Origin of the sequence: Saccharopolyspora sp. NFXS83 (assembly GCF_026241095.1) — a bacterium.
Taxonomy (GTDB): domain Bacteria; phylum Actinomycetota; class Actinomycetes; order Mycobacteriales; family Pseudonocardiaceae; genus Saccharopolyspora_C.
On record NZ_JAPFGB010000001.1, the window covers coordinates 168241 to 224135 of the forward strand.

The window sequence follows — 55895 nt, forward strand, 5'->3', positions numbered from 1 at the left end:
TGCGCCGCCAGCACCGGGCTCCAGTAGTCCCGGTAGTGGGTGATCAGCCCGTCCCGCACGGTCAGCACCGCGATGTAGTGCATGACGTACGGCTCGCCGGTGCGCACGGTGCGGCCGTGCGCGGTGAACTCGGCGATCACCTTCTCCGGGTCGGTCGTCTCGTGCAGCTCGTAGGCGGGGAAACCGGTGATGTCCACGCGGTCCGGGTAGCCGTCGAGGTACTCGCGCATCCCGTCGCGCCCGTCGACGCGGGCGGGCGTGCCCGCGGCGAACGGGGCTTCGAAGACGATGTCCGGCGCGAACAGGTCGATCGCGCCGGCCATGTCCTTGGCCAGCAGCAGTGTGGTGAACCGGTCGATCACGTCGGCCGGTGTGGTCGGGGTGGTCACGGGTCGCTCCTCCGCGTCGGTGTCGCCGTCCACGTTCGGCGCGGCGGCGTGGCGCGGGAACGTCCGGTTCAGCCCCGGACCGGCGGTCCGTGGATGGCGGCCGGAGTCCGTGCCAGGCTGGCTCGGTGAGCAAACGGGACCTCGGCGATTTCCTGCGCACCAGGCGCGAAGCGCGCACGCCCGCGGCGGCCGGCCTGCCCCCGGGGCAGCGCAGGCGCACCCCCGGTCTGCGGCGCGAGGAGGTCGCGGTGCTGGCCGGGGTGTCGGCGAACTACTACGAGCGGCTGGAGCAGGCCCGCGGTCCGCATCCTTCGCCGCAGGTGCTGGACGCGCTGGCCGCCGCGCTGGGCATGTCCGCGACCGAGCGGGAGCACCTGGCCAGGCTCGCCGAGCACGCCCCGGCGCGCTCCGATCCGCCGGAGGAGCTGCCGTCGGCCGTGCGGCGGCTGCTGGATCGGCTCGGGACGGTGCCCGCCTACGTGCTCAACGCCCGCCACGACGTGCTCGCGTGGAACCCGGCCGCCGCGGCGCTGCTGGTGGACTTCGCCGCGCTGCCCGCGCCGGAGCGCAACATCCTCCGGCTGGCGATGAGCGGGGGCCCGCTGCGCTGCGAACCGTCCGGGGACGGCTTCACCAGGCAGGCGGCCTCCGAGCTGCGGCAGGCGTCCGCGCGCTACCCCGCGGACCGGCGGCTCGGCGAGCTGGTGCGGGATTTCGCCGCGCACAGCCCGGAATTCGCCGCGCACTGGCGGGACCAGGAGCTGGGCGTCGGCGAGGCCGTGCCCAAGCGCATCCGGCATCCCCGGCTCGGCCTGGTCGAGCTGGAGATCCTGGAACTGCGCGTGCCCGGCCACGACCACCGGGTGGTGCTGCTGACCGCCGAACCGGGGTCCGCGTCGGCCGCGAAGCTCGACGCCCTCCAGGCCGGGCCGCGGCTGCGCGCCGTGCCGTGATCGATCGTTCCCGCGCGCGTCCCCTCGCCGAGCCGGTTCTTGGGTGATCATGGGGGTTCGGGCGGGAACGGGGAGGGCGGATGGCCGACATCGATGCGGGACCGGGCGAGAGCGCCGGTCTCGAAGGCGCAGCGCGGCGGCCCGGTGACCTGGTCGCGCGGGTGCTCACCGAGGTGTTCTCCCCGGCGGTGATCGTCCTGCTGCTGCCGATCGCCGTGGCCTGGCGCGCGACGCACTCGCCGGGACCCGCGCTGGGCTGGGGCGTGTTCGTCGCGCTCACCAGCAGCGTGCTGCCGATGGCGGGGATCGTCGCGGGCTCCCGGCTGGGCTGGTGGGACGGCCACCACGTGCGCGATCGGGAGGGCAGGCTGGTGCCGTTCGGGCTGCTGATCGTGCTCAGCTCGCTCGGCCTGGTCGTGCTGGTGCTCGCGGGCGCGCCGCGGCTGATGGTGGCGCTGGACGTGGCGATGCTGTCGGCGCTGCTGGTCGTCGGCCTGATCACGGTGTGGTGGAAGGTCTCGGTGCACGCCGCCGTGGCGGCGGGAGCGACGGCGATCCTGGCCGTGGTGTTCTCGGTGTGGCTGCTGCTGCTGTGGCTGCTGACGGCGGCGGTGGGGTGGTCGCGGGTCAGGCTCGGCGACCACACCCCCGCGCAGGTGGCCGTCGGCGCCGTCATCGGCGTCGCGGCGGGCGCGGCCGGTTATCTCCTGGTCATGTGAGGCCGCCCGCGCGTCAGAGCGGGACCTCCGCGTGGACGAGCTCACCGCGCACGGCCTCGGCCGCCCCGCCGGTGGCCTCGGCGAGCCACACGTCGAAGGCGTCGAGCTCCTGCTCCGGGACCTGGACCACGAACCTGACGTGCTCCGAGTAGTCCACATCGGACACCAGGAATCCCTGCGATCGCAGGTCGTTCTCCAGCTTCCCCGCCACCAGGTAGTCCACGGCGGTCGACATCAGCCGCATCGGGCGCAGTTCGGCGAGCGCCACGTGATCCAACGCCGCCGAGACGGCCCCGCCGTAGGCGCGCACCAGGCCGCCCGCGCCGAGCAGCGTGCCGCCGAAGTACCGCGACACCACCGCGACCACGTGCGTGATCTCGTTGTGCCGCAGCACTTCCAGCATCGGCACCCCGGCCGTGCCGCCCGGCTCGCCGTCGTCGCTGGAGCGCTGGGTCCGGCCGTCCGCGCCCAGCACGTAGGCCGAGCAGTGGTGCCGCGCGTCGTGGTGCAGCCTGCGCCGCTGCGCGATGAACTCCCGCGCCTGCTCCTCCGACTCGGCTCGGGACAGCGCGCAGAGGAACCGGGACCGCTTGATCTCCAGCTCGAATTCGCCTGATCGCCGGATTGCGCGCACCCGCACCCCTTCCCATTCGCAACGCTTCTACCTGCAGTTATGGTGACCTCGATCACCTGAACACGCTCGATTCCCGTGATCCGGGCCGGTGCGCGAGGTCGATACCGCAGGTCACGGTATTCATGTGGACGTCACTCGGACGCGGTTTTCCGTTCCGCCGCCACGACACGTAACGTCCTCCCTCATGGAGCAGTCATCGAGTCCGCTGGAGCCTGGCACGCGGGTGCGTGCCTCGTTCGGCCGGTTCCGCGATCAGGTCGGCACGGTGGTTGAGACGGCATCGGGACTTCCCGAGGTCTTCGACGGCCCAGTGCTGTGGGTCCGGTTCGACGGCAGCGAGGAGCCGGGCCTGGTAGCGGGCCGCTTCCTGGAGGAAGCAGCCGCCTGACCTCCGAACGCCGGCCTCCCGCAACGGTCGGCGGCGGAACCTCCCGGCCCGCGCACGCCGAATCCGGCGAGCCACGAGCCGGGCGCCCCGGAGTCACCCCCAGATCTGCTCGGCCGCGCGCACGACCAGGCTCAGCTTCGCCACTTCCTGTTCGTAGCTCAGGGCGTTGCCCTCCTGGGTGGAGGCGAAGCCGCACTGCGGCGACAGGCACAGCTGGTCCAGGTCGACGTAGCGGGACGCCTCGTCGACGCGCCGCTTGAGGTCGTCGACGGACTCCAGCTCGGCGCTCTTGGTGGTGACCAGCCCGAGCACGACGTGCTTGCCCTTCGGCACGAAGCGCAGCGGCGCGAACCCGCCGGAGCGGGCGTCGTCGAACTCCAGGAAGAACCCGTCCACGTCGAGCTGGTTGAACAGGGCTTCGGCGACGAAGTCGTAGCCGCCCTCGGCCACCCACGACGAGCGGTAGTTCCCGCGGCACAGGTGCGTGGTCACGGCCATCGACGCGGGCCGGTCCCGGATCGAGGCGTTGATCAGCTCGATGGTGCGCAGGTGCTCGTGCTCGGCGTCGTCGCCGCGGGCGGCGAGCTGCTCGCGCTGCTTCGGGTCGTTCAAGTAGGCGAGGCTGGTGTCGTCGAGCTGCAGGTAGTGGCAGCCCAGCCCGGCCAGCGCGTGCACCTCGGCGCGGTAGGCGGCGGCGAGGTCGGCGCGGAACTCGGCGAGGTCCGGGTACACCTCCGGGTCGATCGAGGCGCGACCCCCTCGGTAGAGCACCATGCCCGGCGACGGGATGGTCAGCTTCGGCGTGGCGGTCCGGGCGCGGTCGGCGAGCGCCTTGAACGCGCCCTCGAAGATCGTGTGGTCGAGGCCGATCTTCTCATCGATCCGCATGTCGGGGGTGGCGAACTCGACGTCCCCGTCGGCGTTGTGGAACCGCACGGTCAGCGAGGAGTCCTCGACCCGGTTGATGCCGCGCAGCTGGTACAGGAAGTCCATGTGCCAGGACGCGCGGCGGAATTCGCCGTCGGTGGCGCTGGAGAGGCCGATCTCCTCCTGCATGGCCACGACGTCGGTGATGGCCTCGTCCTCGATCCGCTCCAGCTCGGCGGCGTCGATGCGCCCGGCGGTGAACTCGTCGCGGGCCGCCAGCAGGTGGGGTGGGCGGAGGAGGCTGCCGACGTGGTCGGCGCGGAACGGTGGGGCTACGCGAGGACTCATGCCCCGGCAACCTACTTCCCCGCGGAGCGGGTGACCGCACCCCGCTGTCGCCCAGTGGATTACCCTCGCGCATTACTCCATTCGAGAGATGTTCATCACTGTATGTGAGGAGCGACAACTCGGATCCGCCGGACGCTTGGGTAAAATCGGCGAGCCAGCCAGCTTCGCAGGACGGATGGATACGATGCGCGTTCTCGTCATCGGAGCCGGGATCGGTGGTCTCGCGGTGGCCAAAGGTCTCATCGACGCCGGTCACGACGTTGCGGTCTTCGAGCACGCGGACGCGCTACGCGACGGTGGCGCCGCGGTGACCGTGTGGAGCAACGGAACCGCCGCGCTCGGCCAGCTCGGCGTCACTCTGGAGGATGTCGGGCGCCCGCTGCACTCCTTGAAGTCCATCACCGACACCGGGCGGCTGCTGTGGGAAGCCGACCTGGCCGATGTCACCGAACGCCTCGGCTCGCCCACCATCGAAACCCCGCGCCGCCTGCTCACCGGCAAGATCGCCGCGGCGCTGCCCGCGCACGCGCTGCACTTCGGCCGCCGCTGCATCGCCGTCACCGAGACCCCCGAGCGGGTCATCGTGGACTTCGCCGACGGCACCAGCGCCGAAGGCGACGTGCTGATCGGCGCCGACGGGCAGCGGTCCGTGGTGCGCCGCGAAGTGCTCGGCGGCAGTCCCGCGCGTCTGACCGGCTGGGCCAGCTGGCAAGGCCTCACCCGCAGCGAGCTGCCGGTGGCGCACGGGCACCAGACCGTGAACATCGCTGGCCGCGTGGCGCACTGCGGTTTCATCCCCGCCGGTGACGGGCTGCTGCACTGGTGGTTCGACCTGCCGTGGCGGGAAGGCGACACCCCGCTGTCGTTGCGGGACCTGCGCCGCATGTTCGCCGGCTGGGCGGACCCCGTGCGCCCGCTGCTGGCCGAGGTTGGGCCGGACGACCTCGGTTTCTTCCCGCACATCCGCCACGTCGTGCCCCGCGTCTGGGGCGGAGCGCGCAGCACGCTGCTCGGCGACGCGGTGCACGCGATGCCGCCCGCGGTGGCGCAGGCCGCGAACCAGACGCTGGAGGACGCCTGGCTGCTCTCGCACCGGCTCGCCGAGGTGGAGGGCGCGCCGGAGGAGGCCCTGCGGGCCTACGAGCAGGAGCGGCGTTCCCGCGTGCTCAAGGTCTCGCGCACCGCCGCGTTCACCTCCGCGCAGCGCAGCACCCCGCTGCAGCGCGTCGGCAGGCTCCCGAAGTGGATCGCCACCCGCAGCCAGGTCGCCTCGCTGCGCTCGGGCAGCACCGTCCTCCGCCCCGTTCCTGCCTGAGCTCACGCGTTCGTGCTGTGAGTTCCCTCGTGGTGGCGCTGGAAGTCGATCAACGCGTCGAGCCGGGCGGCGGGTAGTTCGACCCCCAAGCCGGGGAGGAGCCTGCCCAGGGACTCGGGGGCGATGGTGGTGCTCTCCCGGGGGGCGGTCGGGCGCTCCACCGTGGACGTCCGGCCCCCCAGGCGGTTTCACCGGCTCGTCGGCGATCACGTCGAGTCCGTGGCCGGGGTGCGGTCCGAGGATCGCGTCGATGTTCTCGAACGGGATCGTGCGCACGTGCGCTTCGTGCAGGCCCCGCAGCGCTTCCGCCGACGGAGGCAGTCGCGGCTGGTCGATCCGGCGCAGGTAGGCCTCGACGTCGAGGGAGCCGGTGGACCACGGGTCGTCGGTGCTGTCGTGTTCACGGCATCGATGCTGAACTTTCGAGTCCGCTGCGAGTCAACCCGCTCCGGACGTGCGAAAGCCCGCTCGACGCGAGGTCGAGCGGGCTTTCCGGCCGCTGCGGGATCAGGCGCCGAGGACGTCCGGGTCCGGGCCGACGCGGGTCCCGGTGTCCAGGCCCGCGATGACCGCGAGGTCGTCGTCGGCGAGCTCGAAGTCGAACACCTGGATGTTCTCCCGGATGCGCGACGGTGTCGCCGACTTCGGGATGACCACGTTGCCGAGCTGGATGTGCCAGCGCAGCACGATCTGCGCGGGGCTCTTGCCGTACTTCTCCGCCAGCGAACCCAGCGTCGGGTCCTCCAGCAGTCCCTTGCCCTGGCCGATCGGGCTCCACGCCTCGGTGAGGATGCCGTGCTCGCGGTGGAACGCGCGCAGGTCGCCCTGCTGGAGGTTCGGGTGCAGCTCGATCTGGTTCAGGGCGGGCACCACGTCGGTCTCCTCGAACAACCGGCGCAGGTGCGGGATCTGGAAGTTCGAGACGCCGATGGACTTCGCGCGGCCGTCGGCGCGCAGCTTCTCGAACGCCTTCCACGTGTCGACGTACTTGTCCTGGCCGGCGGCGGGCCAGTGGATCAAGTACAGGTCGACGTAGTCCAAGCCGAGCTTGCCGATGCTGTCGTCGAACGCCTTCAGGGTGCTGTCGTAGCCCTGCTGGTCGTTCCACAGCTTGGTGGTGACGAACAGGTCCTCACGCCGCACACCTGATTCGGCGATCGCCTTGCCGACGCCTTCCTCGTTGCCGTAAACAGCAGCGGTGTCGATGCTGCGGTACCCGGCCTCGATAGCCGTGGCCACCGGCTCGATCACTTCGTCCGGCGGCACCTGGAAGACGCCGAAGCCGAGTTGCGGGATCGCCGCGCCGGTGTTGAGGGTGAGGTTCGGAACCTGGGTCATCTACTCGTTCCTCCCAAGGGGTCGAACGTTGCCGGGGCATCCGCGACCTCGCCCGCGGATCACCACTCGGTGCAACCCGCCCGCCGGGCCGCGGATTCCCGGTTCGAGGCGCCCTCCATCACAGCACGCACCCCGACCGGAAGCTATCCGGCGAACCAGCGGCGCCCCTGCCTCCGAGCGGTTTCAGGACCTTCGTCCCGGACGCGAACGGGGCCGGCCACCGCGTGGGTGACCGGCCCCGTTTCGTTCGAGGGTGCTCAGTGCGCGGGGGTGGCCGCCGGGGCCTCCGCCCGCTCGGTCTCGCAGCGGTGCGAGGCGACGACGTCGCCGGAGCGCGGCGTCCGGTCCAGCCAACCGGACAGCAGCGCGAAGCCGAGCCCGATCACGGCCAGGATCGCACCGACCCAGCTGGGCGCCGTCAAGCCGAACCCGCCCGCGATGACCAGGCCGCCGAGGTAGGCGCCGAGCGAGTTGGCGATGTTGAACGTGGACTGGATGCTCGCCGAGCCCAGCGCGGGGGCCTCCTTGGCCTTGTCCAGGATGCGCGCCTGGATGCTGGGGATCGCGGCGAAACCGGCCAGCCCGACCACGAACACGTTGATCGAGGTCAGCGCCATGCTCTGCGCGGTGACCAGGAAGGTCAGCAGCGACACCGCGAGCAGCGAGAGGAAGACGTACAGCGTCCGCATCGGAGCCCGGTCGGCGAGCCGCCCGCCGATGATGGTGCCCGCGGTCATGCCCACGCCGAACAGCGCCAGCAGTGCCGTGGCCATCGTGGGCGTGAAGCCGGTGACGTCGGTGAGCAGCGGCTTGATGTAGCTGTAGAAGGAGAACGTGGCGGCGAAGCCGAACACGACGACGGCGAACGCCAGCCACACCTGCGGGCGCTTGAAGGCGACGAGCTCGCCGCGCAGGCTCACGTCGGTCGGCTTGGGCTGCTGCGGCACCAGGGCGGCGACGGCGATCAGGGCGATCACGCCGATGACCGCGACCACGCCGAAGGTGAAGCGCCATCCGAAGGACTGGCCGAGCAGGGTGCCGAGCGGGACGCCGACGATGTTGGCGACGGTGAGGCCGATGAACATCATCGAGATGGCCTGGGCGCGCTTGTCCCGCGCGACCAGCCCGGCGGCGACGACCGCGCCGACGCCGAAGAAGGTGCCGTGCGGCAGCCCGGCGATGAACCGGGAGGCCAGCAGCGTCTCGTGAGTGGGGGCGAACGCGGAGGCCAGGTTCCCGACGACGAACAGGGCCATCATGCTGATCAGCATGGTCTTGCGCCGGACGCGCATGCCGCCCGCGGTGAGCAGCGGCGCACCGACGACGACGCCCAGCGCGTACAGCGAGATGTAGCCGCTGGCGTCGGACAGGGACACGTGCAGGTTCGAGGCCACTTCGGGCAGCAGCCCCATCATGACGAACTCGGTGGTTCCAATGCCGAAAGCTGCGATGGCCAGTGCCAACAGGGCAATGGGCAAGGAGGTCTCCTGAATGCGAAAGTGCCGGACCGGGTCAGTGCCCCGAACCCGCCTTCCGGCTGAGGGCGCGCGTGATCCCCGCTGCTGTGGCGGTCGTCGGTGCTCGGAGCTCTCTCAGGAAGACCGGCTGTCGCTGGCGGCTCCCCGGGCACGTTCAACACTAGTGCCCGCCGATGGTGTTCCCGGCGGGACTATGAAGCGGACCACTGCCGCGCGGGCCGGTTTCCACTCGTTCGGTTCAGTGCGAACGCGCCATGGGAGGCATCGGCCACAGTGGAGCGGGCGTTACGGTTCCGACCCTTACTTGAAACGATTTGTGCGAGGTCAGTTCGTCGGGCGTGCCGCGTTGTGCAGTGTGCCCAATTCGTCCCGTTGTCCTTTGTGGACGTTTGAATCCCGATAGCGGAGGCGCCTCGAGATGATCCATTGCGACGGGTCCGCGAGTTGATCTGTGAATGCGCCGCGCACCGCGCGGGAATCGTTTCCCGGAGATCACCGCGCGATTCGCGAGATCACACCTCTTCGGAAGCGGAGTGCCGGCCGCCCACGTGCGCCTCCACCTCCATCCGGCGCCGCATGTGCGGGTAGTGCAGCTCGAACGCGGGCCGGACCGACCGGATGCGCGGCAGCTCCGTGAAGTTGTGCCGAGGCGGCGGGCAGGACGTCGCCCACTCCAGCGAGTTCCCGTGCCCCCACGGGTCGTCCACGTCGGCCTTCGTCCCGAACCGGTAGCTGGCGAACACGTTCCACAGGAACGGCAGCATCGAGGCGCCCAGGATGAACGCGCCCACGGTCGAGGCGACGTTCATGCCGGTGAAGCCGTCCGTGGGCAGGTAGTCCGCGTAGCGCCGCGGCATGCCCGCCCCGCCCAGCCAGTGCTGCACCAGGAACGTCGTGTGGAAACCGATGAACGTGAGCCAGAAGTGGATCTTGCCGAGGCGTTCGTCCATCATCCGGCCGGTCATCTTCGGGAACCAGAAGTACATGCCGGCGAACACCGCGAACACGATCGTCCCGAACAGCACGTAGTGGAAGTGCGCCACCACGAAGTACGTGTCGTGCACGTGGAAGTCCAGCGGCGGCGCGGCCAGCAGCACACCGGTGAGCCCGCCCAGCAGGAACGTCGCCAGGAACCCGACGGCGAACAGCATGGGCGTCTCGAACGTGATCTGCCCGCGCCACATCGTGCCGATCCAGTTGAAGAACTTCACCCCCGTCGGCACCGCGATCAGGAACGTCGTGAACGAGAAGAACGGCAGCAGCACCGCGCCGGTCGCGAACATGTGGTGCGCCCACACCACCACCGACAGCACCCCGATGAGCAGCGTCGCGTACACCAGGCCGGTGTAGCCGAACAGGGGTTTGCGGCTGAACACGGGGAGGATCTCGGTGACGATGCCGAAGAACGGCAGCGCCACGATGTAGACCTCCGGATGCCCGAAGAACCAGAACAGGTGCTGGTAGGCGATCGCCCCGCCGGTGGCCGGGTCGAACACGTGCGCCCCGAAGTGCCGGTCCGCTAGCAACCCGAACAGCGCGGCGGTCAGGATCGGGAACGCCATCAGGATCAGGATGCTGGTCACCAGGATGTTCCAGGTGAAGATCGGCATCCGCCACATCGTCATGCCCGGAGCGCGCATGCACACCGTCGTCGTGATCATGTTGACCCCGCCGAGGATGGTGCCCAGCCCGCTGACCAGCAGTCCCGTGATCCACAGGTCGCCGCCGAGGCCCCCGCTGTAGATCGAGCGCGACAGCGGCGCGTACGCGGTCCAGCCGAAGTCCGCCGCCCCGCCCGGCATCACCAGCCCGCTCACGACCATCAGCCCGCCGAACAGGAACAACCAGTACGAGAACGCGTTGAGCCGCGGGAACGCCACGTCGGGGGCGCCGATCTGCAGCGGCAGGATGATGTTCGCGAAGCCGAACACGATCGGCGTCGCGAACAGCAGCAGCATGATCGTGCCGTGCATGGTGAACAGCTGGTTGTACTGCTCCTGGGACAGGAACTGGAGTCCCGGCTGGGCCAGTTCGCCGCGGATGAGCAGGGCCATCGCTCCGCCGACGATGAAGAAGCCGAAGGCCGTGGCCAGGTAGAGCTTGCCGATCTCCTTCGGGTCGGTGGTGCCCAGCATGCCGAGGAGCTTGGCGCCCTTCGCCGGGTGCTCGACGCTGTGCGCGCGGGTCGGGATCGGGGACGGCCGTTCGTGCACGGTGGCCATGCGTGCTCCTCTGGAAGTGGGCTCCGCTGATCGGCTAGGTCGCTGCTGAGCTGCGCGAACGAGGCCTCGTCGTCCAGTCTTGACCCGGTCCGGAGGAGCGGCAATCCGGTCCGCGGCCGGACTCGGGACGACCGGTCCTTGAGCGGGAGCGCCCGGTCTGCTCGGCTCGTCATCGACGCCGCCGCGCCGCCTGGTGCGGCGGGCAGGAACTCGGAGGGAACCACATGGCACTGACCTTGGGCGGCGGACCGCTCATGACTCGCCCGCCGGAGGCGGTCAACTACCGGATCGACGGACCCCCGCACCGGTTGTTCCTGCACGACTTCCCGCGCAGGGTCCGGGCGCTGTTCGGAGGTGAGGTGGTGCTCGACAGCGATCGCGCGCGGCTGCTGCACGAGAGCAACCTGCTCCCGCAGCTCTACGTGCCCGCCGAGGACGTGCGGACGGACCTGCTGCAACCGACCTCGCACAGCACGCACTGCCCGTTCAAGGGCGACGCGGCGTACCACTCGGTGCGGGCGGGCGATCGGATCGCGGAGAACGCGATGTGGCACTACCCGCGGCCGACGGAGGCGGCGCCGTGGCTGGAGGGCCTCGTCGCCCTCTACTGGGGCTCGATGGACGCCTGGTTCGACGAGGACGAGGAGGTCTTCGCCCACATCCGCGACCCGTACCACCGGGTCGACGTCCGCGGCACCGGCAGGCACGTGCGGGTGCTGGCCGGGGACGTGGTCGTCGCGGAGAGCAGGCGCGCGAAGCTGCTGTCCGAGACGGGGTTGCCGAACCGCTACTACCTGCCCCGCGAGGACGTGCGCACCGAGCTGCTGGAGCCGAGCGCGACGCACACCACCTGCCCGTACAAGGGCACCGCCTCCTACGCGACGCTGCGGGCGGGCGAGCAGCGCCTGCCGGACGCGGCGTGGTCGTACCCGGAGCCGCTCGACGGCGCCCTCGCCATCGCCGACCGGCTCTGCTTCCTGGCCGAGGGCCTCACCACCGAGATCGACGGCGAACCGTTTTGAGGTCCTGTCCGTGAGCGTGATCGTTGGCTCGTCAGCGGCGAAGCCGCTGAGCAGCGACCACTCTGCCCACCGGTACCGCAGCTGAGGTTCCGCCACCCGGCCGCCCGAGCGACGAGACCAGCGGACGCCTCAGCCGGTCAGTGCGGACATGGCCATGCGGTGCAGCAGCGCGGTCATGGCGGCGGTGCCGAGGTGCGCGCTGTAAGGCGTGGAGTTGATCAGGCCGAGCACCGCGTGCACGGTGGCGCGCGCGGTGGCCGGATCGAGCTCGGGCCGCGCCAGGCGCAGCACTTCCACCCACACCTCCACGTAGCCGCGCTGGGCCTCTCGAACGCGGTGCCGCTCGTCCGCGGCGAGGCTGTCCAGGTCGCGCAGGTGCACGCTGATGAGCGCCGGGTTGGTGAGGGCGAACTCGACGTGCCTGCGCACCAGTTCGTCCAGCGTGCGCAGCGGTTCGGCGGTGGAGCTCGCCCGGCTGCGCCCGGCGTCGAGCAGTCGGTCGCTGATGCCGGTGAGCATCTCGGCGAGCATCGCGTCCTTGCCGCGGAAGTGCCGGTACAGCGCAGGGCCGGAGATGCCGACGGCCCGGCCGATGTCGTCGATGCCCACGCCGTGGAATCCGTAGCGCGCGAACAGCTCCGCCGCGGCGTCGAGGATCTGCTCGCGGCGGCTCGGTCGGGAGGTGGCCGGTTCGGTCATCGGCGCCGATACTAGACGCCGAGGTTAGTCGTCGTTAACATCTGGGCAGCAGTTAACGATGACTAACTCGACCGGATTCAGCCTGAGCGGGAGGAACGTCGGTGGATGCGCCCGTCCTGACCAGCACGATCGATGCGGAGGCCGAACGGCCCGCCCGGTTCGCCGCCGAGCACGCGGCGCTGGTCGACGACCTCAACGCCCGGCTCGCGACGACCCGGCTCGGCGGCCCGGAGAAGTCCCGCCTGCGTCACGTCGACCGCGGCAAGCTGCTGCCCCGCGACCGGGTGGACGCGCTGCTGGACCGGGGCTCGCCGTTCCTGGAGCTGTCCCCGCTGGCCGCGCACGAGCTCTACGACGGGGACGCGCCATCGGCGGGGATCATCACCGGCATCGGCCGCGTCTCCGGGCGCGAATGCGTGATCGTCGCCAACGACGCCACCGTCAAGGGCGGCACCTACTACCCGATGACGGTCAAGAAGCACCTGCGCGCCCAAGAGGTCGCGCTGCACAACAACCTGCCCTGCTTGTACCTGGTGGACTCCGGTGGCGCGTTCCTACCCAGGCAGGACGAGGTGTTCCCGGACCGCGAGCACTTCGGGCGGATCTTCTTCAACCAGGCCACCATGTCCGCGCGCGGCATCCCGCAGATCGCCGCCGTGCTCGGCTCCTGCACCGCAGGCGGCGCCTACGTGCCCGCGATGAGCGATGAAGCGGTGATCGTGCGCGAGCAGGGCACGATCTTCCTCGGCGGCCCGCCGCTGGTGAAGGCCGCGACCGGCGCCGAGGTGACCGCCGAGGAGCTCGGCGGCGGCGACCTGCACTCGCGGACCTCCGGCGTCACCGACCACCTCGCGGAGGACGACGCGGACGCGCTGCGCATCGTGCGCTCCATCGTCGACACCCTCGGTCCGCGCGCGCCGCGGCCGTGGGAGGTGCTGGCGCCCGAGGAGCCCGCGGTGTCCCCGGACGACCTCTACGCCGCCGTGCCCACTGACAGCCGCACCCCCTACGACGTGCACGAGGTCATCGCGCGGATCGTCGACGGCAGCCGGTTCCAGGAGTTCAAGCGCGACTACGGCACCACGCTGGTCACCGGCTTCGCCCGGCTGCACGGGCATCCGGTGGGGATCGTCGCCAACAACGGGATCTTGTTCGGCGAGTCGGCGCTCAAGGGCGCGCACTTCATCGAGCTCTGCGACAAGCGCTCGATCCCGCTGGTGTTCCTGCAGAACATCTCCGGGTTCATGGTCGGCCAGGAGTACGAGGCGGGCGGCATCGCCAAGCACGGCGCGAAGATGGTCACCGCCGTGGCCTGCGCGCGGGTGCCGAAGTTCACCGTGGTCATCGGCGGCTCGTTCGGCGCGGGCAACTACTCGATGTGCGGGCGCGCGTATTCGCCGCGGTTCCTGTGGATGTGGCCGAACGCGCGGGTCTCCGTGATGGGTGGGGAGCAGGCCGCGTCGGTGCTGGCCACCGTGCGCCGCGACCAGTTCGACGCGCGCGGCGAGCACTGGTCCGACGAGGCCGAGGACGAGTTCAAGAACCCCATCCGCGAGCAGTACGAGCAGCAGGGGCATCCGTACTACTCGACGGCGCGGTTGTGGGACGACGGCGTGATCGACCCGAAGCAGACCCGGTCCGTGCTGGGGCTTGCGCTGTCGGTCGCGGCGAACGCGCCGCTGGACCCGGTCGGCTACGGCGTCTTCCGGATGTGACTTCTCGGAATGGTCTGCGTAGCTGGTCGCTCAGCGGAACCTCAACCGCTGAGACCCGCCGGTGGTCGCTGCTCAGCGGTTCCGCCGCTGGCAGGGCGAACGACCGGGATCGAGCTGGGTTCAACGGGATTGTCCATGTGTGCCAACGGAACGAGGTGAGTGCGGTGGCGAGCGAGGCGGTGCCGGCCGAGGGTGGCCGGATCGATGCGGTGCTGGTGGCGAACCGCGGTGAGATCGCGGTGCGGGTGATCCGCACCCTGCGTGCGCTGGGCATCCGGGCCATCGCCGTGCACAGCGACGCCGATCGCGACGCCCGGCACGTCGCCGAAGCCGACACCTCCGTCCACATCGGACCGAGCAGCGCCGCGCAGAGCTACCTGTCCGTGCGGCGGGTCGTGGACGCGGCGGTGCGCTCCGGGGCGCAGGCCGTGCACCCCGGCTACGGATTCCTGTCCGAGAACACCGAGTTCGCGCGAGCCTGCGCCGAAGCCGGGCTCCTGTTCATCGGGCCACCGGCCGCGGCGATCGAGGCGATGGGCGACAAGATCCGCGCCAAGGCCACCGTCACCGAAGCCGGCGTGCCCGTCGTGCCCGGCCGCAGCGACCCGGACATGACCGACGCCGACCTGGTCGGCGCCGCGCGCGACGTGGGGTTCCCGGTGCTGCTCAAGCCTTCCGCGGGTGGCGGCGGGAAGGGCATGCGGCTGGTGTCGGACCCCGCGGAGCTGCCCGCGCAGATCGTCTCGGCCCGGCGGGAGGCGGGCGCGGCCTTCGGCGACGACACGCTGTTCGTGGAGCGCTTCGTAGCCCGTCCCCGGCACATCGAGGTGCAGGTCCTCGCCGACGCGCACGGCGGCGTGGTGCACCTCGGTGAACGCGAGTGCAGCCTGCAGCGCCGCCACCAGAAGATCATCGAAGAGGCGCCGTCGGCGTTGCTCGACGAGCAGACCCGGCAGCGCATCGGGGCCGCCGCGGTCTCCGTCGCGCGCTCGGTCGGCTACGTCGGCGCGGGCACCGTGGAGTTCATCGTCTCCGCCGACCGGCCGGAGGACTTCTTCTTCATGGAGATGAACACCCGGCTGCAGGTGGAGCACCCGGTGACCGAGCTCGTCACCACCGTCGGCGGCCGGCGCGGCTTCGACCTCGTCGAGTGGCAGGTCCGGATCGCCGGGGGCGAGCGGCTGCCGTTCGCGCAGGAGGACCTGTCGCTGGAGGGTCACGCCGTGGAGGCCCGCGTCTACGCCGAAGACCCCGCCCGCGGTTTCCTGCCCAGCGGCGGGCGGGTGCTGGCGGTGCACGAACCCGCCGGTGCGCGGGTCGATTCCGGCATCTCGGCGGGCACGATCGTCGGCTCGGACTACGACCCGATGCTGGCCAAGGTGATCACCTGGGGCCCGGATCGCGGCGCTGCGCTGCGCAGGCTCGACGCCGCGCTGGCCGAGACCGCGGTGCTCGGCGTGACCACGAACGTCGCGTTCCTGCGAGCGCTGCTCGGCCACCCCGAGGTGCGCGCGGGCGAACTCGACACCGGGCTCGTCGAGCGGAACCTGGCGGAGCTCTCCGCCGACCCGGTGCGCCCGGAGGTGCTGGTCGCCGCGGCGCTCGCCGACCTCGCCGCCGCCGAACCCGCCGCCGTCGTCGACCCGTGGGACGTGCCCGGCGGTTGGCGGCTCGGCGAACCCGCCTGGAGCGTGTGGCGCTACGCCGACGCCGAGGTCCGGGTGCGCGGTCGCGCGGCCGACGCGGAGGTCTCGCTGGACGGCGAGGCGGGACCGGCGAGCGCGGTGCTGCACGGCGACCGGCTCACCGTCACCTACCGCTCCCTCGTCCGCCGCTACCGCTGGGCGCGCGACGGCGACACCACCTGGCTCGCCGCGGACGGCCGCACCTGGGCCGTCACCGAGCACCGGCTGCTCGCCGAACGCGCCGAACGCGGCGCCGGTTCGGGCGGTGCGATCACCAGCCCGATGCCGGGGACCGTGCTGTCCGTCGAGATCACCGCGGGCCAAGAAGTCCGAAAAGGACAGACGTTGTTCGTGGTGGAGGCGATGAAGATGGAGCACACCGTCACCGCCCCGCTGGACGGGACCGTCACCTCGGTCGCCGCCCGCACCGGAACACCGGTGGCGCTCGACGAAGCGCTCGCCGTGCTCACCGCCCACCCCTCTCATCCCGAGGAGCCCTGACATGATCGACCACCGGCTCGGCGAAGACCACGAAGCGCTGCGCGACTCGGTGCGGACCTTCGCGCGCAAGGAGATCGCGCCCGTCATCGGCGGCTACTACGAGCGCGAGGAGTTCCCGTACCCGCTGGTGCGGACCATGGGATCGATGGGCCTGTTCGGGCTGCCCGTCGACGAGGAGCACGGCGGCATGGGCGGCGACTACTTCACGCTGTGCCTGGCGCTGGAAGAGCTCGCGCGGGTCGACTCGTCGGTGGCGATCACGCTCGAAGCGGGCGTGTCCCTCGGCACCATGCCGATCTACCGCTTCGGCACCGCCGAGCAGCAGCGGGAGTGGCTGCCCAGGCTGTGCGGAGCGGAGGTCCTCGGCGCGTTCGGGCTCACCGAACCCGGCGGTGGCTCCGACGCCGGAGCCACCCGCACCACCGCTGTGCTCGACGGCGACCAGTGGGTCCTCAACGGTTCCAAGGCGTTCATCACGAACTCCGGAACGGACATCACCGCGTTCGTCACCGTCACCGCCGTCACCGGCACCAAACCCGACGGCGGCAAGGAGATCTCCACGATCATCGTGCCCTCCGGCACGCCCGGGTTCACCGTCGCGCCCAAGTACTCCAAGGTCGGCTGGAACGCCTCCGACACTCACGAGCTGGCCTTCGACGACTGCCGCGTGCCCGCCGCGAACCTGCTCGGCGAACGCGGCCGGGGCTACGCGCAGTTCCTGTCCATCCTCAGCGAGGGCCGCATCGCCATCGCCGCGCTCGGCACCGGGCTCGCCCAGGGATGCGTGGACGAGTGCCTGCGCTACGCGGGCGAACGCGAAGCGTTCGGCCACCACATCGGCGAGTACCAGGCGATCCAGTTCAAGATCGCCGACATGGAGCTGCGCGCGTACAACGCGCGGCTCGCCTACTACGACGCCGCGTCCCGGATGCTGCGCGGCGAACCGTTCCGCAAGCAGGCCGCGCTGGCGAAGCTCACCTCGTCCAACGCCGCGATGGACAACGCCCGCGACGCCACTCAGATCTTCGGCGGCTACGGCTTCATGAACGAAACCCCCGTGGGCCGCTTCTACCGCGACGCCAAGATCCTGGAGATCGGCGAAGGAACCAGCGAGGTCCAACGCATGCTGATCGCCCGAGAACTCGGCCTGTGACCCGCGCGGCGACGTAGCCCCACAAGAAAGCAGAAGCCGTGCCCAGCGGCCGAAGGCCGTGCCTTTGCGGCGAAGCCATGCAGTGGGCGAGCGAAGCGATGCCTGCCTTGCGGCCGAAGGCCGTGCCTTTGCGGCGAAGCCGTGCAGTGGGCAAGCGAAGCGATGCCTGCCTCGCGGCCGAAGGCCGTGCCTGGATGCGCGAAGCGCATAGCCCACGTCGAAAACTCGGTCACTCGCGGGTTCTCAGCGTCCTTCTCGCGAGGACGGCTTTTTCCCTCGTGGCGGAGCCACTTGGGAAAAAGATCCCGCAGCGAGAAGGACGCTGAGGTTCCGCTGAACGACCACCCAAGCAGAACGAGCCCAGCCCCCTCAAACACCAACAAAACTGCCGGCAGAGGCGGTCGGGGGGCGCCTCTGCCGGCAGAGCCGGAGGTTTTCGGGGGGTGTAGTCGGGTTTCGGGGGTTTGGTCGGGGGTATCGGCCGCCCGTCAGGGCGCGCGGTCGGGGATCAGCGGATGCGTTCGCGCGGGACCGTGATCTCGGCGTCGGTCTCGCCGCCGTAGGCGTAGGCGTAGGGGTCGTAGCCGGGCTGCTGCCCGTAACCCGCTTCCTGCTGGGGCCAAGCGGGCGTCCCGTCGGGCTGCCCGTGCTGCACCGGGCCGCGCGGCGGTTCCGGCAGCACCGGTTCCGGTTCGGCGGCTTGCGACAGGTGCTGCATCACCCAGTCCCGAGCCAGCGCACCAGGCGAGGTGCCTTGCCGGGCCGCGAGCTCCTTGAGCTGCTCGTTGGCCATCAGCGGCAACCGCAGCTGGTGGACCTCCGCCCCGCCGAAACCACGGCCGGTGCCGGTGGTTTCGAGGTCGTCCTTCGGGGCCAGGGCCGCGAGGTACGAGTCGAGTTCGTGATCCGGCTCGTTGGCCTGCTGCTGGTTGGCGGACTTGCCCCGCTGATCCTGCTGCCGGCGTCCGGTCTTGATTCGTCCTAGAGCCACGCGCACACGATAACGGTTCTGTTGCGAAACATGGAGTGCTGTGTCCGCATTCATGGCGGCGTGTCGGACGTACCGCGCCCCCGCGGGCGGCCGGAGTGGGAGTCTCCACGGGTGAACGAGCCGCCCCCGCGCATCCGCGCGAGCGCCGCGCCGCTTCCGCTGCGTTCGGGATCGTCGCTGGTGATCGGCGTTCTCGGCGTGCTCGCCGCGCTGCTGCTGCCGTTCGCACCGGTGCTCGCCGACGAGACCACGGTGACGTGGCCGCGAGCGGGAGCCGCCCCGGAATCGACCACGGCTTTTTTTCGTGCCCTACGCGCCCGCCGAGACGCACCTCGACGTGCCGTGCCCGGTCGTGCGCGCAGGGCAACGGGAATCGGGGCCGACGACGTTGGTCGCGAGCACCCGGCCGGGCGCGCCGTCGACGGGCTTCGCGGTGCTCACCGCGGACGGTGATCTGCTGGTGCAGGTCGGTGGCAAACAAGTGCACCGCGGACCGATCCCCGCCGGTGACTGCTCGGTGCGGCTCGACGCCGCCGGCGCGGGGAGCACGTTGCGGATCGGCCCGGACACCACGGCGCTGCCCGGTGACCGGGTGCGGGAGGTCTTCGCGTTCACCACGGACCTCCCCGCGTAGCAGGCCCGCGGCCTGGCGGTGCGCGCCCGCACCAGCACCTGGTTCGAGAACTCGCCCACCGGCGCGAAGATCGCGCTGATCGGCGCGCAGCTCGCCCTCGCCGGCGCCGCGCTCACCCTGCTCGCCCGCGTCGACCGGCGCCGCAGGCCCGCGGACCGGTCCGGCGACGAGCCCCTCCCCGGCGGAAGTGCGCGAGCCGATCAGCACGTACCTGCCGACGCGGCCGGAGCCGCCGGGCGGCGTCGGCGGATCGGTTCCTGACCGCTGGACCTCGGCGTGCTCGCCACCTTGCTGATCTGGGCGGTGCTCGGCCCCCGCACCCCCGACGACGGCTTCACCGAGGGCATCGAGCGCACCGCGCTGCACTCCGGCGCGTTCACGAACTACTACCGCTGGGAGAACGGTGCCGAATCCCCGTTCACCGCGGTGCTCCTCCTCGTCGAACCGCTGATCTCCCTGCAGGCGAACCCGCTGGTGCTGCGGCTGCCGAGCCTCATCGCCGGATTCCTGACCTGGCTGCTGCCGAGCCGCGGCGCGCTGCCGGTGCTGCTGCCCGGACACGCCCGCCTCGGCCGCGTGCGCTCGCTGCTCGCCGGCGCGTTGCTGCTCTGGTGGCTGCCGTTCGACCTCGGAGTGCGCCCGGAGCCGTTCGTCGCGTTCGGCGCCACTGTCGTGCTGACCTGCGTGCTGCGCGGTACCCGGCGGGAGAACGGGCTGCTGCTGGGCTGCGGCGCGTTGGCGGCGGGACTCACCGTCGCCGTCAACCCGGTCGGCGTGACCGCGACCGCCCCGCTGCTCCTGCTGGCCCCTCGGATCTGGCGGACGCTGCGCGCCGGGGGCTCGCCGTACGGGGCGATCGCGCTGCTGGCCTGCGTCGGCGCGGTCGGGCTGGTGGCGATGTTCGCCGACCAGTCCTGGTACGGGGTCGGCCGGGCCACCGAACTGCACCGGTTCTACGGGCCGAACGTGCCGTGGTTCGAGGAGATCCGGCGCTACGAGTACCTGCTCGGCTTCGACGACGAACAAGGCGGCCTCGGCCGCCGGTGCTGATCACGCTGCCGCTGCTGGCCTGCGCGGTGCTGCTGCTCGCGGCGGGAACCGGGCGCTCACCGGACTGCGCACCGCGCACGTGGCGCCGGTGGCGTTCGCGGTGGGGCTGGGCATGTTGTGGCTGACCCCGTCGAAGTGGACGCACTACTTCGGCGCGCTCGCGGGTTTCGGCGCGCTCGCGCTGACGGTGTCGGTGGTGCTGCTGGTGGCGGCGCGCGACGAGCTCGTCGGCCTGATCGGGACCGTGCTGCTCGTGGTCGGGATCAGCGTGGCGTTCGCGGGCCGCAACGAGTGGTTCCTGCACTCGGACTTCGGGGTGCCGCACGCGGAGACCCCGTTCGCGCCGTTCGACGGCCCGCTGCCGTGGCTCGCGCTCACCGCGGTCGTGCTGCTGCTCGGCGGGCGGCGCTCGGCCGGGTGCCCGCCATGCTGGGCGTGACGGCTGTGGTGCTCGGCGTGGCGGTGCTGCTGGTGTCGTTCGTGGTCGCCCCGTTCCGGCAGTTCGGCGGCTACTCGGTCGGCGCGCAGAACATCGGGCACCTGACCGGCGGAGACTGCGGCATCGCCGACCGGTCCCGCGGCTTCGTCGAACGCGGCGGCTACCCGGAGTTCCAGACGCCGCCCGCACCGCCGGGCACCGGCAGCGCCACCTACCTGTGGGGCAGCCTCGACAGCGGTGGTGCCTCGACGGGCGAGCTCACCAGCCGCTGGTTCGCGCTGCCGCCGCCGTCGCCGGACCAGGAGGTCGCGCTGTCGGTGGCCGGGCGCACCGGCGACGGCAACCGGCTCGTCCTGGAGTTCGGCCGGGACTCGCGGCCGATCGGGCGGCGGGTGCTCGACGACTCCTGGAAGGACGACGACGAACGCCGCACCTACCCCAGCGACCGCGTCGTCGAGGACGCACCGCAAGACCGCCCCGACTGGCGGGAAGCGCAGGTCGGAGCCGCCGATGTGCCCGCGGGCGCGAACACCGCGCGCATCTTCGCCACCGACGCCACCACCGACGGCGGCGGCTGGCTCGCCACCACCGGCCCGCGGCTGCGCGACGTGGTGCCATTGCGGGCCTCGCTCGGCGGTTCGGTCTACGTGGACTGGGCGATGGTGTGGGACTTCCCGCCACGGGTCGCGGGCGGTCCGGCGCAGGCGCCGACGACGCTGCTGACCCCGCCCGGCTACCTCGGTTTCGCCGGGCCGGCCCCGTTCGTGGCTGGGAAGGCGACCGGACTCCGCTGGGCTATCCGGACGGCGCGGCGAGGTCGAGCGACTGATCGGCGCTCGCACCCCGGGGCCAGGTACCTCGGACAGCGGAGGACCCCCACGCCAGGGGGAGGAGCGCGGGGGTCGGAGGGGATCTCCACAGTCGCTGACCGGGGGTGGGTCAGCTTCACGATTGTGGCATGGCTTTCCCGTTATTGGGAGGGACAGCCGGGAAACGTTGCTACCCGTTGTTACTTGTATCGCCCAAACGCCAGCAAGCTTCACTCGAAGGTCCGCCCCCGGGCCACCGTTGGGCGAGTGGGAGTCGGCCGCCGCCCTCCGCGATCACGCGTACCCGCTCGATCCACCCGGAAAGAGCAGTCCCCGCCCGCGCTCGGGCACGAGGTGCACGAGCCCGCGCGCTCGACCGGCACGTCCGCGGCTCGTCCCGCCAGGCGCGGCGGGCTCACCCCGCGGTCGAGCGCTCGGCTCGGGCAGCGGTCTCACGAACTGCGGTGATCCCGGTTCGCCGGGCGGACCTCCCGGCGGCGGCAGGGGGTCGGCGACGGCCATCTTCCAGAGTGGACGAGACGTCCGGTTCGGCTTGGACGGTCGACGGGTCCGAAGTGGATCGAAACAGCCCGAACGATTACGCAGCGTCTCGAGCGAATCACTCTGTGGGGGGCTGCGGCTGTGTACAAGCTGTGGATAACCTGCGGCCGAAACCCGAGCCGGGGAGGCACCATGTACGGGTCGCTGGACGTACGGAAGTTCTTGTCGCAGCAGGAAGAAACCGCTAGCCGATCAGCCTCGGTGGTGCCTGCGCCGCGCAGCGGCGAGCCCTCCGGGATCACCGACGACCAGGTGCACCGAGCGAGGGTCGCGGTGGCGCGCAGTTCGGAGGACGCCGAGGACTGCCGCCTGCTGCTGGACATGCTCGGGCTTGTCCCGGACGAGGACGGCGAGCCGCCGGTCACGCAGTGAGCCGTCTCCGCAGCGCTCGGAGCCGATCACCTCGACCGGGTCGGCGCTGGTCCGGCGTGGGCGCGAGCGGTGACCGGTTCGGGCGAGCAGTTGCCCGCGCGGGTAGGTGGTGATCGGCGGCGACATCGCTGGGCACCGGCCGTGCCGGCGTCCGGGCGGCGAGTCGGTAGCGCTGGGACGAGGGCTCGACGCTGTCGAAGTAGGGCTGTCTTCCCGCGAGGGCGGGCACCCCCCGGTGGCTCGCCTCGCGGGAAGACGTCGAGCCCAGCGGCGGGCTCGGTGAAAACATACCGTGCGGTTTCTTTCGCGTTCCCTCCAGGTCACCGGTCGGTTCCAGCAAGATCACCGACGGGACACGGGAACGGCGGATGGGCACGTGCAGGGGCGGCGGGGTAACTTCGCGTGGCGTAGTTGATCATCCTTTCGTGGGCCGTGTCACCGGATCTAGTTAACGCCGAGATCTCGCGCTGAGCATGGCCGACACTCCAGCCGCCGGAGCCGTGCCATGCCCCAGCAGCGTCGGGCGCAAGTCACCCGCCGTGCCATCGTCGTCGCTGCTGCCGAGGAGTTCGACCGCGTCGGCTTCGACGCCACCCCGCTGAGCGCGATCCTCCGTCGAAGCGGCGTCACGAAGGGCGCGTTCTACTTCCACTTCCCGTCCAAGGACGCCGTCGCAGCCGCGCTCGTGCGCTTCCAGGCCCAGGTGTGGTCCAAGATCTGGCAGCGCTGGACGTCCCGAGGTCTCGATCCGCTGTCCACCGCCGTCGAACTCGTCGACGAAGTGGTCCGGATCCTGGAGCACGACGTGGTCGTCCGCGCCGGAGCCCGGCTCGCGATGCGGGACCAGGACACCGTGACCCGCTGGGAGCAGCTGCTCGCCGGCCTGCTGCGGAGTTCCGCGGAGAACGGCCTGCTGCGCCCCGAGGTCGATCCCGTGGCCGCCACCCGCGTCCTCTACGCCACGCTCGTCGGCGTCCGCGTGCTGAGCGCGAGCCGCGCGATCGGCGTGGCTCAGCAGACCGGCGAGATCTGGCGGCTCGTCCTCGGGGGCATCGCCACCGCTGACTGGTTGCGGGACAACCCCTCGGTCCCGGCCGCCGCCCCGCGTCCAAGCTGAGACCGTCGTCACAAAGATCGATTTTCGCCCCGAACCCCTCCCGGGCGGGCCCGCAGCCCTGTTTTCGCGGTGACCCCGCTCCGTCGAGCCCCGTCCGGATGAGTTGCCGGCCGAGTGAAAAAAGCTGGTCAGGTCGCTACACTCGACCGTGGCCGCGCTCGCCGGGGCGAGCGTGCGGCGAGCTCGCGCCGCTTAAGCACCCCCCGGTGCGAGGCCCTTGGAGGCGTGTCGTAAGCTTTCATCACTGCCAACGGGGCGCCCCGAAAGGGAAAAGCCGGTTGGAGGTAAGGCCGGGTCGGTGTCGAATCGGCCAAGCCCCCATCGTCTAGCGGCCTAGGACGCCGCCCTTTCAAGGCGGTAGCGCGGGTTCGAATCCCGTTGGGGGTACGCAACAACAGAACATGGCCCAGTGGCGCAGTTGGTTAGCGCGCCGCCCTGTCACGGCGGAGGTCGCGGGTTCAAGTCCCGTCTGGGTCGCCAGAGCGTTCGGTTGAGAGCCGGCCGCCATGGCCAGGTAGCTCAGTTGGTACGAGCGTCCGCCTGAAAAGCGGAAGGTCGGCGGTTCGACCCCGCCCCTGGCCACGCTCTTGAGCTGGCACAAGCAAGCCCCACCGGGTTCCGGTGGGGCTTCTTGGTCTCAGTTGGGGGTCTCAGTCGCGGCCCCAGAAGAACCCGTTGAGCTGTGAGGCCACGTCCCGCCGGATCTCGTCAGTGACGTGCATGTAGCGCTTCTTCATCGTCGGGGTCGACCAGCCCATCAGATCCATCACGGTCCGGTCGGGCACGCCGAGGATCAGCAACGTGGTCGCCGCGGTGTGACGTGCGTCGTGCAGCCGGGCCTCCCGCACCCCTGCTTCGGTCAGCAGTTCCTTCCACTCGTCGAGGTCCCGTCGCGGATCGAGCGGCTTGCCGTTGGGCTGGGTGAACATGAACCCGCCCTCGTGCCACTCGTTACCGGCTAGCTCCCGCTCGGCCTGCTGTTGCTCTTCGTGTCGCAAGAGCATGTTGAACAGCTCGTCAGGCAGCCCGATCGAGCGTCGGCCCGCCGAAGACTTCAGCTCCACCAGGACCAGGCCGCCGCCCCGGCGCTGCGGGCACCACCGGGCGTGGTCGGTGCAGTCCGCCGGGCACGGTGGCGGGCAAGCTCGGGTGTGCCGCTTGCACTGCTTCGGGCAGGGCTTGACCTTGTGGTACTTCGCGCCGCACGCGTGCGGGTCGGAGCACCCGTGCTCCCAAGTCCGGCGCTGGATGGCTTCTCGGATCTTCAGCGCTTTCCTCCGGCGGTCGAGCCGGGGCCACTTGAGGCCGAGGGCCTCGCCCTGCCGGATTCCCAGGGCGAGAGCGACGACGTACCGGACACCGTTCCGGCGCTCCAAGGCTGCCTTGAGAACCTGCTGAACCTCGTCCGGCTCCAGCGGCTCGATCTCCTCTTCCTCCACCCGGGGAGCCTTGGCGAGCGCCAACGGGTTGCGGTTGATGTAGCCGCGGCGAAGCGCCTCCCCGAACGCGGTCCGGCCGGTCCGATGCACCTGGTGAACGGTGGCTGGTTTGAACCCAGCTTGGAGGAGCTTCCGGTACAGCTTCTCGAAGTACTCCGGGTGTTCCTGGATGTGATCGAGCCGGTGGGCGCCGATGCCGGGCACCAAGTGCTTGTAGATCGCCGTGCGGTACCCGAGCAGCGTCTTGTACCGGACGGTCAGCGGTGCGATCTCCTCCACCCAATGGACCAGCAGATCCTCGACGAGCCGGAACTTTCCGTGCCGGGTCTTCGCGGGACGGCCCTCGTCCCGCGCGCGTTCGAGTCGGCTCACCTCCTCGACGACGTCTTCCTTGGCCTTGCGCTTGACGTGGGGCCGGACGGGCTTGCCGTCGTCACCGACGCCCATGCTCACTCGCCCGTGCCAGTAGCCATCCTTGCCCAGGTAGATGCTCGACCGGCCGTTGGCGTTTCGAGCCTTCTTCGGCTTGTCCGCTTTGTCGTTCATCCGGATCTCCTCAGGCTGCGCGCTGCTGGTCGGGCTGGTCCTGGACGAGTCGTGCGGCGTACTGATCGATGGCCTCCTTGGGGATGCGGCGTAGTCGGCCGATGCGGACGGAGTCGAGTTCGCCGGAGCGCACCAGGGCGTAGGTGGTGGTGCGGCCGATGCCGAGTCGTTCGGCGGCTTCCTCGACGGTGAGGAGCACACGCGCCGGGAGGGAACGGACCTCGGCTTGGGGCTCGGGCTTGTCCTCTTCGGCGAGCAGAGCGGCGAGCTTGGCGAGCGTGCTGGCGATCTCGGTGGCTCGGTCGGTCACGCTGCACCCCTTTCGTTGGTGCTGGCGGGGGTGCCCGTCCCAGACGTCCCGGTCGTCCCGAGGCTGGTCAGGCTGGGACGGCTGGCTTCGCCGGGACGCTTCGATCCGTCCCGGAGCAGGAAGGCGTCCCGCGTAGAGCTGGGCGGCGACGCTTGGGACGTCCGGGACGGCTCACCCCCGGAGGGCGAGCAGTAGCGGTTCCAGGCGTCGAGGAAGTCACTGCGGCGGTAGCCCTTGGATTGGCTGCCATCCGGGAAGCGGACGTTGCCTGAGCGGATGTCGAATTCGCCTAGGAGCCTGGCGAGCTTGGCTTGGGTGAGTCCTTGGGAGCCGTAATCCCGCCACGGTGCTTCGGGGTCGGCGTTGAGGTGGCGGATGAGTTCCGCGCTGGCGATCTCGTTGTGATCGCCGAAGCCGGTTCGGCAGTCCACCAGCAGGCGGGTGCGCAGCGTCCCTTCGTTGTCGCCCTGGGCCTCGGCGATGAGCGTCAGGGCCGCTTGTCGTGCTCGGTCCGGCCAGTCGCCGCCCGCATGGTCGGCGACGGTGATGAGCGGTTCCCAGGTATCGGCGGCGCGGTCTTCGACGGGCATCGTGGGCACCGCGCGTTCGAGCGCCGGGAGATCGCTGCGGAGCCAGTTGCCGACTCGCTCGGCGAGTTCCAGGAGAAGCGGCCGGTCACGGCGGTGCCGGTAGGGAAGTACCGATTCGCCCGGCGCTCGGCGACGCATCCGGATGATGACGGCTCGGTCTTCGATGGTGTCGGGCATAGTGCCGATTCCGGCAAGGGCGGCCATCGCGAACGTGGGGATGGATTCGACGCGGTTGGTGGCGGCGTCGTAGCGCTTGGCGGGGCGGTTGCGCTGGTGCCCGGCGTTGAGCAGTCCGCGCAGGTCTTCGTTGCCGTCGGCGTTCGGGCCGAAGATGGTGTCGGCCTCGTCGACGAGCATGGTCGGCGGGTCTTCGGTGATGGATCGGTAGACGGCGGCGGGGCTGGCGTTGACGGTCAGGAACGGGTCATGGCAAGTGGCTTCCACGACGTCGAGCAGTCGGGACTTCCCGCAGCGCTTCTCAGGCGCGCGGATCACCAGGCGGGGCGCGTGCGCCCAGGCCGGTTGTGCGTGGCTGGCGGCGATCCACAGCGTCACGGCGTTGGTGGCCTGCGGACTGGGCAGGACCACGTAGCGGGTCAGGGCCGCGTGCAGTTCGTCGAGCAGTGCGGCACCGGTTCGGGCGGGCTGGGGTGTCATCGAGCTATCTCCGATGGAGTCGGGGGCGGTCATGCGGTGCGGCCGAGTCCGAGCAGGGATTCCGGTCCGTCGTGGCTGCCGCGCTGCCAGCCACGGGATGCGTTGCGTCGGGCGGTGGCTTCTTCGAGGGGTTTGCCGGTGCGCTGGCGGCGGCGGATCGCGGCGTCCACCAGGGCGCCGATCGCGTCGTGTTCGGACCACGGCGCGGCGTCGTGCACGGCGAGGTTCGCCAGACGCCGGGCGGAGGCGTAGACGAGCCGCCAGCGCTCCCCGTCGCGGGTTTCGACCTTGTGCAGCTCGGCGTCCCAGACCCGCCGCCAGTAGCCGGGCGCATGGTCGCCGCTCGGACCGGGCGGAAGGTTGGGAGCTGTCACCGGCTCGATCACCGGAGCCGGGCGAGCGACCCGCGGCTTCAGCCACTCCGGTAGCGAGGCGATCTCGATCCCGAACGAAACCCGCTCGTAGCGGCCGAAGCGGTCTTCAGGCGGTGCGGTGATCTCGCATCCCGGTGCGACGACGTAGCCGCCGTCCGCGCGGATGTCGATCTGGTGCCCGACCCTGCCGGTTGCGTCGCTGCCAACTTCCAGCCCGTCTGGGGCGAGGAAGTACAGGTGCCGTCCTTCGCTGGGGGTCTCGACAGTCAGCGTCTCCGGCCAGATCACGCCTTCAGCCGCGGTGATGGCGTGCAGTGCTTCCAACCCGTTCGCGACGGAGGTGGGCACGTCGTGCGCGGCGGACGCGGCTGGCTTGGGCTTGCGGTCGAGGTCGAGCACAACCAACCCGGAAGGACCGGTGCTGATGCCGACGTTCGCTCGCGGAGCCCGCGACCACCAGCGCCGGATCTGACCCAGGTCCGTGCTGGCCGAGAGGTAGCCGTGGCACGGGCGATCGGTGGTCAAGCACGAGCAGTCCGCCGGGACGCACTGCTCGGCCTTGCAGCGAGTGCAGTTGCCGAACGGGCGCTTGCTGCCCGGTCGCAAGGGGAAGACGTGCAGCCCGTGGCGCGCGAGCCAGGTGGCGAGTTCGAGGGAAGTCGTCATGGTCTCCTCCTTCATGCGGCGTGGTCGGGCGGCGGCAGGTCGCGGGTGCGACGTGGTCTGCCGGTGCGCAGAGCGGGCATCCGGCGGGCGTGCTTGGCCCGGTACATGCGGCGATCGGCCGCGCCGAGCAGGTCGCCGAGCGGGGTGCCGGCTGCGGCGACGGTGAGCCCGACGCTGCCGAGCGCGGTGATCTGGTGACCGCGCACGTCGAGGGGGTCGGCGAGGGCGGCCGTGATCTCGTTTGTCCGGCGCACGGCGTCTTGGCGATTCGTACGTCCGAGGTGGATGGCGAACTCATCGCCGTGCAGCCGGACGGCTCGCTCGCCGGGTGCGGTGTTCTCCGCGAGGCGGGCGGCGACGGCGGTCAGGACGTCGTTGCCGAAGTCGTGGCCGTGGGTGTCGTTGATGACCTTGAAGCGGTCGAGGTCGATCAGCAGCACTCCCACCAGTCCCGATCGACGGGTGCGGCGGGCATGGCGCCGGAGTGCGGCCCTGTTGCCGATGCCGGTCAGTTCGTCGGTGTGCACGCGCCGGTGAAGCGCGACGGCGGTCGCGGTGGCGACTGCCGCCCAACCGGTGGTAGCCAGTGGCAAGGTGATCTCTGCGAACATCTGGTGCGCCTCCTGCGCAGGGGGTGAAGTGGTCCCGCCCGGCCGGACTCCGGCCAGAGGAAGCCGGGCGGGACCGCGGTCCTTCGTCAGCGGTTGCGGCGGTTGCTGTGGTGCAGGCGGCGGTAGGCGTTCCATGCCTTCAGCCCGATCCGGGGGCGCAGCCCGGTGGCGCGGCAGCGCGGGCAGTGGCGGATGGCCCGGATGAACGGGGAGCGGAGCTTGCCCGTGCCTCCGCAGGTCCGGCAGGCCTTGAACGGCCAGATCTTGCAGCTCGCCGCGTAACCGAGAGTGATTACCAGTAGGGCGGCGAACAGGAACGCCGTTGCCGAGTCGGTGGGGGTCATGGATGGCCTCCTGGCGGTTTTTGGCACGCGTCGGCCCAGGCGCCTCTAGGGGCTAGGGCGCTGGTGAGGAAAGAGAGAGGTGTCTAGCGGGGTCTCTAGACCTAGAGGCGGCACCGTCTAGGGCTAGAGGCCCACGCCGGGCTATCCGGCGTCACGATGACGGTTACGCTCTGCGACTTTTTCGGTGATGTCGGCGCGGGTGATGCCGATGCGGCTAGCGCCTTTGCCTTCGTCGGTGGTGCCCCAGACCTGGGCGGTGCGGATGCCGTGCCGCTTCAAGGCGGCGGTGAGGTCGGCGGCTTCCCGGTAGGTGCCGTAGACGTCGGGTCGCAGTTCGTAGAGGCGTGCGATGACTCGTTCGTTCCAGACCTTCTTCTCGGTCTCCGGCACCACGGTGAGGACGTCTTCGAGCAGCGTGTCCCGGCGGGAGTCCTGTTCGGACTGAAGCTGCTCGCCGATCGCGTGACCAGTGAGGGTTCCGGCCTGTTCGCGGAGGTTCCGGGCGTAGGCCACGACCTTCTCAGCGGCCGGACCGTCGAGCCCCGCGACCGTCCGCACGATCTGCGCCTCCGAGCCTTCGCCGACGAGGTAGCCGATGCCCTTGTCTTCCCACGCGAACGTCGTGGCCCGGACGCCTTGCTTGTACTTCGAGGTGCCCAACACCATGTCGTTCTCGGTCTGCCCCTGGACCTTCAGGCAAAACCGGGTCGACACGTTCGCGCTGATCCCGGTCGGCAGGGACTTCGCATCCGGGCGTTGGGTGGCGAGCATCAAGATGATCCCGAGTGCCGGGCCTCGCTTGACCAGGTCGGTGCAGATCGCCTCCAGCTCTTCGCCGAAATCGGGGTGCTCGAACCACACCTGGCATTCATCCACCCCGATGACGATCGGATGCAGCCGCAAGCTCTTCTTGCTGGCCAGGTCAGGCGTGACCTTGTTCTCCGGCGCCTTTCCGTTCTTCGCCAGATCGCGGATCAGCTTCGCCCGGCGACGCAGCTCATCGCGCAGTCCGCGCAGGTCAGTGACGGCCTGGTCTATCTCCTCCGGCTCGTCCCCGACGCCGTGCACGTGGGTGACGGGTTCCAGTGGATCGAGGTCGCCGGTGCCTTTCAGGTCGTAGGTGTGGAGCTCGGCCCGGGGGTCGAGGGCGGCGATGAGCAGCAGCTCGCGCAGGGCGAATGTCTTGCCCATGCGGGGAATCGCGCCGATGACCACGGAGGTGAACATCAACCGCAGATCGACCCACCGGCCGCGCTGATCGGTGCCGAACGGCTGCGACTGGAACAGATCGACCCGGTTGCCCTTGCGTAGTGCCCAGGCGGGTTGGGTGGCTTTGCGCATGTCCTGATCCCCCACCCACAGCACCAAGCGCCCGGCATGCTCGGCGTTGTCAGCCTCCGGCCACACACAGCCCAACGGGCGCCGGAGTCCGGAGGCGAGCTTGGCGCGACGCTCCATGATGTCGCCCGGTGTCACCCCCGGCGGCAGGTCGATGTCCGCACGCCACCCCTTTCCGTCGCGAGCGATCGGACGCGGGAAGCCCACTCCCGTGCCGCCCTTGCCCAAAGCCTGGTTGATCAGCGAAATGCCCAGGGATGCCAGTGCGGTTTCGACTGCGCCGGAGGTGAGCTTGGGGACCTTGGTGGACTCCACTGCCCGGCTCGCGATCGGCTTGTCAGCAGGCGCTCCCAACCAGCCCAGACCGGCGAGAGCAGCAGTGACGAAGACCCACTGCGCGATCTCCGGCAGCAGCTCCCGCACCAGGAAGATCGCTACGACGCTCGCAGCGCCGAGGCCGGTGGCGATCACAGCTCTTGCACGGACCCGACCGTCCCGCTGCTGGGACAGCTTCAGGTACTCGGCGGCGTCCTCCCGTCGAGCGGAGGCATACCGGACCGGACGTCCTTCGGCGTCGGTGACCCAGTTGAGCAAGGCGCGCAGCAACCGGAGAATCCCTTGAGGAACTCGCGCGACGATGCGCCCGAGGTAGAGCGGGCAGCGAACCGCGTGGAACCCGGCGGTGTGTCCGGAGTAGCCGAGCGCCCACCTCGCGGTGGCGCGGAACTCCTGCGGGTCCTTGGCCCAGGCGGGCAGGATCGGCAGCCGCTTCTCCGGCCGCACCAGCGGCGACCCGGTTTCGGATCTTGCCTCGGGCTGGTCGACGGACTCCGGCTCGACGATCTCGCCCTCGATCACCTCCGGGTCCGGCGCTCCCGGCTTGGCCTGCCCGGAATTGGGAGCTTCGACCCTTTCGGAGTGCAGGTGCAAGACTCGGGCGGTCTGCTGCTCGGCCTGGTCGTGGTGCTCGTCGTGGTGGTTCATCGGTTCACCTCCGTGGGGTCGGTGTGCAGCAGGTGGGTGAGGGCGGCGCCCATGCCGAGCACGGCGACGGGCAGGCAGGCGACCAGCGTGGTGATCCACCAGGGAGCTGAGGTCATGCCCGCAGCGGTCATCAGGTGGTAAGCGACCTGGCCGAGCGCACCGAGCCCGAGCGAGCCCAGCGCCGAGATCCGGGCGAACCGGCGAGCCCGCTGCGGGACGCGGCCGGAGAGCCAGACACGGAGTGCGTAGGCGGCGTAGGTCTCGACACCGATCGGGAGCGTGATCGCGGTGTTGAGTTCGAACCCGGACCAGATGCCCGGAAGCGGGTGCACGATGCCGAACCCGGTGAGTCCGCCCAGGCCGACCCAGCCGGACCAGATCGCCACGAACGCGGGCAACGCCAGCAACAACACCGGCCAACGCGGAACCGGCCTGGCGACGGTCGGCGGCTCCGGGCTCGCGATCTTGTCCACCTGCTCCGACTCGACCGGTCCGGCTTCCGCATGAGCGCTCGATCGTTCTGGCTCGACACTTCTGGCGGACCCGGACTCAGTGGGTTCCGGTTCTGGGCTCGGCTGCTCTTCGTCGCCTTCCGGGAACTGCTGAGAGGGCTCCTGGCCGGAGCTATCCGGTTCGGTCCCGGCGACCAGGTGCAGCCGGACAGGGCCCGTCTCGTCGTCCGTCGCAGCGGGCTTTCCGAGCAGCTCTAGGACCGTGTTGGCCTTCTTCGCCCCGATCCGAAGTTCCGACATCAGCCGGTTTCGTGACGGCAGCTCACCGAGGTCGACGACCAGCTGACGGGCTTGCGGGATCAGGTCGTCGATCGGCACGGGATACGCGCTCTTCACGGCGGTCATCGGGCCACCTCCCAGCCCAGTCGGGGCGCGGGGACGCGCTCGGCCAGGTAGTCAACGGCGAGGATGGCGCCGCGCAGCAGTGCCACCACGGCGAACGCGAACAGCGCGGCAGTGCGCACCAGCCCGGAGGCCAGCGACAACGCGATCAGCAGGGTGATCGGCAAAGCCACCACTCGCAGCACCCGGAACGCCACCCGCACGGACGGGCTCACGAACCTGAACAGGCGCACTAGCATCGGATTCCTCCTGGTTGATCAGGGATTGGTCGGGAGCCCCGGCCCGGCGGTTCTTGGCGGGATCGGCCGGGCCGGGGGCACCGCTAGCTGAAGGTGCAGGCGTCGCGCAGGACGGCCGCTCGGTTGCCGCTGCTCACGCGGCCTCCCCGAGGGCGGTCGGGTCCTCGACCGTGGCGGTGATGCGTCGGAGCGCGGTGTTGTCCATCCGCCGCAGGTGGCGACGTGCTCGCACCCGGTCACCGGAGCTGACGTCCGAATGTCCGCACGGCAATGCGGGGCGCTGCGGCGCTCCCAACTCTTCGGCGATCACGGATTCCCAGTGGTCCCGCACCAGAAGCCGGTCCCACTCGGGCAACGCGGCTTCGATCGAAGCCAGATCGGCAGCGCTCGGAACGTCGAGGTCAAGCTCGTGCATGACGCCTCCATGGTGTCGTTTCACGCTCATATTGGTAGTGAATTGATAGTAGTTTGTCAACGGGTTCACCAGTGATTTGGCAGTGAAGTGATCGGCTCAGCTAGGCTTGCCGCAGGTCACGACGGGCAGGAGGCCCCTTGAACGAGGACTGGCGTGCGGTCGGCCAAGCCATCGGCGAGCGGCTGGACGAACGAGGCACGACGATGACCGATCTCGCCGCGCAGGCCGAGGTCTCGCTGACGACGGTGCGCGAACTCGTGCACGTGCTGAGCACCCGCCGGCGTAACCCGCGGACGCTGAGCCGCATCTCGAAGGCCCTCGGCTGGCCGGAGGACCACTTGCAGAAGGTCTTGCGCGGCGGTGAGTCGTCCACTCCGGACGCTGGTGCCGACGACGTCCAGGCGCTCCGCGCCGAGCTGCGCGCGCTGCGGAAGCGGGTCGAGCACCTGGAAAACCGGCTGAGTTAGCTCAGGACGTTCTGCAAGAACGTCGCCATCCCGGTCACCACGGACCCGAGGAACCCCGCTAGCTGGGTCGCCAGGTTCGCGGCGCTCACCGGGTCCTGCACCACCAGCGTCAGGACCGCCAACCCCATCAGGGCGCCGAGCACCTTCGGCAGTACTCCGCCGCCATTCGAGCCGGGCATGGGGAACGTCTGCTTTGCCATTGCTGTCACCTCTCGTCGTGGTGGTCGCGGAGTGGCGGGGCTTCTGATCGCTCCCGGTTTCCGTTTCCGTTGCCATGACTCAAGAGTCCGTCGTCGGGCGCTGTTACGGCAGCGCACACGTGCGGGCGCATTGGCACAGAGAGGGGGCACACGCGACGAACCGCGTGTGCCCCCGATAGGTCGGCCCCGCATGTTTTACTACTCGGCGGAGGCACGGGATCATGACTGAGCAGGAACCGAACCGGCGTCTAGCTGCGCTGATGAGCGAAGCGGGCCTGGCGAACAAGGGCCTGGCCAAGCGCATGAGCGACTTGAGCAAGCTCGACGGTTCCGAACCGATCGCCCCGTCCCATACCAACGTCGAGAAGTGGCTCAGCGGCGCGACCAGGCGCCCGAAGGCCCGTACCTGCCACGTCCTGGTCAAGGTGCTCACCCACGTGCTCGGCCGCCCGGTCACGATGGACGACGTCGGCTACGGCGAGGTGTCCGCCGAGAACGTGGACGGCACGCTCGAATACCCGGAGACCATCAGCGACTCGATCACGTCGCTGACGCAGCTCGCTTCGTTTGAGCTGCGCTCGTCCGGACAGTCGGACAAACTGCTGGTCGTTCCGGCGGCGTGGAGTTCGCTGCTGGTCAAGTGGATGTTCGGCAGCGACGGCGAGCGCTCGCGGCCGGTGGAGCCGCGTCCGATCAGCGAGTTCGACGTCCAAGCGGTGCACGACGCGACCGCGATGTTCGCGGGCTACGACTACCGCTACGGCGGCGGTCGGCCGAAGCCGTTGGTAGCGCAGTACCTCGAAAGCGAAGTGCTCCCGCTGCTGCCGCACGTCACGCCGGACACCGAGCTGGGCCGCAGGTATTTCCAGGAGGTCGCCGCGCTGACCCGGTTGGCCGGTTGGACCTGCTACGACACCGGCCAACACGCTCTCGCTCAGCGCTACCTGCACCACGCGTTCCGCCTTGCGCGAGCGGCAGGGGACCGGGCGCTGGCCGGCCGAATCCTCGCGGGCATGAGCCACCAGGCGAACTTCCTCGGCTACTACGAGCAGGCCGTCCACCTGGCCCGCGCAGCGTCGCAGGGAGCACGTGGGCAGGCGACTCCGACAGCGATGGCGCTGTTCCACTCGATGGAGGCCCGTGCCCTCTCCTCCCAGGGCAACGAGCAGGAAGCCACCACGGCGATGCTGGAAGCCGAGAAGTCCCTCAGCGCCAGCAACCCCGAAGACGACCCGGACTGGATTCGCTACTTCGACCTCGCGGAGATGAACGCCGAGCTCGCCCACTGCTTCCGAGACCTCGACAAACCCGACCTAGCCACCGAACACGCGGTGAAGTCCATCGAGTCCTCCGAAAGCCTCTACGTCCGCAGCCTTTCTTTCTGCCGCACCGTCCTGGCCACGTCGTACCTTCAGGCCAACGAGCTTGAGCAGGCGGTGGTGGTCGCGCGCGAAGTCGTCGACACCGCCGCCGGCCTGAAATCCTATCGAGTCCACTCGTATCTCAATGAGTTTCGCAATCGCCTACATCAGCAGTCCGACACGTTTACCGTAACAGAGTTCGAAGATTACGTCACAAGTAGAATCAAGGAGTTGACGTGACTTCGCCATCCAGGAATCACGCAAGGGTCTTATTGTAGATGCATGCGCTTATCTTTGGGGATATTTTCGCATTCGTCCACAAGTCCAGCCAACTCGTTGGATATGTATACCTTTTGGCGTTTCAAGCCTCGCGTTAATTGATCGGATTTCTCGCGTAGGATAATTCCGAGAACCTTATCGACGGCACTTAGTGATCTTGCTGAGACTAGGTCGGAGTGTCGGGATGTCATCTCGATAAGTTCGGAAATCTCTGTTTTTGACTGGGTCAGTAGTGATTCAATCGTTGTAGCCATCCTGCGAAGGTCTGGAGGCAGTGTGCTTCTGTCCCAAATTTGCAGGCATGCGTCGATAACCTCATTCCTCTTGTCATAGAGAGCGTAGGCAGGCTCATCCGCAATCTTGGCAATTGTGGACACATTCTCTAGCATGTCGTCGACAACTTCGAGGAGGCCGCGAAGACGGGCATCCATCCGATTCTCAAGCCAGGAGAAGTATTCTCCTTTGTATGTTATGTCGTGAACCGATTCCTGGAGTGCATGTTGGATGTAGGTAGTTAGTTGGATCTCTGCCTTGTAAGCAGACAGCTCCGGATGTCGATCGCAGTATTCATCGGGTATACGAACTATTAGGTGAGGTTGCTTGTAGCGAAAGTCTGTAGGCTTCTCCGCACCAATATTCCGCTCCTCTACTACGGGAAATATTTTCTTGACAATTTCTGTCGCGTTTCGGACGTCAGCCGGGTGCAGGACGACGATACGTGCTGCGATCAGGTCCTCGACGTCTGACAGGCACGGGTAGTCTCCCTTTTGGATCTTTTCGTGGGCAGACTGACAATTCTTAACCCGTGCTTGAATAGCTACTGGGCGGGAGGAGCTAAGTTCGCTGGTAAGTCGTGCTTGTATGTATTGGCGACCATGGTCGAGGTCCGATTCTATCCAATCAAAGTGGCCACGAAATTCGGCCGGTACGGGAGCGTACATTATTCCCCACGAAGAACCATAGCCAGCGCTTTAGCGCGCAGGTCGCGATTAGGCTTCTTATTTGACCCCTGCACGGCGGCTAGGTGATAATTGCGGGCGCGATCCGTTTTCGCCTCCTCGATTTCATCTGTGAAAGTAGCTAGACGCTGGGCTGCAGATTGTGGTTTTGGCAGTCCCTCGCGGACAAATAGATCTGTCGCCGCCGCCCAAAGTGAATAGAAATCAGCGACATTTGTAAAGCGAGTTCCCTTGAGTGGGTAAAAGGCATTTAGCTTGTGGACGAAATCCTGTACGGAGTGAAAACGTTCTTCTGTCAACTCCTCATTTTTGATCTCCGCATCATTCGAAGCATAATAGCTATCTATATAGTCTTTCCCTTCTTGGGTGCCATCCATGGAAATGATATAAAGCTCGGATACTTGCTCAACGTCAAGCATTCTCCTTATTCGAGCTGGGGTGGATAGGCCCACCTCGGTCCAAAATCGGTGCTCGGCAAGACCCTCTACCTTTTTGACGAAAGCACCGTCGTACTTCGCATGCCGAAGTTCCTGTTTGTTAAGGCGTGCAACATTCCTGTTTAGGCGATCGAATGCCTCATTCAATTCTGCTGGCGACGTGGTCTTCAATGTTTCGACGGTAAATACATATTCAAGTATGGCCACCTTGGTTTCTTCAGGTAGCTCTGAGTAGTACATATTGGCAAATCCTAGGTCCTCAAGGCTTTCTGATGTAGGGAAAAGATCTTTCTGGAAATCAAAGAGGGCAGTGAGTCGCTGTTTTCCGTCGATGACGCGATACATTGTCAACTCGCCTGGGGATCGTTCAACTTGCAAAAAGATGCTAGGTGCCGGATAGTTTCGAATAATGGAGTCAATAAAGAACTGCTGATAGGCCGTATTCCATACGCTTCGGCGTTGATAGGGCGGGTTCAGGTCAATTCGACCAGTGGCCTTTAGGTCCATGAACCAGCTTGCGGCTTGATTGTTCGCATTGCGATTCAACCGTGTAGGATATGAAGACAATAAACTGCGCTCCTGTTAAGATTATCGCGCGCGAAATTTAGAATACTAAAGGGTTGCTATGATCTCGCGTTGTTCGAACCCGACTGCGAGGGTCTTTCATGTGGGGCTCTCCTATCTTGAGGGTGATCCGTCTCATCTCATGCTACTGTAGTTGTGATCACGACGCCCAGTTTTTTGCGTTCGCACTGCATGAGGGCTGTGACTGGAGTACCTTGACGGCGCTCCGTAGATTGCTCTGGCCTCTCTGCGGGCCGCCGGCGAGGAGCTAAGCGTCGTGAGTGAGAAGGCCGCCCCACCAGTTCGATCTGCTCGTCGCCGACCGATGATACGTTTACGACATCTACCGTTGCGCCTGAAATCTGGGTCATCCGGCTGTTCGTTAGGTGGAACAGCAATCAGCGACGCAGGTCGTCGAACAAACCTTGCTTATGCTTTAGTTTCGGATTCTAGACGCTCGATGGGAACGCACACCGACATGCATCGTGGGGTTCCTCGGTGCCAGCCCCTGCTGGGCCTGATTGTCCAAGCTAGCCCGTTCGGAGCCCTTAGAAGGTGGTCCATCGGCGCGGAAGGGCACCGTTTTGCAGGTCTGCGATACGCCTGTAGATCTCGTCATCGACTGCATGGGACTGCCCTAGCTGCTGGGTGAGCCAGGTTGTCATGTTGAGTTCGCGGATGGCTCGGATTACGGGATATCCGGTCCATTGCAGTGGATCGAAGCCATAGGTGTTGGTGTAGGCGGCGTAATCCTGGTCGCTGACCCAGCCCATGGCTTGGTAGCGGACGGCTTCGACGCAGACGTCCCATTCGCGCGGTCCCCAGCAGAAGTCTTCGAGGTCGATGACCCGGACGGTGCTGTCTTGGTCCCGCATGAGGTTGCCCTTGTGGTAGTCGCCGTGGACCGGGCCGAAGCCGAGTTCGAAGGTCAGGTCGGCGAACTGCTCGCCGAGTTCCTTCTTGCGGTTGCTGAGGAAGGCCCGGTCGTCCTCGGGCAGGGATGAGCCGATGTTCTGGAGTCGGCTCTCCACCTTCGGCATGGGCTCGAAGAACGGCAGCGAGAGGTCCGAGGGCTCGGGGATGGAGTGCAGCCGCCGCAGCACGTCGCCCAGCTCGCCGGAGCTGATCGGCTGCTCGCTCTCCTCTATGAACTCCCAGAAGGTCACCACCAAGTCGCCGACGGGGACGAACTCGCGATCGACCGGGGCGAGTCGGACGGCGGGGAACTGGTGGGAGGCGAGCCAACTCGCGATCCGTGTTTCCTTGTGGCCGGCGGGGACGGAGCGGCCGACCCTGGCGATGATCGGAGCAGCGGCGAGCCGGAACATGGCGTTCTCGCCCATACGGACCAGCTCAGCGCCGCGCGGGTCGACTCCGGCCGCTTCGCTGGCGGTCTCCAGGACTTGGCGGGTGGTCTGCGGCGTGAACGTCGCGTTCTCCATCAAGCGCTGCTCCTCTTCGGCTCGCTTCAGGCTACGGGGAGTCCGGGCGGCTGCCTATGCGGCGCCCGGACCGGGTGGGTGGGTGGAAACCGGTCGGCGGTGCGGTATCGGGGCCTGCACCGCCGACCGGCGTTCGGGATGCTGAGGCGGCTGTGGTAGGCCGTGCTCTCAGCTGGGGGGAAGTGCTCAGGCAGCTAACCGATGCTCTTGCTGAGGTCTGCTGCGGTGGTCCGAAGCGTCGAAGTCGGTTGCTGGCCAGGACGGGTCCAAGCGGAGTGCCCGGTTCAGCTCAACGTTGCGCGCGGTCGCCGCGTCCGGAGGCTCGATCTCCGCTGTGACCTCGGGCTCTGGTGATGGTGAGAGTCGGGAGCCGAGGCGTCCGAATTCGACTTCCAGCGCCGCGAGGCACGCAGCGCACGACTCGCGCCCCACCTCTAACGGGGGCAGGACACTGCGGCGGCCGTGTACCTTTCCCGGCACGATGTGGCCGCACACGGCTATCGGCTTGGCGCCGTGCCACTCCCAACGGGCGGCGGCGTGCCATTCCGATTCCGCGGTGCTCGCGATCCAGATCAGCGGGGTGTCCATCAGCGGACTCCGCGCCGCGAAGAGGCCGGTTTCTGAGGGGCTTCGGGAGGCCACGCGAGCGTTCCGAGCCCGATTGCCAGCAAGAGCAGCAGCACGACGGCGGCCGTCATCGCGGATCGCTCCCCTCAACGGGGAGCACTCCCGATTGGAGCGCGGGGGAGAGGCCCGCTGCCGCTGTGGCAGCACGTCCCGTGCAAGGAAGGCACGGCATCCCGCAGCGCTCGACCTGCTCGACGTCGCCGAGCACGAACTCCCGGTGGCACAACGACCAGACCGAGTCCTGATCGGCGAACACGGCAAGGTGGACGACTCGCTGGGACTCGCCGACGACTCCGCGCAGATACCGGAACCTGTAGCTGACCGGCTGAAACGTGTTCTCCGGTCTCGCGTCGGTGGACCGGTGTTCTTCGAATGACATGGACCGACTACCTCCCCTGCATCGGGCGAGAGCCGCACGACGCGGCGTCACTGCTCGCGCTGTGTCCACAGTGGCTCTGAAGGTGCGCGGTCCGGGACGTCGGATAACCGGGCTGTCAAGGGGAGCGCCCGGGGAGGATTGAGGGAGGTTCGGGCTTGGTGATCGCGGTTACTGTTTGGAGGTGCGAGCCTCCAACCGTGGATGAGGGGTCGGCCATGCCCGAGGCCAATGAACCGCTGCGTCGCGCTCGGGAGCGCGTCCAGTCGCCGAACGCGTCCGGAGAATCGTTGACGCGCCAAGAACTCGCCGAGCTCGTCAACGCGTGGATCTACGAGAACATCGGCGCCACGAACGTCGCGGAGATCGACGCCAACTACATCGGCAAGCTGGAACAGGGCAAGATCCGCTGGCCGCAAGACGAGAATCGCCGGGCCGCGCTGCGCGCCGTGCTGGGTGTTGAGACCGACAGCGAGTTGGGATTCCGTCGCCCCCGGCGGGAGCCTCCCCGAGAAGCGGGCGTGAACCGGCAGACGTTCTTGCGGACCGTCGGAGTCGGCGCGGCGGTCGGCGGTGCGCACGTCATTGACATGTTCGCCTTCAGCGAGCCGACTCCGGTTCCGTCGGTGGTGGGGACGGCAGAGGTCGCCGAGGTGCGGGCGGCAGCGCAGACCTTCGGCACCTGGGATGCCCGCTACGGCGGTGGATTCGTCCGTGAAGCGGTGATGGCACAACTGCGGTTCGCGGTGCAGCTGCTCAACGCCCGAGGTTCCGAGCGGACGCGGGGCGAGCTGTTGTCCGCGGTGGGCTATCTCGGGCACGTCACCGGGTTCATGGCGTTCGACGCCTACGCCCATGACGATGCGCGCCGGATGTTCCGGTTCGCGCTCTCATGTGCGGAAGAGGCAGGTGACTGGCCCCTGCGAGCCAAGATCCTCTCGTCAATGGCCCGACAAGCGATCTGGTGCGGCGATCCGGACTCGGGCCTGACCTTCGCGGAGATGGCTTTGGTCCGGTCCGACCGGCTCACAGGCACCGAGCAGGCGATGTTGCACACCGCCCGTGCCCGAGCACTCGGCAAGCTTCGCCGCTCGCAGGACACGGTGATGGCGGTCGGCAACGCGGACGACGCATTCGCCCGCGCCGAACCGTCGAACGATCCGCCGTGGATGGCGTACTACGACGGAGCCCAACACGCGGGGGATACGGGACACGCTTTGTGGGAGCTGGCCATCCAGGGACGTTTCGTCACTGACGCAACTACTCGGCTGGAGACGGCAGTCCGGCGACACGGAGAAGGCGCGGCCCGTTCACGCGCGATCAGTCAGACCAAGCTCGCTTCCCTCGTCATGGTCACCGGCGACCCGCTCGAAGCGGCCACCGTTGGAGGCGGGGCATTGGAAGCGGCTACCCCGCTGAAGTCCCACCGGGCCGCCGACGACCTCCGGGCGCTGAGCGGGTACGCGCGTGCTCACCAGGACATCGGAGAGGTCACCGCGTTGCGCGGCCGGATCGAGGCGGCGGTCGCGACCGTATGAGCACCGAGACCGCTGCCGTGCTTCGTCGGGCGTGCGAGCAGGTCGGCTTGGACCACACGGCCGCAGAGCTCATCAGGGCAGGGGAGAACGATCTCTACCGACTGCCCGGTGGCGTGGTCGCTCGCATCTCCCAGCCCGGCCAGGTCTCCGCGGCGGCTAAGGAACTACGGGTGACTCGATGGCTGGCCGGCACCCAGGTTCCAGCGGTGCGCCCGTGGGAAGTGCAGGACAAGCCGGTTGTGGTGGGAGAGCGGGCGGTGACGTTCTGGCACGAGCTCCCGCCGCACGAGCAAGGCAGTACGACGGACGTAGCCGGGCTGCTGCGCGAACTCCACAGCCTCGACCCGCCGGACGGGATGGAGCTGCCGGAACTGGCGCCATTCGTACGCGTGGCCGAACGCATCGACGGCGCCGCCTGGCTCGAACCCCAGGACCGGGACTGGCTGCGCAAGCGTCTGGCCGAACTCCAAGATGCCTACCGAGAGTTGCCCGCAGGTATCCCGTGGCGCCTGGTCCATGGCGATGCCTGGCGCGGCAACGTCGCCGCAACCACAACCGGCCCGGTCCTGATGGACTTCGAGCGCTGCTCCTACGGCCCACCGGAATGGGACCTCGTCTCCACCGCCATCGCCCACGTCACCACCGGCTGGCTCACCACCGAACAGTGGACCGACTACTGCCGCACCTACGGCTACGACGTCACCACCTGGGAAGGCTTCGAAGTCCTCCGCGGTATTCGAGAGCTCCGCATGACCACCACGGCGGCCCAGATAGCCGGAACAGATCCTTCAGCGCGTGGTCAACTCGACCGCCGATTGGACTGCCTTCAGGGAAGGAACGGCTCCCGCCCATGGGATGGGTGGCGTGTCGTGCCTTGAGCAAGTATCTCGCTTGTCGGGCACCGAACGAGGTAGGCTAAGCAACGGCCCGGCCGATACTGTAAGAGTCGCCCCCTCCGGAAGCACTTTCCAGGTCGAGATCGCATCGATAATTTCGCAGAACTGCCCCCGCGAGCGTACTTCTGCGGGACAATCTGAGCATGTACGTACCGTGGCGCCGAATATTGCTGCTAGCTGGCATCGCGACAGCTGCGATTTCGGGTTTCCTAGTGAGTAGGCCAGGTTGGTTCTTAGCGGATAGCAGTCCTGTCCGCAATGTACTTGAGGCCGCAAGCTGGCTCGCCGCGATCGGAAGTTTAGCTGGCCCAGTCGGCGCTGGCGCATGGCGATGGTTGCGCCGAAGCGAGAAGTCCGACTTTCCCGTTCTCCACGCGACGGGAAATGAGCTGGTAGACCACGCCCTTTTTTTGATCGATGGGCGATTTCCGAAGGTTTGCGATGTGAAGCTTCTCGACCTCCGGGTTAAGCCCGCGATGGATACCGAAACAGACGCCGATCTTCCATCATTCGTTGAGCGCGACCGAGATCAAGACTTGGAATGGTCTATTGCGCAAGGGGGAATTGTATTGCTGCATGGCCGCGCAGCGTCTGGAAAGACTAGAGTAGCAGCAGAAGCCATCCATCGTCTCCGGCCACACCATGATCTGGTAGTGCCGCGTGACGGAGTAGCGCTGCGAAATTTGGTCGATTCTGGAATTGATTTATCAACATCGGTTGTGTGGCTAGACGACCTGGAGCGATTCCTTGCGCCGGGCGGACTTGATGTAGCGCTACTGCATCGCCTTTCTGCTCAAGGGGTCGGGGCTTCCATTGTTGCAACGATGCGTGACGATGTTCTTGCTCATTATAACGATGCATACATTGATAGATCGGTCACTGAAAATGCTTTGGTGTACGATGCGGTAGAGCTGATCCAGGGTATTCGAGGTAGGTGGCGAATACGTATTGATCGGCACCTTAGCGAGAATGAACGAGCCAAGGCAAAAAAGATTCCTGATCATCGCGTTCAGGCTGCTCTGAAATCCGACGACGGTTTTGCTGAGTATCTTGTAGCAGGACGCGCTATGCTTGGCCGATGGTCAACCGGCGATGGCGCACTCTTTCAAGTCGGTCAAGCCGTGATCAGCGCTGCCGTCGACTGTCGGCGTGCTGGCTACCACAAGCCTGTTCCGTCTACCGTTTTGAGGGAACTACACGTCCACTACCTCGGTTCGGGATGGCGCCAGCGAGCTGATATTCCAAGTTTCCGGGAGGGGCTTAAGTGGTCGACTAAAATCGTGCTCGGTGCCAACTCGTGTCTGCAGCCCCAGCCCGACGACACTTTCCTGGCAGCCGACTATTTGGTTGATAGTGTTGATGACGCCGAGAGTCCAATAGCTAGGTGTGAAGTTGTCGGGAAAGTATGGGACGTCGTCCTTGCGCTGTGTGAGGAATCTGAAGCAGTCTACATCGGACTCGCTGCGCAACAGTCAAAGAACAGCGAGGCAGCTAGCCAGGCGTTCCATAAGGGTGCTGGTATTGGCGATACTCACGCGATGAACCATCTAGCGGAACTTTCAAACCAGAGGGGTGATGTAGAGCAGGCCGAAAAATGGTGGGGTGAAGCTGCTAATGCAGGGAATGAAACAGCTATGCACTACCTTGGCGAGCTCCTTCTTGTGCGCGGCGAATATGCCGAGTCTGAATTCTGGCTTCGCAAGGTTGTTAAGAGTGACCTCGGCCCCTCCATGATTGAGTCTTTCTTGCAGCTCGCTGACCTATTCATCAAAAATGGTCAGGATCCTAAATCCGTGGAAAAGTGGCGCAAAGACAAGGTAGCAAATTATCGAAATCCGATGTATAGCCTAGGCAGCGTACTTTTCCAGCGTGGGAAGATTGATGAATCCTTGTACTGGTACGCCATAGCGGCCGAGGCCGGATATCGAGAAGCTATGTACGATCTCGGGGTCTTGCTCTTTGAGCGTGGCGAAAATATCCAAGCTGAGTATTGGTGGAGTAAAGCTGCCGAAGTCGGTTCGCGGGAAGCCATGTATGAAATCGGCCTAATCGCTGATCAGGGTGGCGATAAGGATAGTGCTGAGGAATTATGGCGTGAATCGGCCGCCGGCGGGGTTGAAAAATCTATGCAGAACTTGGGTGTTTTGCTGATCCAGCGAGGAGAATACGGAGAGGCGGAGATCTGGTGCAGGAAGGCGGCGGAGGGAAATGATGAGGAGGCTATGATAAACGGCATGCTATCACTAGGTGGCCTCCTTGCCATTCGTGGCGCGATGGAAGAAGCTGAGTTTTGGTTGCGCAAAGCCATTGAGGCAGGCTCCAGGGAAGCTGGATTCAATCTCGGCGTTTTGGCTTACCGGCGCGGTGACAAGACTGAAGCTGAGGAGTTGTGGAATAAGGCCGCAAAAGATGGGAGCCTCGATGCTGCGAAAGGTTTAGCTGAATTGGTTGCTGAGCGAGACTGTTTGGCCGAGTCCGAAACCTGGAATAGCGCGTAGACAAGAGGATTTGAGGACGATACAAGTATAGAAAGCTGAAAATCCGTGGCGGTGATCAGTGTCGGTGAAGAACTTCTGGGGCGCGGTGCCATCGAGACTCAGCAGGCAGGTTCAAAATGTGCTGCGCCAAATCTGTGCTAAGTCACATGTATATTGTTGCTGGTCAGGATCACGTTGCGGGATCTATAGATTAGCCAACGCCTGGCCGATGCCCCAACCGGTCCACAGGGTGCCGCTCGAAGCGGCCGTCCTTCTGTAGCATCCGGCTGCCGGCGAAGGCACGTCGACAATGGCAATGTTTTCGTTGTCTGGGCCAGGTGATCGAGCACCGGGGCGCAGCCCATCCCGATAGCGGTGTACCCGCGCGCGCCGTACGGAAAATCCGTTCTAGTCAGCCGGGGATCGTGGTGACCTGACGGACCTTGATCCGCCCTTCATAGCCATCGACGACGAGGTACCAGTGGCCGTCGTAAGGCACTTCGAGGACGACCGGGCTGGTCTGCCAGACACCGCCGTAGTAGGTGTACTCGTCGTCATCCAGGTAGTCCTTATAGTTGTCGGCGTCGAGGAGGCGGACGAAGGCTTCGACGCCGCGCAGCTCTACTTCCACGTCGGTGCCAGCGGTGCAGAGTCCGAGATCCCACCAGAGGTGTTCCATGCGTCACTTCATAGCGGGTCATGTGGGCCTTGTGTTGGGGGCACCGTTCGTTTGAGGCTCGCCGCGTCTTCGTTGGTCTCAGTCTTGGTCTCATTCGTAAGCGTTCAGGGTGATTCAGCTGAGTGCGCGCAGTCTCCTGACCAGCGCCTACGTACGCGCTGAACACCTCCGGATGGAAGGTCGCCGACCTGAAAAGCGGAAGGTCGGCGGTTCGACCCCGCCCCTGGCCACCGCTCTTGAGCTGGCACAAGCAAGCCCCACCGGTTTCCGGTGGGGCTTCTTGGTTTTCTTGGGGGTCTCAGTCGCGGCCCCAGAAGAAGCCGTTGAGCTGTTGGGCGACGTCCCGGCCGGATCCGTGCAGGTAGCGCTTCTTCATCGTCGGCGTCGACCAGCCCATCAGATCCATCACGGTCCGGTCCGAGACTCGGAAGACGAGGAGCGTGGTCGCGGCGGTGTGACGCGCGTCGGGCAGCCGGGCTTCCCGTACCCCGGCTTCGGTCAGCAGCTCCTTCCACTCGTCGAGGTCGCGCCGGGGGTCGAGTGGCTTGCCGTTGGGCTGAGCGAAGACGAACCCGCCTTCGTGTCACTCGCTCCCGGCTGGCTCGCGTTCGGCCTGCTGCTGCCCTCGTGCCGCAAGAGCATGTCGAACGGTTCGTCAGGCACGTTCGGGCAAGTGGCCGCAGGAGTGGGCAGGCCGTTCGGCTGGGACTTCTGGCACTGGTCACTTTCGTCGACCAAGCGCACGTTGGCCGTGCGCGGTTCCTCGATGGAGACGGACCGTCAGGAACAATTGGAGATATCGATGACCGAATCGCAGGCACGGACCGCGGAGGGCCGCGGGCCCATACCCAAGCCGCGCTCGCAGCACGGCAGGGCGATGGAGAACTCGGGCGTCGGGATGGACTGGGTGCGCTTCGGCGGCGTGATGATGGCGGTGCTCGGCGGGTTCAGCGTGATCGAAGGCTTGGCCGCGCTGCTCACCCCCACTTACTTCGTCACCGTCGGAGGTACAGTCCTGGCTCTCAACCTCACCACGTGGGGATTTCTGCACATCATCATCGGAGCTCTCGTGCTGGCGACCGGATTGGCCCTGCTGGGCAATGCCCCGAGCTGGGCGCGCGCCGTCGGGACCGGACTGGTCGCGATCAACATGATCGTGCAGCTTGCCTGGCTTCCGGCCTTCCCGATCTGGTCGATCATTCTGCTCGTGATGGACGTGCTCGTGCTCTACGCACTGATCGCCACTTGGGGTGCGCGGACCGAGCGGTGACGCCTGAGTCGTCGGCCGGCGGCAGCTCGCGAATCCCACATGGCCGCCGGCCCGACTGGTCGACGGCGTGGGGCGGCGCTGCGGGGCGTCCGGTCTGGCCGGGCGCCGCCGGTCCCCGCTGCCAGACGGCCGCACGGCGCCCCGTGGGCGCGACCGACCTGTGCCGCTGAGTCGTGCGACCGGGCTGATTCGAGCAGTAGGGAGCGAACAGCGATGGTTGACAGCGGTGGCCATCCCGGGGGCGGCGGGCAGCAATCGGCAGGGAAACCAACAGGTCCAGGCGAGGCTCCGAGCGGTTCCGCGTTGCCGCGGGGAGTGGTGATCCTGCTGGGGTCGGCCGCGGTGGTGGTCACCGTGGCGGGGATGTATTGGGTGTCGTGGCTGCTCGGACCACTGCTGCTGGCGCTGGTGATCGTGATCGCGGTGTACCCGATCAAGACCTGGCTGGAGGCCAAGGGGTGGCCGACGTCAGCCGCCGTCTTGTCACTGCTCGTGGTCATCTTCGGATCGTTGCTGGCGCTCGCGGCGTTCCTGGCCGCCTCGGTCAGCCAGCTCGGCGCGCTGCTTGCCGAGAACTCGGGGAAGGCCCAGCAGCTGGTGGCCTCGCTGTCCGCCCAGTTGACCAGGCTAGGTATCGATCCCGCCCAGTCCCGGGACACGGCCGGATCAGCGGATCTGAGCAAGTTCGCCGACCAGATCGGCGCCGTGTTCTCCAGCGTCGGCGCGATCCTGAGCGGCCTGGTGTTCATCCTGGCCCTGCTGCTGTTCCTGACCGCGGAGTCCGGCGGCACGGCCCGCAGAATAGGCATGATCTCGAAGGATCGCCCGCACGTGGTCACCGCGCTGGCGGGGTTCGTCCACGGAACCCGCAGCTACCTGATGGTCACCGCGGTGTTCGGGCTGATCGTCGCGGTGCTCGACACCGCCGCGCTGGCGATCATGGGGATTCCGCTGGCCCTGCTGTGGGGCGTGCTCGCCTTCATCACCAACTTCATCCCGAACGTCGGGTTCATCATCGGGCTGCTGCCCCCGGTCCTGCTGGCCCTGCTCACCGGCGGCTGGCAGCTCGCGCTCGCGGTCACGGTCGTCTATTGCGTGCTCAACCTAGTCATCCAGTCGCTGATTCAACCACGGTTCATCGGTGACTCCGTCGGCCTCTCGGCCACCGTGACGTTCCTGGCGTTGCTCTTCTGGGCCTGGATCCTGGGCCCGCTGGGTGCGCTGCTGGCCATCCCGCTCACCCTGCTGGTCAAGGCCGTTCTGGTAGACGCCGATCCCCGCGCTCGATGGGTCGAGGCCCTGCTCGGCGCCGAACCGGCGACTCCCAAGACCAAGAAGGACGAGCAGAGCTCGCGTCGCCGCAGGCACTCCCGCATCGGCCACCGTCCGGAGACCGCCGACGTTGCCACCCCGCCGACGTGAGCGACGCGACGAGCACGCCACGGACGCAGGCGCCCGCCGCCCACCACGGCGCCGGGTGGTCCGAGTTTCCGCTCGCGTGCTGGTCGTTCGCTCGACGAAAGCAGCCCTCGTCGGCTGACGAGGGTGGATTCGGCGTCGGGGTGGTGACAGCCGCCGTTTCGGAGGCGTCTCAGGCGGGGGTGGTGGTCACTGCACGGGGGACTGCTGCATCGAGGGGGTCAGCGTGTACTTGTAGATCCAGACGCCGTGCGGTCGCTGGTGGTCCTTCACGTAGGCGGCCATCGGCTCCTCGCCGTCGCGCGGCACGGGTAGCGGGGACAGCGGCCCGCCCGCGGCGCCGGCGGGCAGGGTGATCTCCCGCCCGTCTTCGGGCCCACCGAACAGTTCGATCCGGGTGTGCAGGTCCACGGGCGATCCCTCCCCATAGTGCGGAGTTGTGAGTACGGCTGTCGGGTTCGACCGCGAGCGGCGGCGGCAGGTTCCCTTGCCCACTCAAACGAGTGAAGCGGAACTCGGTTGCGTAGGAAAACAAATTACACCCGAACGTAGGACGCCCCCGCGCTCAACCGGCCTGGGGGTCACCGGGAGTGCGGGGGCGTGAAGTCCACCCCTGGGGGTCAGGTGGACAGCCTTCAGGTTACTTGGGCGGGATGCGGATTGTCTCTAGCTGCAGAGATCTTTTTTCGCGGGATCGGAGCGGCCCAGGTCCGACCTGTCGCCTCACGTGTCGGCCGAACGCACCAGCGCGAGCGCCTGATCGTCGTGGCGCTTCGGTCGCGGCCAGCGAACCCCGTTCGGATCCGACCGCTCCGCGGCCCGGACTTGACCGAGCACGGCATCCGGCCCGTCCCGCAACGCCACGTCCAGCATCGCGGCCCAATCCGGATAGATCCCGTACTCCTGCACGCCGCAGGACACGCCGTCGGTCATCACCATGACCGACTTGACGTCGCGGCGGGCGAGCCGGAGGCGGGACGCGTGCGCGGCGGCGTCCGGCACCGCCTCGGCCACCCAGAAACCCCCGTCGACGTTGCGCCAGCGCGAGGTGCGGTCCATCGACGTGCCCAGCGCGTCCCGGTGCCCGGCGCCGAATCCTTCGCCTGAGCGGAGCCGGTCGCGGTATCCGGCACCAGGGCGTGAGCGCAGCGAGGCCAGTTGCTCGTCGATCACCGGCCGCATCCCGTCGGCGGTGCTCAGCACGATCGGGCTGTCGGCCAGCACCAAGGCGTCCACGCGCTCGTCGTCCCAGCGCAGCAGGGAGGCCGTGCTGGACGGTGCTGCTCCGGGGCGCAACTCGAAGGTCGCCACCAGCTCCGCGATCGCGTCCGCGAGCACGTCGGCCAGGTCGGCTCCCGGATCCGCCAGCCGGGGCTCCAGCGCTTCCGCGAGCCTGGCCGCGTACCAGCCGCCGCTGCGCGTTCCGGGGTGCAGGGAGGTCGCGCCGTCGAGCACCGCCACCGCGTTCGGCAGCACCAGCACCACGTCCTCGCTCGGGTTCGCCGCCGGGTCCGGCGGGGTCAGTCGATCTCCCGCCCGTTCGGCCACCTCGACATTCGGCATGCCCCGATTATCGGCTGCCGCGCACCGTCACGAGGGGCAGGAACAGCTGGGTGATCGCTCCGATCGACGCCGCGTACAGCACGGTTCCGAGGCCCAGGCTGCCGCCGAGCGCCCAGCCGACCGCCAGCACGCCGATCTCGATCCCGGTTCGCACCAGCCGCACCGACCAGCCGGTCCGCGCGTGCAGGCCGGTCATGAGACCGTCCCGCGGCCCCGGGCCGAGCCGGGCGCCGACGTAGATCGCGGTGGCCAGCCCGTTGAGCACGATCCCGGACACGATCAGCGTCAGCTGCCACGGGAGCCAATGCGCGGGTGGTACCACCCCGAGCACCACGTCCACGGACAGCGCGATGACCACGACGTTCGCCACCGTTCCGATGCCCGGCCGTTGCCGCAGCGGCACCCAGAGCGCGAGCACGATCACGCTGGTCAGCGCGGTGATAGCGCCGAAGCTCCATCCCAGGCGCTGGGTGAGGCCGTCGTGGAGCACGTCCCACGGCGACAGGCCGATCTCCGCGCGGACCATCAACGCCATGCTCGTGCCGTACAGCGCCAGCCCGGCGAACAACTGAGCCAGGCGGGCGGTCGGGCGGACGGTGACGGGTACCGAAGAAAGATCCACCTTGGGTGGTGTTGCAGCCATGCGTCTTTGGTACCGGCAGATTGGCCTTGTTTTCGAGTGCCAATCTGAAACTATTGGACTCATGTCTCGCGTGGTAGGACGAATCGGCGCCCGTGGCATCGCTGAGCTGCTCGGCACTTGGAACTCGGGCCGGGCCACGTCCACCGGCCTGCACCAAGCGGTGCGTCGGCTGGTGCTCGACGGCAGGCTCCCGCCCGGAACCCGGCTGCCCGCGGAACGCGAGTTCGCCGACGCGCTCGGTGTGAGCCGCACGCTCGTCGTGCGAGCGCTCGACCTGCTGCGGGAGGAAGGGTTCGCCGCGAGCAGGCAGGGTTCCGGCTCGTGGGTGCGGCTGCCCGGAGATCGGGCGAACACCGATCCCGGCGGCTGGCAGCCCGCGACCCCGGATCTGATCAACCTCGCGCAGGCCACGCTGCCCGCGCCGCCGGAGCTCACCGAAGCGCTGGACCGGGCGCGCTGCCGGTTCCCGGAACACCTCGGCGGCCACGGCTACCAGGCGTTCGGCCTTCCCGAGCTGCGCGAACGCATCGCGGAGAGCCACACGCGACGCGGGCTGCCGACCTCGCCGCAGCAGATCCTCGTCACCAACGGCGCCCAGCACGGGTTCGCGCTGGTGCTGCGCGCGCTCGTGTCCCCAGGTGAACGGGTGCTGGTCGAGCACCCGACCTATCCGAACCCGTTGCAGGCCATTCGCGGCGTGGGGGCCGACGCGGTCGCGGTGCCGATGTTGGCGCAGGGGTGGGACCTCGACCTGATGGCGGCGACGTTGCAGCAGGCGATGCCGAAGCTGGCTTACCTGATCCCCGACTTCCAGAACCCCACCGGCATCCGGATGACCGCGCAGGACCGGGAACGGCTGGTCGCGGTGTTGCGCCGCACCCGCACCACGGCGGTCGTCGACGAGACCCTGATCGACCTGGACCTGACCGGCCGGACCCCGCCGCCACCGGTGGCGGCGTTCGGCGAGGACCGGGTGATCACGCTCGGGTCCGCGGGGAAGTCCTTCTGGGGCGGGCTGCGGCTCGGGTGGGTCCGGGCCTCGGAAGACCTGGTGCAGCGGTTGCTGCTGGACCGGGCCGCGGTGGACCTGGGCAGTCCCGTCCTGGAGCAGTTGCTGCTCGCCGAGCTGCTGGCCGACCCCGAACCGGTGCTGCGGCGGAGGCGAGCGCACGTGGCCGAGCTGCGGGAGGCGTTGATCGCGGAGCTGGCCGAGCAGCTGCCCGCCTGGACGTTCCGGGTGCCTGACGGCGGCCTGGCGCTGTGGTGCGACCTGGGCGTCCCGGTGAGCAGCAGGCTCGCGGTCGCCGCCGAGCAGCACGGGCTGCGGCTGGTTCCGGGATCCCGCTTCGCGGTGCGGGGAACGATGGAGCGGTACCTGCGGCTCCCGTACACGCTGCCCGCGGATCAGCAGCGCGAGGCGGTGCGGCGGTTGGCGCTGGCGGCATCCGGATTCGACGGTGCGACCGACCCGTGCCCGTGGGACATGTCGATCAGCTGACCCGGACCGCCTTCCGGCACGGCCCCTCGTCGTGCCGGAAGGCGACCTCGGGTGTGGTCCCGGCGTCGCAGGGGCAGCGCGACACCGGGACCGGGGCGCTCGGACGGTGATCAGGACAGGTCAAGGTTCCTGTGCACGCATGCCGAGAGTTGCCCCCGATACCGGTCCTGCCGGGCGCAGTCGGCTGGACCGGAGACTGCGGTGGCGTGTTCGCACGGAGGCCCGCGGGCCGTGCGATTTGTTCGGATCAGTCAGGTGAGGCGGACGGCTCGATCAGCGCGATACCGCGCAGCGCGATCGTTTCGACGTGGCCGCCCGCGGCCCGCACGGGGCCGGGCAGGCAGGGCTGCGTCGGCAGGATGGCGTGCATCCAGCGCAGGCCGTGACCCGGGCCGGTGGGTGCGGCGGTCGCGGTGGCGACGGGTGCCGCCGGTGGGCAGATCGGCGGCACCGGCTGCGGGGTCGACGTGGGCGGATGCCCGCGGTCGCCGCGCGCGTGGTTCGCCGGTGAGCCGCGGTCCTGGGTGGCGTGGTCGGTTCCGGTGCCTTCGGCGAAGTGCTGGGATTCCGCTGCGGCCGGCGCCGCCGCGGGCGCCGACTGGGGCACGGGCTCGGAGAGGTGCGGTGCGGTCGGGTGCGGAGCTTCGGCGTGCTCGGAACGCCGTGGGGCGTCGAGCGCGGTGTCCGGGAGCCGCTCGGCCGGGCGTGGTGCGTCGGCGTCGGGTTCGGTGAGCGAGGACTCGACGGGACCGGGGACCTCGGGGTCGCCGACCGGGCCGAGCCGGGAGTGGACGTCGGAAGCGATGCCGCCGACGAGTTCGGCTACCTCGATCGGTCGTCCGGTGGCGTTCGCGGCGGGCGATTCGTCGTGGAGGGGCGCGGTGTCCGTCTCCGCGGCGGTGACCGCAGCGCTGCCGGCTTCCGCGGCGGCGGATTCCGGCTGGGGCGTCTCGATGGCAGCGCCGGGTTCCGGTTCCCCGGCGTCCACGGCCGGTGCCGTGACGGCGACCGCCAGGACCGTCGCGAGGTGCGTCTGCGGTGCGCTCGGTGCCGCCGTGGCGAGACCGGCTCCCAGCAGCCAGGCGCCGCCGGTGAGCCCGGCGACGGCGAGGCTCCGCGCGGTCCACGCGCGCAGGAGCGACCAGTGTCTGCGCTGCGCGCAGCTACCGGTCACCCTCACCACCGCCTGTCGGTCGGATCGCGCCGAGCACGAGGGATCAATGGTCCCTCCGCCATAGGATGGGTGGCAGCCCTTCTCGGTATCAACCACCCGGATAGGCGGTGTCTTACCACCGGTTGCGGCGAATGTCCCTGGCTCGGTGCCACTGGCATGCCATCGGATTTCACCCGACAGCATGCCCCAAGTGGACGATCATAGTGACTGATCGCACAGTGTCCCGTGTGGATCCAACGGTGGGGACCAGCGTGACGCTCGCGGAGCTCGGTGCGCACTGGGCCCGCTACGGGCACGACCTGCAGGTGCACGATCCTGGTGGCCCGGGGGAATGCCTGGTCCGCCGGGGTGAGCTCATCGCCCCGCGCGGCTCGTTGGATCCGGCGCTGTCCCGGTTCCGGCGCTGGGTGGACCGCGTCGAGCACGACGACGAACTGCAGCTGGCCCGCGTCCGGCTGCGGACCTCCGAGCGGGACCGCTGCATCGACATCGCGGGCGAGGTGCCGGAGGTCAGCGCCAACCACGTGCACGTCGGTTCGACGACGATGTTCGGCACCCCGGTGATGTTCGGGACCGGTGCTGATCCGGGACCGGCGGCACTCGTGGAGGAACCCGCCCGGCAGCGGTGGGACGTCACCGTCGCGGTGCTCGACACGGGGTGCGATCCACATCCGTGGTTCGCGGCCCGGGACTGGTTCGAAGCGGCGCCGGAGGTGCTCGACGCGGACGACGACAACGATCAGGACCGGCAGGCGGGGCACGGCACCTTCGTCTCGGGCGTGCTGCTGCGGCACGCTCCGGGCGTCACGATCCGGCCGCGCCGGGTGCTGTCCTCGCTGGGGTTCACCGATGACCTGACCGTCGTCGCCGGATTGCGGGCGCTGCGGCGGGAATCCGGTGCGCGAGGCGAACGAGCCGACGTGGTGCTGCTGACCGCCGGATGCCACACCGCGGGCGATCGGTGCCCGCCCGCGCTGCGCGCCGAGCTCGGGTGCTTCGGCGAGTCCGTGGTGGTGGCCGCCGCGGGCAACCACGGTTCGTCCCGCCCGTTCTGGCCCGCGGCGTTGCCGGAGGTGGTGGGTGTCGCGGCGGCGGGGGCGGACGGTGCTCTCGCCGGGTTCTCGAACTCGGGCGGCTGGGTCGACGCGTGCGCGCCGGGGGTGGACGTGGTGAGCAGCCACGTCCGGCTGCTGCCGGGAACCGGTGGTGCCCGGCGGTACGGCTTCGCGCGCTGGAGCGGGACGTCGTTCGCCGCGCCGCAGGTCGCGGCTGGGGTGGCGACCGCCCTCCGGGATGGTCGCGATGTGCGGGAGGCAGCGCGGGCCGCCGTTCGGCGTTACCCGTTCGGGGGTTAATCGGCGCGCGATGAATCTGTTCGGGGTGCTCGCGCCTCTTACTCGTGACCCGATCATGAGGGGAGGGGGCGAGATGCACGCCGTGCACGAGATCTCGGAGCCGGCCGGTGCGCCGGATCTGCTGGAACGCGCCGCGACCGGTGAGGCGGCGGCCTGGCGGGAGCTGGTGGACCGCAACACCGCAGTGGTGTGGGCGGCGGCCAGGGCGTATTCGCCGACGGCGGCCGACGCGGAGGACGTGTGCCAGGTGACCTGGTTGTCGCTGGCTGAGAACCTCGGCAACCTGCGCGATCCACGGGCCTTGCCGGGCTGGCTGGCCACGACCGCGCGGCGGGAGGCGGTGCGGTTGTCGAAGGCCCGGCACCGGGAGTCGCCGGTCGACTGGGACACCGGCATGTTCGACATTCCCGATCACGCCGATGGCCCGGAGGTGAGCGCGTTGCGCTCGGTCGCGGTGTCCCGGATGTGGCAGGCGTTCGCCGGGATGTCCCGGCGCTGCCAGCAGTTGCTGCGCGTGGTGGCGGTGGCCCCGGACGCCAGCTACGCGCAGGTGAGCCAGGCGCTCGGCATGCCGAGGGGCAGCATCGGCCCGAAGAAGGGCCGCTGCCTCGCCGCGTTGCGGGAGCGCTTGGCCACCGGCGGGTACGTCGAGGAGGCCGCGGGATGAGCCCGCGCATGCCCGCCGAGCTGCGCGTGCTGCGCGACCTGTTCCAGCTCTGCGATCCCCCACCGGGGCAGGTCCGCACCGCGGCGTACGCGGCGGCGGGGCTGGCGCGCGGTCGGTCGGACGCGGCGGCGCTGGAGCTGGTCGGCGACTCGGCTGACGCGCCCGCCCCGGTGCGGTCGTCCGCGTCCGGGACGGGTGAGCCGGAGCCGCGGGTGCTGACGTTCCTGATGCCGGGCCGGATCGTGGAGCTGGACCTGGTGCCGATGGTGCAGGGGTTGTTCCGGGCCTCCGGCATGGTGATCAGCCGATCCGGCCAGGGGCGGCCGGAGGGTAACGTGCTGCTGCGTCATCCCGGTGGCGAGTGCGTCGCGGAACTCGACCGGTTCGGCGCGTTCCGCGCGACCGACGTTCCGGCAGGTCCGCTGGGCGTGGTGTTCCGGCAGGTGGGCTCCGCGCCCGCCGTGGCGGATTGGCTGGTCTGTTGAGCGCCGGGGCGGTGCTGGCGCCGGTCGCGGACCCGATCTCGGTCGCCGTGCGCTGGCGGGAGCAGGTGGGCGCCGATCCGGACGGCGCGGTTCGGGCCGCGGAGCACTGGCTCGCGCACGCCGGGGATCGCGAGCTGCGGGTGTTGGCGCGGCACATCTGCGCGCTGGCCGCCGTGGAGCAGGGGCGGTCCGCGGAGGCGCGGCAGCACGTGCGTCTCGCGTTGTCGGCGGCACGGAGCGCGCGGCTCTCGGAGCGGGCCGCGCAGGTGCTGCTGACCTCGGCCTGGATCGAGCTGAACCGGGGCGACCCGGACACCGCGTGGCGGCAGCTGGCGGAGGCGGCGGAGCAGCTCACCGGGCTGGACGCGGTCCGGGCGGAGTGCCTGCGCGGAGTGCTGCTGTGCCACCAGGACCTCCTGGCGGAGGCGGAGGTGGCGCTCTCCGCGGCGTTACCGCGGTTGCTCGAGGAGCGCGACCACCAGTGGGCCGCGAACGCTTACGTCGCACGAGGCTTGGCGCACCTCTACCGCAACGGTCTGAACTCGGCGGAGTCCGACCTCGCCGCGGCGGAGCAGCTGTTCGGTGCCGACGGCCGGGACGGCCGTGCCGCGCTGTGCAGGCACAACCGGGGCTGCGTGGCGTTGCGAGCCGGGGATCTGCCCCGCGCGTTGCGGCTGTTCGACGAGGCGCGGGCGGCGGGGGTCGATCCCGACGAGCACCCGGAGGTCCGCATCGACCGGGCCGAAGCGCTGG

The 55895-nt window shown here is 68.5% G+C and carries 55 protein-coding genes, 3 tRNA genes and 1 pseudogene (2 of these 59 only partly in view); 30 read left to right on the forward strand and 29 right to left on the reverse strand.

What is annotated here, in order from left to right:
* Positions 1–389, reverse strand: partial view of a nuclear transport factor 2 family protein gene (locus tag OOZ19_RS00850; RefSeq protein ID WP_266087097.1) — the 5' portion only. It extends 52 nt beyond the left edge of the window; the window shows 389 of its 441 coding nt (coding positions 1–389); it begins with the start codon at positions 387–389; its stop codon lies off the left edge, out of view.
* 125 nt (positions 390–514) lie between these two features.
* Here OOZ19_RS00850 and OOZ19_RS00855 point away from each other — a divergent pair, with 125 nt between their 5' ends.
* Positions 515–1342, forward strand: coding sequence for a helix-turn-helix transcriptional regulator (locus OOZ19_RS00855; RefSeq protein ID WP_266087099.1), 828 nt, complete (start codon positions 515–517; stop codon positions 1340–1342).
* A gap of 80 nt (positions 1343–1422) precedes the next feature.
* Positions 1423–2061, forward strand: coding sequence for a hypothetical protein (locus OOZ19_RS00860; protein ID WP_266087101.1), 639 nt, complete (start codon positions 1423–1425; stop codon positions 2059–2061).
* 13 nt (positions 2062–2074) lie between these two features.
* On the opposite strand, the gene OOZ19_RS00865 is transcribed toward OOZ19_RS00860, so the two are convergent.
* Positions 2075–2695 (reverse strand): YigZ family protein, encoded by a 621-nt coding sequence (locus OOZ19_RS00865; RefSeq protein WP_266087103.1) that lies wholly within the window; start codon positions 2693–2695, stop codon positions 2075–2077.
* Positions 2696–2879: 184 nt separating this feature from the next.
* Here OOZ19_RS00865 and OOZ19_RS00870 point away from each other — a divergent pair, with 184 nt between their 5' ends.
* Positions 2880–3083 carry a hypothetical protein gene (locus OOZ19_RS00870; RefSeq protein WP_184484485.1) on the forward strand — a complete coding sequence of 68 codons (204 nt, stop codon included), beginning with the start codon at positions 2880–2882 and terminating at the stop codon, positions 3081–3083.
* A 93-nt stretch (positions 3084–3176) separates the two neighbouring features.
* Here the strand turns inward: OOZ19_RS00870 and OOZ19_RS00875 are convergent, their stop codons facing one another.
* Positions 3177–4298: a 5-methyltetrahydropteroyltriglutamate--homocysteine S-methyltransferase gene (locus OOZ19_RS00875; protein WP_266087107.1), complete on the reverse strand. Its 1122-nt coding sequence runs from the start codon at positions 4296–4298 to the stop codon at positions 3177–3179.
* 184 nt (positions 4299–4482) lie between these two features.
* Between OOZ19_RS00875 and OOZ19_RS00880 the strand changes: the two genes are divergently transcribed.
* Complete coding sequence (locus OOZ19_RS00880; protein WP_266087109.1) at positions 4483–5613, forward strand: FAD-dependent monooxygenase; 1131 nt, start codon at positions 4483–4485, stop codon at positions 5611–5613.
* Positions 5614–5615: 2 nt separating this feature from the next.
* On the opposite strand, the gene OOZ19_RS00885 is transcribed toward OOZ19_RS00880, so the two are convergent.
* The 4 genes from OOZ19_RS00885 to ctaD form a co-directional block, all read right to left on the reverse strand.
* Positions 5616–5774 carry a hypothetical protein gene (locus OOZ19_RS00885; RefSeq protein ID WP_266087111.1) on the reverse strand — a complete coding sequence of 53 codons (159 nt, stop codon included), beginning with the start codon at positions 5772–5774 and terminating at the stop codon, positions 5616–5618.
* 346 nt (positions 5775–6120) lie between these two features.
* A complete protein-coding gene (locus OOZ19_RS00890; RefSeq protein WP_266087113.1) occupies positions 6121–6951 on the reverse strand; it encodes an aldo/keto reductase in 831 nt (276 codons plus the stop codon).
* A 257-nt stretch (positions 6952–7208) separates the two neighbouring features.
* The gene (locus OOZ19_RS00895) at positions 7209–8429 is read right to left on the reverse strand and encodes an MFS transporter (protein WP_266087116.1); all 1221 of its coding nucleotides are present in this window, start codon (positions 8427–8429) and stop codon (positions 7209–7211) included.
* 512 nt (positions 8430–8941) lie between these two features.
* A complete protein-coding gene (ctaD, locus tag OOZ19_RS00900; protein WP_266087118.1) occupies positions 8942–10651 on the reverse strand; it encodes an aa3-type cytochrome oxidase subunit I in 1710 nt (569 codons plus the stop codon).
* A 224-nt stretch (positions 10652–10875) separates the two neighbouring features.
* Between ctaD and OOZ19_RS00905 the strand changes: the two genes are divergently transcribed.
* The gene (locus tag OOZ19_RS00905) at positions 10876–11673 is read left to right on the forward strand and encodes a DUF427 domain-containing protein (protein WP_266087120.1); all 798 of its coding nucleotides are present in this window, start codon (positions 10876–10878) and stop codon (positions 11671–11673) included.
* 129 nt (positions 11674–11802) lie between these two features.
* On the opposite strand, the gene OOZ19_RS00910 is transcribed toward OOZ19_RS00905, so the two are convergent.
* Positions 11803–12372, reverse strand: a complete 570-nt coding sequence (locus tag OOZ19_RS00910; RefSeq protein ID WP_266087122.1) for an SACE_7040 family transcriptional regulator — start codon at positions 12370–12372, stop codon at positions 11803–11805.
* Positions 12373–12473: 101 nt separating this feature from the next.
* Here OOZ19_RS00910 and OOZ19_RS00915 point away from each other — a divergent pair, with 101 nt between their 5' ends.
* From OOZ19_RS00915 to OOZ19_RS00925, 3 genes are all read left to right on the forward strand, one after another.
* A complete protein-coding gene (locus OOZ19_RS00915; RefSeq protein WP_266087124.1) occupies positions 12474–14087 on the forward strand; it encodes a carboxyl transferase domain-containing protein in 1614 nt (537 codons plus the stop codon).
* A gap of 164 nt (positions 14088–14251) precedes the next feature.
* Entirely contained in the window at positions 14252–16273 is a 2022-nt protein-coding gene (locus tag OOZ19_RS00920; RefSeq protein WP_266087127.1) for an acetyl/propionyl/methylcrotonyl-CoA carboxylase subunit alpha, read from the forward strand.
* A gap of 1 nt (position 16274) precedes the next feature.
* Complete coding sequence (locus OOZ19_RS00925) at positions 16275–17426, forward strand: acyl-CoA dehydrogenase family protein (protein WP_266087129.1); 1152 nt, start codon at positions 16275–16277, stop codon at positions 17424–17426.
* 508 nt (positions 17427–17934) lie between these two features.
* Here the strand turns inward: OOZ19_RS00925 and OOZ19_RS00930 are convergent.
* Complete coding sequence (locus OOZ19_RS00930; RefSeq protein ID WP_266087131.1) at positions 17935–18417, reverse strand: hypothetical protein; 483 nt, start codon at positions 18415–18417, stop codon at positions 17935–17937.
* A 304-nt stretch (positions 18418–18721) separates the two neighbouring features.
* Between OOZ19_RS00930 and OOZ19_RS00935 the strand changes: the two genes are divergently transcribed.
* The 10 genes from OOZ19_RS00935 (at position 18722) to OOZ19_RS00980 (ending at position 23981) form a co-directional block, all read left to right on the forward strand.
* Positions 18722–19051: a hypothetical protein gene (locus OOZ19_RS00935; RefSeq protein ID WP_266087133.1), complete on the forward strand. Its 330-nt coding sequence runs from the start codon at positions 18722–18724 to the stop codon at positions 19049–19051.
* Between the two features lie 18 nt (positions 19052–19069).
* Complete coding sequence (locus tag OOZ19_RS00940) at positions 19070–19312, forward strand: hypothetical protein (RefSeq protein WP_266087135.1); 243 nt, start codon at positions 19070–19072, stop codon at positions 19310–19312.
* Between the two features lie 15 nt (positions 19313–19327).
* A complete protein-coding gene (locus OOZ19_RS00945; RefSeq protein ID WP_266087137.1) occupies positions 19328–20101 on the forward strand; it encodes an arabinosyltransferase domain-containing protein in 774 nt (257 codons plus the stop codon).
* An 88-nt stretch (positions 20102–20189) separates the two neighbouring features.
* Positions 20190–20540, forward strand: coding sequence for an arabinosyltransferase domain-containing protein (locus OOZ19_RS00950; RefSeq protein WP_266087139.1), 351 nt, complete (start codon positions 20190–20192; stop codon positions 20538–20540).
* On the forward strand, positions 20528–21817 hold the full coding sequence (locus tag OOZ19_RS00955; RefSeq protein WP_266087141.1) for an arabinosyltransferase C-terminal domain-containing protein: 1290 nt from the start codon (positions 20528–20530) through the stop codon (positions 21815–21817). The genes OOZ19_RS00950 and OOZ19_RS00955 overlap by 13 nt, the downstream gene beginning before the upstream one ends.
* A gap of 225 nt (positions 21818–22042) precedes the next feature.
* A complete protein-coding gene (locus tag OOZ19_RS00960) occupies positions 22043–22282 on the forward strand; it encodes a hypothetical protein (RefSeq protein WP_266087143.1) in 240 nt (79 codons plus the stop codon).
* 505 nt (positions 22283–22787) lie between these two features.
* Positions 22788–23399 (forward strand): ScbR family autoregulator-binding transcription factor, encoded by a 612-nt coding sequence (locus tag OOZ19_RS00965; RefSeq protein WP_266087145.1) that lies wholly within the window; start codon positions 22788–22790, stop codon positions 23397–23399.
* A gap of 314 nt (positions 23400–23713) precedes the next feature.
* Positions 23714–23786: transfer RNA gene (locus tag OOZ19_RS00970), tRNA-Glu, on the forward strand.
* A 16-nt stretch (positions 23787–23802) separates the two neighbouring features.
* Positions 23803–23879, forward strand: a tRNA-Asp gene (locus OOZ19_RS00975).
* Positions 23880–23907: 28 nt separating this feature from the next.
* Positions 23908–23981 (forward strand) — tRNA-Phe (locus tag OOZ19_RS00980).
* A 68-nt stretch (positions 23982–24049) separates the two neighbouring features.
* Here the strand turns inward: OOZ19_RS00980 and OOZ19_RS00985 are convergent.
* The 10 genes from OOZ19_RS00985 to OOZ19_RS01030 all read right to left on the reverse strand — a co-directional run bounded on the left by OOZ19_RS00985 (position 24050) and on the right by OOZ19_RS01030 (position 32766).
* Entirely contained in the window at positions 24050–25384 is a 1335-nt protein-coding gene (locus OOZ19_RS00985; RefSeq protein WP_266087147.1) for a tyrosine-type recombinase/integrase, read from the reverse strand.
* A gap of 10 nt (positions 25385–25394) precedes the next feature.
* Positions 25395–25694, reverse strand: coding sequence for a helix-turn-helix domain-containing protein (locus OOZ19_RS00990; protein WP_266087150.1), 300 nt, complete (start codon positions 25692–25694; stop codon positions 25395–25397).
* Positions 25691–26941: a DUF3631 domain-containing protein gene (locus tag OOZ19_RS00995; RefSeq protein WP_266087152.1), complete on the reverse strand. Its 1251-nt coding sequence runs from the start codon at positions 26939–26941 to the stop codon at positions 25691–25693. The genes OOZ19_RS00990 and OOZ19_RS00995 overlap by 4 nt, the downstream gene beginning before the upstream one ends.
* A gap of 29 nt (positions 26942–26970) precedes the next feature.
* Positions 26971–27981, reverse strand: a complete 1011-nt coding sequence (locus tag OOZ19_RS01000; protein WP_266087154.1) for a bifunctional DNA primase/polymerase — start codon at positions 27979–27981, stop codon at positions 26971–26973.
* A gap of 11 nt (positions 27982–27992) precedes the next feature.
* Complete coding sequence (locus OOZ19_RS01005) at positions 27993–28592, reverse strand: GGDEF domain-containing protein (protein ID WP_266087156.1); 600 nt, start codon at positions 28590–28592, stop codon at positions 27993–27995.
* Between the two features lie 86 nt (positions 28593–28678).
* A complete protein-coding gene (locus tag OOZ19_RS01010) occupies positions 28679–28936 on the reverse strand; it encodes a hypothetical protein (protein ID WP_266087158.1) in 258 nt (85 codons plus the stop codon).
* Positions 28937–29077: 141 nt separating this feature from the next.
* Positions 29078–30880 carry an FtsK/SpoIIIE domain-containing protein gene (locus OOZ19_RS01015; RefSeq protein ID WP_266087160.1) on the reverse strand — a complete coding sequence of 601 codons (1803 nt, stop codon included), beginning with the start codon at positions 30878–30880 and terminating at the stop codon, positions 29078–29080.
* Positions 30881–31254: 374 nt separating this feature from the next.
* Positions 31255–32115, reverse strand: coding sequence for an ABC transporter permease (locus OOZ19_RS01020; protein WP_266087162.1), 861 nt, complete (start codon positions 32113–32115; stop codon positions 31255–31257).
* Positions 32112–32351: a hypothetical protein gene (locus tag OOZ19_RS01025; RefSeq protein WP_266087164.1), complete on the reverse strand. Its 240-nt coding sequence runs from the start codon at positions 32349–32351 to the stop codon at positions 32112–32114. Before OOZ19_RS01025 ends, OOZ19_RS01020 begins: the two co-directional genes overlap by 4 nt.
* A 133-nt stretch (positions 32352–32484) precedes the next feature.
* Positions 32485–32766, reverse strand: coding sequence for a hypothetical protein (locus tag OOZ19_RS01030; RefSeq protein ID WP_266087166.1), 282 nt, complete (start codon positions 32764–32766; stop codon positions 32485–32487).
* A gap of 137 nt (positions 32767–32903) precedes the next feature.
* Here OOZ19_RS01030 and OOZ19_RS01035 point away from each other — a divergent pair, with 137 nt between their 5' ends.
* A complete protein-coding gene (locus OOZ19_RS01035) occupies positions 32904–33233 on the forward strand; it encodes a helix-turn-helix domain-containing protein (protein WP_266087168.1) in 330 nt (109 codons plus the stop codon).
* On the opposite strand, the gene OOZ19_RS01040 is transcribed toward OOZ19_RS01035, so the two are convergent.
* On the reverse strand, positions 33230–33433 hold the full coding sequence (locus OOZ19_RS01040; RefSeq protein ID WP_266087170.1) for a hypothetical protein: 204 nt from the start codon (positions 33431–33433) through the stop codon (positions 33230–33232). The genes OOZ19_RS01035 and OOZ19_RS01040 overlap by 4 nt on opposite strands.
* A gap of 221 nt (positions 33434–33654) precedes the next feature.
* On the opposite strand from OOZ19_RS01040, the gene OOZ19_RS01045 reads away from it, so the two are divergent.
* Complete coding sequence (locus OOZ19_RS01045; RefSeq protein WP_266087172.1) at positions 33655–35034, forward strand: NsdA family TPR-like regulatory protein; 1380 nt, start codon at positions 33655–33657, stop codon at positions 35032–35034.
* Positions 35035–35063: 29 nt separating this feature from the next.
* Here the strand turns inward: OOZ19_RS01045 and OOZ19_RS30060 are convergent, their stop codons facing one another.
* The 3 genes from OOZ19_RS30060 to OOZ19_RS01055 all read right to left on the reverse strand — a co-directional run bounded on the left by OOZ19_RS30060 (position 35064) and on the right by OOZ19_RS01055 (position 38475).
* Positions 35064–36014 carry a RelA/SpoT domain-containing protein gene (locus OOZ19_RS30060; RefSeq protein ID WP_416309374.1) on the reverse strand — a complete coding sequence of 317 codons (951 nt, stop codon included), beginning with the start codon at positions 36012–36014 and terminating at the stop codon, positions 35064–35066.
* Entirely contained in the window at positions 36014–37015 is a 1002-nt protein-coding gene (locus OOZ19_RS01050; protein ID WP_266087174.1) for a DUF262 domain-containing protein, read from the reverse strand. The genes OOZ19_RS30060 and OOZ19_RS01050 overlap by 1 nt, the downstream gene beginning before the upstream one ends.
* Before the next feature lie 566 nt (positions 37016–37581).
* On the reverse strand, positions 37582–38475 hold the full coding sequence (locus OOZ19_RS01055; RefSeq protein WP_266087176.1) for a phosphotransferase enzyme family protein: 894 nt from the start codon (positions 38473–38475) through the stop codon (positions 37582–37584).
* A 1203-nt stretch (positions 38476–39678) separates the two neighbouring features.
* Between OOZ19_RS01055 and OOZ19_RS01060 the strand changes: the two genes are divergently transcribed.
* The 3 genes from OOZ19_RS01060 to OOZ19_RS01070 all read left to right on the forward strand — a co-directional run bounded on the left by OOZ19_RS01060 (position 39679) and on the right by OOZ19_RS01070 (position 44410).
* A complete protein-coding gene (locus OOZ19_RS01060) occupies positions 39679–41016 on the forward strand; it encodes an NsdA family TPR-like regulatory protein (RefSeq protein WP_266087178.1) in 1338 nt (445 codons plus the stop codon).
* Entirely contained in the window at positions 41013–41894 is an 882-nt protein-coding gene (locus OOZ19_RS01065) for a phosphotransferase enzyme family protein (protein ID WP_266087179.1), read from the forward strand. The genes OOZ19_RS01060 and OOZ19_RS01065 overlap by 4 nt, the downstream gene beginning before the upstream one ends.
* A gap of 461 nt (positions 41895–42355) precedes the next feature.
* Positions 42356–44410 carry a tetratricopeptide repeat protein gene (locus OOZ19_RS01070; protein ID WP_266087181.1) on the forward strand — a complete coding sequence of 685 codons (2055 nt, stop codon included), beginning with the start codon at positions 42356–42358 and terminating at the stop codon, positions 44408–44410.
* 391 nt (positions 44411–44801) lie between these two features.
* On the opposite strand, the gene OOZ19_RS01075 is transcribed toward OOZ19_RS01070, so the two are convergent.
* Together OOZ19_RS01075 and OOZ19_RS01080 are read right to left on the reverse strand one after the other, a co-directional pair.
* Complete coding sequence (locus tag OOZ19_RS01075) at positions 44802–45068, reverse strand: DUF1883 domain-containing protein (RefSeq protein WP_266087183.1); 267 nt, start codon at positions 45066–45068, stop codon at positions 44802–44804.
* Positions 45069–45483: 415 nt separating this feature from the next.
* Positions 45484–45585, reverse strand: a pseudogene (locus OOZ19_RS01080) (tyrosine-type recombinase/integrase); the annotation flags it as partial.
* 381 nt (positions 45586–45966) lie between these two features.
* Between OOZ19_RS01080 and OOZ19_RS30235 the strand changes: the two are divergent.
* Both OOZ19_RS30235 and OOZ19_RS01085 read left to right on the forward strand, forming a co-directional pair.
* On the forward strand, positions 45967–46338 hold the full coding sequence (locus OOZ19_RS30235; RefSeq protein ID WP_507028799.1) for a DUF7144 family membrane protein: 372 nt from the start codon (positions 45967–45969) through the stop codon (positions 46336–46338).
* 318 nt (positions 46339–46656) lie between these two features.
* Complete coding sequence (locus OOZ19_RS01085) at positions 46657–47760, forward strand: AI-2E family transporter (RefSeq protein ID WP_323055072.1); 1104 nt, start codon at positions 46657–46659, stop codon at positions 47758–47760.
* A 186-nt stretch (positions 47761–47946) separates the two neighbouring features.
* On the opposite strand, the gene OOZ19_RS01090 is transcribed toward OOZ19_RS01085, so the two are convergent.
* The 3 genes from OOZ19_RS01090 to yczE form a co-directional block, all read right to left on the reverse strand.
* Entirely contained in the window at positions 47947–48168 is a 222-nt protein-coding gene (locus OOZ19_RS01090; protein ID WP_266087185.1) for a DUF8847 domain-containing protein, read from the reverse strand.
* A 312-nt stretch (positions 48169–48480) separates the two neighbouring features.
* Positions 48481–49320, reverse strand: a complete 840-nt coding sequence (locus OOZ19_RS01095) for a protein phosphatase 2C domain-containing protein (RefSeq protein ID WP_266087187.1) — start codon at positions 49318–49320, stop codon at positions 48481–48483.
* Positions 49321–49327: 7 nt separating this feature from the next.
* Complete coding sequence (yczE, locus tag OOZ19_RS01100) at positions 49328–49963, reverse strand: membrane protein YczE (RefSeq protein ID WP_266087189.1); 636 nt, start codon at positions 49961–49963, stop codon at positions 49328–49330.
* A gap of 61 nt (positions 49964–50024) precedes the next feature.
* On the opposite strand from yczE, the gene yczR reads away from it, so the two are divergent.
* Positions 50025–51461, forward strand: coding sequence for a MocR-like transcription factor YczR (yczR, locus tag OOZ19_RS01105; RefSeq protein ID WP_266087191.1), 1437 nt, complete (start codon positions 50025–50027; stop codon positions 51459–51461).
* Between the two features lie 247 nt (positions 51462–51708).
* On the opposite strand, the gene OOZ19_RS01110 is transcribed toward yczR, so the two are convergent.
* Positions 51709–52635: a hypothetical protein gene (locus tag OOZ19_RS01110; RefSeq protein ID WP_266087193.1), complete on the reverse strand. Its 927-nt coding sequence runs from the start codon at positions 52633–52635 to the stop codon at positions 51709–51711.
* A gap of 239 nt (positions 52636–52874) precedes the next feature.
* Here OOZ19_RS01110 and OOZ19_RS01115 point away from each other — a divergent pair, with 239 nt between their 5' ends.
* The 4 genes from OOZ19_RS01115 to OOZ19_RS01130 all read left to right on the forward strand — a co-directional run.
* A complete protein-coding gene (locus tag OOZ19_RS01115) occupies positions 52875–53990 on the forward strand; it encodes a S8 family peptidase (protein WP_266087195.1) in 1116 nt (371 codons plus the stop codon).
* A 73-nt stretch (positions 53991–54063) separates the two neighbouring features.
* Positions 54064–54657: an RNA polymerase sigma factor gene (locus OOZ19_RS01120; protein WP_266087197.1), complete on the forward strand. Its 594-nt coding sequence runs from the start codon at positions 54064–54066 to the stop codon at positions 54655–54657.
* Positions 54654–55142, forward strand: coding sequence for a hypothetical protein (locus tag OOZ19_RS01125; RefSeq protein ID WP_266087199.1), 489 nt, complete (start codon positions 54654–54656; stop codon positions 55140–55142). Before OOZ19_RS01120 ends, OOZ19_RS01125 begins: the two co-directional genes overlap by 4 nt.
* A protein-coding gene (locus OOZ19_RS01130) for a CHAT domain-containing protein (RefSeq protein ID WP_266087201.1) crosses the window boundary here: on the forward strand, positions 55139–55895 show its 5' portion. 1868 nt of this gene lie beyond the right edge of the window; the window shows 757 of its 2625 coding nt (coding positions 1–757); it begins with the start codon at positions 55139–55141; its stop codon lies beyond the right edge, outside the window. The genes OOZ19_RS01125 and OOZ19_RS01130 overlap by 4 nt, the downstream gene beginning before the upstream one ends.

Excerpts from the sequence above, each read along its gene's own strand:
- OOZ19_RS01095 (WP_266087187.1), bottom strand. The coding sequence starts at position 49,320 with ATGCCGAATGTCGAGGTGGCCGAACGGGCGGGAGATCGACTGACCCCG.
- OOZ19_RS00910 (WP_266087122.1), bottom strand. The coding sequence starts at position 12,372 with ATGACCGAACCGGCCACCTCCCGACCGAGCCGCCGCGAGCAGATCCTC.
- OOZ19_RS00985 (WP_266087147.1), bottom strand. The coding sequence starts at position 25,384 with ATGAACGACAAAGCGGACAAGCCGAAGAAGGCTCGAAACGCCAACGGC.
- OOZ19_RS01045 (WP_266087172.1), top strand. The coding sequence starts at position 33,655 with ATGACTGAGCAGGAACCGAACCGGCGTCTAGCTGCGCTGATGAGCGAA.
- OOZ19_RS01075 (WP_266087183.1), bottom strand. The coding sequence starts at position 45,068 with ATGGAACACCTCTGGTGGGATCTCGGACTCTGCACCGCTGGCACCGAC.
- OOZ19_RS01125 (WP_266087199.1), top strand. The coding sequence starts at position 54,654 with ATGAGCCCGCGCATGCCCGCCGAGCTGCGCGTGCTGCGCGACCTGTTC.
- OOZ19_RS01025 (WP_266087164.1), bottom strand. The coding sequence starts at position 32,351 with ATGCTAGTGCGCCTGTTCAGGTTCGTGAGCCCGTCCGTGCGGGTGGCG.
- OOZ19_RS01010 (WP_266087158.1), bottom strand. The coding sequence starts at position 28,936 with ATGACCCCCACCGACTCGGCAACGGCGTTCCTGTTCGCCGCCCTACTG.
- OOZ19_RS01020 (WP_266087162.1), bottom strand. The coding sequence starts at position 32,115 with ATGACCGCCGTGAAGAGCGCGTATCCCGTGCCGATCGACGACCTGATC.
- OOZ19_RS00890 (WP_266087113.1), bottom strand. The coding sequence starts at position 6,951 with ATGACCCAGGTTCCGAACCTCACCCTCAACACCGGCGCGGCGATCCCG.
- OOZ19_RS00870 (WP_184484485.1), top strand. The coding sequence starts at position 2,880 with ATGGAGCAGTCATCGAGTCCGCTGGAGCCTGGCACGCGGGTGCGTGCC.
- ctaD (WP_266087118.1), bottom strand. The coding sequence starts at position 10,651 with ATGGCCACCGTGCACGAACGGCCGTCCCCGATCCCGACCCGCGCGCAC.
- yczR (WP_266087191.1), top strand. The coding sequence starts at position 50,025 with ATGTCTCGCGTGGTAGGACGAATCGGCGCCCGTGGCATCGCTGAGCTG.
- OOZ19_RS01000 (WP_266087154.1), bottom strand. The coding sequence starts at position 27,981 with ATGACGACTTCCCTCGAACTCGCCACCTGGCTCGCGCGCCACGGGCTG.
- OOZ19_RS00880 (WP_266087109.1), top strand. The coding sequence starts at position 4,483 with ATGCGCGTTCTCGTCATCGGAGCCGGGATCGGTGGTCTCGCGGTGGCC.
- OOZ19_RS00965 (WP_266087145.1), top strand. The coding sequence starts at position 22,788 with ATGCCCCAGCAGCGTCGGGCGCAAGTCACCCGCCGTGCCATCGTCGTC.
- OOZ19_RS00960 (WP_266087143.1), top strand. The coding sequence starts at position 22,043 with ATGTACGGGTCGCTGGACGTACGGAAGTTCTTGTCGCAGCAGGAAGAA.
- OOZ19_RS01055 (WP_266087176.1), bottom strand. The coding sequence starts at position 38,475 with ATGGAGAACGCGACGTTCACGCCGCAGACCACCCGCCAAGTCCTGGAG.
- OOZ19_RS01030 (WP_266087166.1), bottom strand. The coding sequence starts at position 32,766 with ATGCACGAGCTTGACCTCGACGTTCCGAGCGCTGCCGATCTGGCTTCG.
- OOZ19_RS00860 (WP_266087101.1), top strand. The coding sequence starts at position 1,423 with ATGGCCGACATCGATGCGGGACCGGGCGAGAGCGCCGGTCTCGAAGGC.
- OOZ19_RS01120 (WP_266087197.1), top strand. The coding sequence starts at position 54,064 with ATGCACGCCGTGCACGAGATCTCGGAGCCGGCCGGTGCGCCGGATCTG.
- OOZ19_RS30235 (WP_507028799.1), top strand. The coding sequence starts at position 45,967 with ATGGACTGGGTGCGCTTCGGCGGCGTGATGATGGCGGTGCTCGGCGGG.
- OOZ19_RS00995 (WP_266087152.1), bottom strand. The coding sequence starts at position 26,941 with ATGACACCCCAGCCCGCCCGAACCGGTGCCGCACTGCTCGACGAACTG.
- OOZ19_RS00875 (WP_266087107.1), bottom strand. The coding sequence starts at position 4,298 with ATGAGTCCTCGCGTAGCCCCACCGTTCCGCGCCGACCACGTCGGCAGC.
- OOZ19_RS01065 (WP_266087179.1), top strand. The coding sequence starts at position 41,013 with ATGAGCACCGAGACCGCTGCCGTGCTTCGTCGGGCGTGCGAGCAGGTC.
- yczE (WP_266087189.1), bottom strand. The coding sequence starts at position 49,963 with ATGGCTGCAACACCACCCAAGGTGGATCTTTCTTCGGTACCCGTCACC.
- OOZ19_RS00905 (WP_266087120.1), top strand. The coding sequence starts at position 10,876 with ATGGCACTGACCTTGGGCGGCGGACCGCTCATGACTCGCCCGCCGGAG.
- OOZ19_RS01040 (WP_266087170.1), bottom strand. The coding sequence starts at position 33,433 with ATGGCAAAGCAGACGTTCCCCATGCCCGGCTCGAATGGCGGCGGAGTA.
- OOZ19_RS01005 (WP_266087156.1), bottom strand. The coding sequence starts at position 28,592 with ATGTTCGCAGAGATCACCTTGCCACTGGCTACCACCGGTTGGGCGGCA.
- OOZ19_RS00955 (WP_266087141.1), top strand. The coding sequence starts at position 20,528 with ATGCTGGGCGTGACGGCTGTGGTGCTCGGCGTGGCGGTGCTGCTGGTG.
- OOZ19_RS00925 (WP_266087129.1), top strand. The coding sequence starts at position 16,275 with ATGATCGACCACCGGCTCGGCGAAGACCACGAAGCGCTGCGCGACTCG.
- OOZ19_RS30060 (WP_416309374.1), bottom strand. The coding sequence starts at position 36,014 with ATGTACGCTCCCGTACCGGCCGAATTTCGTGGCCACTTTGATTGGATA.